Genomic DNA, 55,567 nt, shown 5'->3' on the forward strand with positions numbered 1-55,567 from the left:
GCCCGCCGTGGATGCCGTGGCCGCGCCACTTTCAGTGTAGGCGACCGGGCACATACTGCCATTGCCCGCGCGCGAGCTACCCGTTTCCGCCCGCCAGCAGGCATGGCGATACAGGCGTAGCATTGTCGACATTCTTCAACCTGCAGCGCAACGCGCGCCGGGATTCCGTCACATGCCTTCCGCAAATGCCGATGTCTCCCCCGGGTTGATCGCCCGGCAAACCGCCAGCCCGTGGGCCGTGGCCGTTGCCGGGCTTGTGTCCCTGGCGCTGGCCATGGGGATCGGGCGCTTCGCGTTCACGCCGTTGCTGCCGATGATGCTGCACGACGGCACCGTTTCTCTGGTCGAGGGCGGGACACTGGCGACGCTGAACTACATCGGCTACCTGATTGGGGCGCTGCTTTGCCTGTTCATCCGGCCCGATCCGGTGCGCATGGTGCGCGGGGCGCTGGTCCTGACCGTGGTGCTGACCCTGGCGATGGCGTTGCCGGGCAGCATGCCGGCATGGCTGGTCTGGCGGACGCTGGCCGGCATCGCCAGCGCCGTGGTGATGGTCTACGCGACAGCGTGGTGCATGCAGCGGCTCGCCGAACTGGGCCAGCCAACGCTGGGTGGCCTGATGTTCTGCGGGCCGGGGATCGGGATCGTCATCACGGGCGTGTCGGTGTTTGGCATGGTGGCAGCGCACTGGCGGGCCAACTGGGGATGGGTGACGTTCGCGGTGCTCGGCGCGGCAATGTTGGCGGCAGTTTGGCGCGTGTTCGGCTCGCCGGCGCCCGCGCCACATGCGACGTCTGGGAAGGGGGCGACGTACGCAACACCGGCCCATGCGCCCAGGCTCGATCTCGAAACCTGGGCCCTGACAGTGGCTTACGGCCTGGCCGGATTCGGCTACATCATCACGGCGACCTTCCTGCCGGTGATCGCACGAAGGGCCATGCCCGGCAGCGTCTGGGCGGACCTGTTCTGGCCGATCCTCGGCGCTGGCGTGGCCGTGGGTGCGTACATCGTGACGCGCGTTGGCATGCATCACGACAACCGTCGAATGATGATGATCCTGTACACGATGCAGGCCATCGGGGTTGGCGTGGCGGCGGTGTGGCCGACGGTGGCCGGGTTCGCGCTCAGCAGCATTCTTGTAGGCCTGCCGTTCACGGCACTGGTGTCGTTTGCGATGCGTGAGGCGCGTCGCCTGTGGGGCCTGCGCGCATCGAAGCTGATCGGCCTGATGACGGCGGCATATGCACTTGGACAGATCGCGGGGCCGCCTCTGGCCACCACGCTCGTTGCGCGCACGGGAGGGTTCGCGGCGTCGCTCGCGGTGGCTGCCGGGGCGTTGCTGCTGGGCGCGCTGATCTATCTGTGGATGTGGCGCACGCTGCCGGTGGGCGCCACCGTCGGCCACGCCAGACACTGAGGACTGCGCTACATTATTGCTTCGCCGCTCACTCGACCAGACGCATCCGCGCAGGCGTTGCAGGGCGGCGCGGAGCCATTGCCCCCATGTCTTTTGCCTTGCAGCCCGCGCGTGCCGCAGGCCCGGCCTTTCCGATCACTCCCGAGGAAGCGCGTGTGCGTGTTGACCTGGCCGCCGCCTACCGGCTGGCCGCGCTTGAACGCTGGGATGACCTGATCTACACCCACATCTCGGCCACCGTGCCCGGTGAGCCTGATCACTTCCTGATCAACCCGTTCGGCTTTGCCTTCGAGGAGATCCGTGCCTCCGATCTCGTCAAGATCAACGGGCGCGGCGAGGTGGTGGGCGAAACCGTGCATCCCGTCAATGTCACCGGATTTGCGCTGCATGCCGCCGTGCATGCGGCGCGCAGCGATGCGCACTGTGTAATGCACCTGCATAACACGGCGGGTATCTCGGTATCGGCCCAGGCCGAGGGGCTGCTGCCGCTTTCACAGCACGCGATGCGTTTTCACGGCCGCATCGCCTATCACGATTACGAAGGGCTGGCCTTCACGCCCGCGGAAGGAGGGCGCCTGACTGCGTCGCTTGGCGAGCATCCGGCCATGCTGCTGCGCAACCATGGCACGTTGACCGTGGGCCGTACCGTTGCGGAGGCCTACGTGCTGATGGCTACGCTGATCAAGGCATGCGAGATCCAGCTTGGCGCGCAACTCGGCAGCGCCACGGTGCAGCCGCCTCCGGCCATTGCCGACAAGACCTCGCTGCAGCTTCATGACGATGGCGCGGTGGAGGGGGTGCTGGAATGGCCCGCGCTGCTGCGCAAACTCGATAGAATCGATCCCTCTTACAAGAACTGATATTCCTGGAGTCACGAATGCCCACCTTCCATGTAGAAATGTTCGAAGGCCGCACGGTCGAGCAGAAGCGCAAGTTTGTCGAGGAGGTGACCCGCGTCACGTGCGAGACGCTTGGCTGCGCGGCTGGCGCCGTCGACATCATCATCACCGACGTCAAGCGCGAGAACTGGGCCACGGGCGGCGAGCTCTGGGTCGACAAGAAGTAATTCCACGCAGGGCCGAACGATGACCTCCGCAGTCTCCACCATGCAGCAGTTTGCTTCCGACAACTACGCCGGCTTCTGTCCGGAGTCGCTGAAGTACTTCCTCGAAGCCAATGCCACGGGCCACGAGAAAGCCTACGGCGACGATAGCTGGACGCAGAAGGTCTGTGACCGCATCCGCGGCCTGTTCCAGACCGATTGCGAGGTCTTCTTCGTCTTCAACGGCACGGCCGCCAATTCGCTGGCGCTTTCGTCGCTGTGCCAGTCCTACCACTCGGTCATCTGCCATGAGCTGGCCCACATCGAAACCGACGAGTGCGGCGGCCCCGAGTTTTTCTCGAACGGATCGAAGCTGCTCACCGCACCCGGAGAGAATGGCAAGCTGACGGCTGACGCGGTGGAAGCGCTGGTCACGCGTCGCTCCGATATCCACTATCCGAAGCCGCGCGTGGTGTCGCTGACGCAGGCCACCGAGGTGGGCACCGTCTATACGGTGGAAGAGGTGCGCGCGATTGCGGCAATCGCCAAGCGGCGCCAGTTGCGCGTGCATATGGACGGCGCCCGGTTCGCCAATGCGGTGGCGTCGCTCGGCGTTCATCCGTCGGAGATCACATGGCGTGCCGGCGTTGACGTGCTGTGTTTCGGCGGCACCAAGAACGGGCTGCCGGTTGGCGAGGCCGTGGTGTTCTTCGACCGCAAGCTGGCCGAGGATTTCGCCTATCGGGTCAAGCAGGCCGGGCAACTGGCATCGAAGATGCGCTTTATTTCGGCGCCGTGGCTGGGCATGCTCGAACACGATGTCTGGCTGAAGAACGCACGGCATGCCAACGCGATGGCAACGCTGCTGCATCAACGCATTGCCGATGTCCCCGGCGTACGCATCATGTTCCCGACCGATGCAAATGCCGTCTTTGCCGAGCTGCCGCTGCCAGCCATCGATGCCCTGCGCGCCAAGGGCTGGCTGTTCTACACGTTCATCGGCGCGGGCGGATGCCGGCTGATGTGCGCGTGGGACCTGCAGCCCGAGACCGTGGAAGCATTCGCCGCCGATATTCGCGCGGCCTGCACGCAGTGACGGCAAGCAATAACGGCAAGCGCGCAGAGCGCTGACGATAACGAGACAGTTCCCAGGAGCCCCCAATGCAACCCTATCGATTCTGCCCGCGATGCGGCGCGGAGCTTGAACACCTGCCGATGTCCGGGCGGTATCGCCATGTCTGCGTGCAGGATGGCTGCGGATTCGTCCACTGGGACAACCCGCTGCCCGTGCTGGCAGCGGTGGTCGAGTACGAGGGCAAGCTGCTGCTGGCGCGCAACGCCGCGTGGCCCGAGAAGATGTTCGCGCTGGTAACCGGCTTCATGGAGCGCGACGAGACCCCAGAGCTTGGCGTGGCGCGTGAACTCAAGGAGGAAACCAATCTCGACACGGTGTCCGCGTCGCTGATCGGTGTCTACGAGTTCATGCGCAAGAATGAGCTGATCATCGCGTATCACATCCAGGCGACGGGCGAGATCCGGCTGTCGGAGGAACTGGCCGAGTATCGGCTGGTGGCGCCGGAGAAGGTGCGTATCTGGAATGCGGGCACCGGGTTTGCGGTGGCCGATTTCCTGGAGCGCCGAGGATTGCCCGTGCAATTCTTCGATCGCGCCACTGGCAACGATATTCCCGACCCGCGCCGCCCGACCGACTTCAGTCTGGTCGGCGCTTCGCTACAATACGGCATCGATCAGAAATAGAAGGTGAGAGGAATGGATTTTCAGAAGGAAGTGGACGCTCGCGGCCTGAATTGCCCGCTGCCGATCCTGCGTACCAAGAAGGCTCTGGCCGACATGGCCAGTGGCGAAGTGCTCAAGGTGCTGGCCACCGACCCGGGCGCCACGCGCGATTTCCAGGCGTTTGCCAAGCAGACCGGCAACGAACTGCTGTCCCATGCCGAAGTGGACAAGGTGTTTGTCTTCTACATGAAGCGCCGCTGAGCCACACGGCAGCCTGTGCGCAATAAAAAAACGGACGCCGTGGCGTCCGTTTTTTATTGGCGAGGTCCGGCTCAGACCGCGAGCAATTCCACTTCGAACAGCAGCGTGGCGTTCGGCGGAATCACACCGCCGGCGCCGCGTGCGCCATAGCCGAGATCTGCCGGGATGACCAGGCGGCGCGTACCGCCCACCTTCATGCCCTGCACGCCTTCGTCCCAGCCGCGAATCACATGGCCGGCGCCCAGCGGGAACACGAACGGATCGTTGCGATCCTTGCTCGAATCGAACTTGCGGCCGGCCTGGCCGTTCTCGTAGAGCCAGCCGGTGTAGTGCACGGTCACATGCTTGCCTGCCTTGGCTTCGTCGCCGGAACCGACAACGGTGTCTTCAAATTGCAGGCCGGAGGGAGTGGTTTGCATCGCAGTCTTCCTTTGTATGTGGCTGGGAATCAATCGTCGGCACGCTGGAGCACTTCACGCGTGACCTGTACGTTGTGGTCGTCGTCGCTGACCCAGATGTCGCCGTCCTGGATGGTCACGGAAAGGCGCATGGCACGCTTGGCCATCTGCGCCAGCGCCTCCACGGCTTCCGACGGCACATTGTAGATGGTCACGTTGCGCAACTTGCTGGCCTTGCCTGCCATGCCCTTCCACCATTCGCGCGCGCTGGCGCTCTGGTAGGTATAGACGGTGACGTGGTCTGCACGTGCGGCTGCGCGCTTCAGCCGCGTTTCATCGGGCTGGCCGAGGTCGACCCAGTGGGAAATGTCGCCGGTCAGCGTCTTGTCCCAGAGATCGGGTTCGTCGGGTTCGTCGAGGCCGCGCGTGAATGCCATCGTTTCAGTGGCTTCGCAGGCGAAGGCGAGCAGCCGGACCATCATGCGCGCGTCGTTCTCGGACGGATGCTGGGCGATGGTCAGCGTGTGGCTGCCGTAGTACGGGCGGTCCATGTCGGAAACGGACAGCTCGGCTTTGAAGATGGTGGACTTGAGCGCCATGGGATCTTGTGTGCGGCGCGCGCCCGCAATGCTGCAGTGCACGCGAAAGGCCGAATCATACGTGATCCGCGCGACGAAGCGATGGAAGCTGTGCGGCGGACAGGCCACCAGAGTCCGCCAAGGGCCAAAAACAGGCCCCGAACTGCGTGGGAAGCTCAGGGCTTGCGATAGTCGCCCAGCCAGAATCGCAACACGGCGGAAGCCAGCACGAGGGCCAGGAATGACGCCGCAGCCACCAGCGCGATGCCCCCATCGCTATTCATCTGGCCTTCCATGGCGACGCCGGCCAGCAACGTGCCCACCATGACGGCCAGCAGCGGCAACAGCAACGCGCCACGGCCATATGTCTTGTAGGCCCAGGTCGGGAATCGACGGAGAAAGTCGGGGGGAATGCTGCATGCCAGGCAGGCGCCCGCAGCAGCCAGCGACGCCGCAACGACGTCGTTCAGGTGAATCATGCTCATCCAGGTTTGCGCATCGCCGGTTGCGGGGGCGCTACGCGGCAGATGGATTTCGGCAAAGCCGTGATTCTACTGAAGTTCCCGAGCGCAAAGGTGACGCCGGACCGTCGTCCGACAGTCATTTTCCAGATGGCTGGGCAGTTCCGCCCGGTGAGGCTTCCACCGAAATCTGCAGTGTGACTGTATCGCCGACATCGGGCAGGAAGCGTGTGATTCCAAATGCGCTGCGCGGCAGGGTGGTGCGGAAGTCGCCACCGCACACATTGCGCTTGATGCCGAACAGGACCACCTCGCCGCAACTGAACCGATCAGCCTCAAGCTTGATCGGCTTGGTGACGCCGTGGAGCGACAACGATCCTTCCACGGCAACTAGCTTGCCGCCCTCGACGATAAAGCGGTTCGCCTGCAGGCGTGCGGTAGGGAATGCCTGGGAATCCAGGAACTGGGCCGAGTGCAGCACGCCGTCCAGGCTGCGATTGCCGGTATCGACCGAATCGGTGTCGACCGTGAAATCGATCGAGCCGGTGCCGTTGGCCGGGTCGTACAGAATGCGTCCGTCAATCTTGTTGAAGCGCCCCCGTACGGTGATTCGATCGAAATGACTGGCACCGAAGTACACCGCCGTGTGCGTCGGATCGACCGTATAGGCCGTTGAGGCGGCCAGGGCAGGGGTGGCGAGCAGCGCTGCCGTGGACGCCGCAAGTGGCACGGAAAGCCTGCGCAATGGTGCCATAGTCATTTCCGTGGTGTCCGTTAGTGGACAAAAACCGGCAGCAGAAAGATGCCGATCACCGTCAGGTAACCGATCGTCCAGCACAGCGTGCGCAGCGTGGCGCGATCGGTCAGGTAGCAGATCGTGTACAGCACTCGGACGACGATGAAGACCATCGCCAGTTCGTCGATGCGTGCCTGCGGTGCGGCCAGGTGCGTGGCGGCAAACACCGCGGCGGCGAAGAACGGGAATGCCTCGAAGTGATTGCGGTGGGCCATGTCGGCACGCCGCGCCCGGCCGCTCTGTCTTTCGAGCCAGGCGCGCGGGTCGTGATTGTCATAGCCACCGCGGTTGCCCGCCTTGGCTATGCCAACAGTCAGTATCGGCATCAGGCCCGCCACGAGTACACACCAGAACGCGATTGGCATCGAAGCTCCTTGGAATTCAGAATGATCCTGGCGTCGTTGCGCGGCCAATCCTGCGATGGTACTGCCAGCCGCTCAGGCTGCCACCACCTTGATGCGTACACCGCCGGCGCCACCTACGCCGACCACCTGGCCGGCGCGGATCTTGGCGGTCTTGCGCGATTCGGGCGAGCCGTCGACCGATACCTCGCCAGACGCGACCAGCGCCTTGCCGGCGCCGCCGCTGTCGCACACGCCCGCAACCTTGAGCAGGTCGTTCAGCGCGATGTACTCGCCTTCGAGCGGAAACGTGATGGTTTGCGTCATGCTTACTTGCCCCAGCTATCCTTGAGACCGACCGTGCGGTTGAACACGGGTTTGCCCGGCTGCGAATCGACATGGTCCGCCACGAAGTAGCCGTGACGCTCGAACTGGAAGCGGTCTTCCGGCTTGGCTTCGCGCAGGCCCGGCTCCAGATAGGCGGTGACCACCTTCTTCGAGTCCGGGTTCAGGGCGTCGAGGAAGTTCTTGCCGCCAGCGTCCGGATTCGGGTCGCTGAACAGGCGGTCGTACAGGCGGACTTCCGCTTCGTACGCGTGGGCCGCGCTGACCCAGTGGATGTTGCCCTTGACCTTTACGCTGTCCGCCCCGGGCGTACCGCTCCTGGTCTCCGGAAGGTAGTTCGCGTGCACGGCGATGACATTGCCGTCGGCATCCTTGTCGAAGCCCGTGCATTCGATCACGTAGCCGTAGCGCAGACGCACCTTGTTGCCCGGGAACAGGCGGAAGTAGCCCTTCGGCGGGGTCTCGTTGAAGTCCTCGCGCTCGATCCACAGCTCGCGCGACAGCGGGAACACGCGGCGGCCCATCTCGGGCTGCTTCGGGTGCACCGGCGCCGAGCACTCCTCGCTCTGGCCTTCCGGATAGTTGTCCAGAATCAGCTTGAGCGGGTCCAGCACGCCCACGCTGCGTGGCGCGCGCGCGTCGAGATCGTCACGCACTGCGCCTTCCAGCGTGCTCATGTCGATCCAGCTATCGGACTTCGCCACCCCGATGCGGTCGCAGAACAACTGGATCGACTCAGGCGTATAACCACGGCGGCGGATACCGACGATGGTCGGCATGCGCGGATCGTCCCATCCGTCTACGCGCTTTTCGTCGACGAGCTGCTTGAGCTTGCGCTTGCTCGTGATCGCGTAGGTCAGGTTCAGGCGCGCGAACTCGTACTGGTGCGGCAGCGGATTGGCGAAGACGCCGGCATCGCGCAGGTGTTCGAGCACCCAGTCATAGAGCGGGCGGTTGTTTTCGAACTCGAGCGTGCACAGCGAGTGCGTGATGTTCTCAATCGCGTCGGAGATGCAATGGGTGAAGTCGTACATCGGATAGATGCACCACTTGTCGCCGGTCCGGTGGTGATGGGCGTGGCGGATGCGGTAGAGCACCGGGTCGCGCATCACGATGTTCGGCGCGGCCATGTCGATCTTCGCGCGAAGTACGTGCTCGCCATCGGCATATTTGTCGTCGCGCATCTCGCGGAACAGCTTCAGGTTCTCCTCGACGGAGCGGTCGCGGAACGGCGACGGCTTGCCCGGCTCGGAGAAGTTGCCGCGCGTGGCGGCGATCTGTTCAGCGGTCTGGCTGTCCACATAGGCCGCGCCGCGCTCGATCAGCGTCTCGGCGAACTGGTAGAGCTGGTCGAAGTAGTCGCTTGCATAGTAAAGATGCGGCGTGCCGCCGGCCTTGTTGCTGTCCCAAGAGAAACCGAGCCAGTGCACGGCATCGATGATCGAGTCGACGTATTCGGTGTCTTCCTTGACCGGATTCGTGTCGTCGAAGCGCAGGTGGCATTGGCCGGCGTAATCGCGGGCCAGGCCGAAGTTCACGCAAATGCTCTTGGCATGGCCGATGTGCAGGTAGCCGTTCGGCTCCGGCGGGAAGCGCGTGATGACCGTCGGCAGCGGCTCGCCCTGCTTGTCCGCGCGGCTGGCGTAGGTGCCGGCGGCGAGGTCCTGGTCGATGATGCTCCGCAGGAAATTGGAGGCGGCGGGCGTGTCGTTGGGCTTGTTGTCTTGGCTCATGGTGGCGCCGCAGCGCGTGCGGCTCGATAGCTTGGGCGGACGGCCCGGGTCTGGATTGACCCGGCCAGCGTTCGCCATGTTCCGTGGAATGGGGCGATTTTACCGTGCCTGAGGGGCAACTCGGCGCAGACACTTCTTTTTCGGATTCGTCTCACTGCGCGACTGGCCGAAGTGGTGCAGAATCCACGACGAGTCACGGTTGTCATAGTGTGGTTGAGTGCCTGGCGAGCGGCGTGATCGTCGCATAGTGGTCGCCATGGTGGTCGCCATGGTGGTCACCCATCGTCGCACGGCCCGATGGGCCTTCGCTGCTGGAATACATGCCATGAATCCCGCCTCTTTCGCCGCATCCGATCCCCAACCCGCCGCCGACGTCCTTGCCGCGCTCTGGCGCGAATCCGGAATGCCGGCTGAGGCACTTGCGCACGCGGCGCTGACCGGCGCCGATCCGGTGTTCCCGTCGAGCTTCGCGGTGGGCGCGGCCGCCCAGGCCAGCCTTGGCGCCTCGGCCCTGGCCGCGGCGGCGCTGTGGGCGCAGCGCACCGGACGCTGGCAGCAGGTCTCGGTCGACATGTGTCATGCGCTGGCCGAGTTTCGCAGCGAGCGCTACCTGCGCGTCAACGGCAGCGCGGCATCGGAACTGTGGGACAAAATCGCCGGCCTGTATCCGTGCGGCGACGGGCGCTGGGTCCGGCTGCATACGAACTTTCCGCATCACCGGGACGGCGTGCTGAAGATCCTGAACTGCGCGTATGACCGGGATGCGGTGCGGGCCGCGCTGGCGAAGTGGAGGGCCGAGGATTTCGAGGCCACCGCCTCGGATGCCGGAATGGTGGTTGCCGCCATGCGCACTCACGACGAATGGCTGGCGCACCCGCAGGCGCAGGCGCTGCGCGGGCTTCCGCCGGTCATCATCGAGAAGATCGGCGATGCGCCGCCGGCACCGCTGCCGGCGTTCGCCCCCCATGCCGAAATCAATGTCGACGCGCGGCCGCTGTCGGGCGTGCGCGTGCTGGACTTCACGCGCATCATTGCCGGCCCGGTTGCGGGGCGCACGCTGGCCGCCCATGGCGCAGACGTGCTGCTGGTCACCGCGTCGCACCTGCCGTCGATTCCGCCGCTCGTCATCGATACCGGGCGTGGCAAACGTTCCTGCCAGCTGGACCTGCGCGATGCCGATGACAAGCGCGCGCTGCACAAGCTGCTGCACGGGGCAGATGTGGTGGTGCAGGGCTATCGCCCGAACGGGCTCGCCGGGCTTGGTGTCGGCGCGGAGGCCGCAGCGCGTGCGCGGCCCGGCATCGTCTATGTGTCTCTGTCGGCGTACGGCCACGTCGGACCGTGGGCCGGCAAACGCGGCTTCGACTCGCTCGTGCAGACAGCCACCGGTTTCAACGACGACGAGGCACGGGCAGCGGGCAGCGCGGAGCCAAAACCGCTGCCGGCACAGGTGCTTGACCATGCGGCGGGCTACCTGCTCGCGTTCGGCGCGATGGCGGCGCTGCATCGCCGGGCCGTGGAAGGCGGAAGCTGGCATGTGCGCGTGTCGCTGGCGCAGGTTGGGCAGTGGCTGCGAAGCCTGGGCCGCGTGGCCAATGGCTTCAGCGTTCCCGATCAACATATCGACGAGATTTCCGACCTGCTCGAGGTGCAGGAATCAGGATTCGGCGAGCTTACCGTTGTGCGTCACGCGGCAAAGCTTTCGGAAACCCCTGCGCACTGGGCCTTGCCGTCAGTCCCGCTGGGGACACACGCGCCCGAGTGGCTGCCGCGCCAATAGCGGCGACCGACGCTGGTTCAGAATGATTCCAGCGTCGCAATGACGCTGGTTGTTCTGTCGGCGGGTCTTAGAGGCGCGATCAAAATGAAGCGAAGCGGTTCTGGCTAGGCGCGCGGCCGCAGACAGTACAAGTGGTACGGCAAGGCTGCGCAACGACGCCAGAATCTTTTTGATAGCGCCTCTTAGTACAGGTTGTTGCGCAAGCGTTCCGGCAACTCGCGATCATAGGTGGCTGCGTCGATCGCGTTCTGACTCAGCGTGGCCACGATGGTGCCGTTGCTGGGCAATGCATCACGCGATATCTGTGTATCGGCCGACCACAGGTGCGATCGCATCAGTGCGCGCGCGCACTGGAAGAATACTGACCGGATCGTGATCACTAGCACCGTGGTCGGGGCCTTGTCCTGAACCAGGCAGCGCGCGATCAGGGCAGGGTCCGTGGAGATTCTCGCGGTCCCGCTGATGCGCAGTGTTTCGTTGACGCCGGGTACCAGGAACAGCAGTCCGACGCGCGGGTCGGCGACGATGTTGCGCAGGCTGTCGATGCGGTTGTTGCCGCGCCGGTCCGGCAGCAGCAGCGTGCGGTCGTCGAGCACTTGCACGAAGCCGGGTGCATCGCCACGTGGCGAACAGTCTCCGCCCTTGTCACTGAGCGTCGATAACAGGCAGAACGGCGATGCTTCGACGAACGCGCGGTAGTGCGGGTGGAGGTAGTCCACTTCCTTGGCGAGCGATGCCCCCGACGGTTTCGCATACAGCGTTTCGAGATCGGCAAGCGTGGCGATGTCATGCATTGGCATGGCGAAATCCTTTGTCAGACGGTCACGGTGCCGCGGCCCAGTTCGATGACGCGGCCGCCCACGCGGATCGCGCCCTCGGTGGTGACGGTAAGGTCCAGGCGGCAACGGCGGTCGACGAACTCACCCTGGTCCACCTGATAGCTGGCGGGTAGCGAATGGCCGGTGGCCAGCAGCCATCCACCGAGATTGGCGCAGGCGGAGCCGGTGCCCGGGTCTTCCGCCACTCCGCCACCCTGTTTGGTGAAGAAATACCGCACTAGCACCTTGCCCGGCTGTTCCGGGTCGAATGCGAACACATACGCGGTCTTGCGGCCAAGGCTGCTTTGCGGCCAGCGATCAAGGCGGCTGCTGTCAGGCTGTGCGCGGCGCACGGCGTCCGGGGTCTTCAGGGGCACCAGCAACTGATCGGCGCCGGTATCGACCCACATCGGCGGTCCAGCCAGATCGTCTTGTGTCAGACCCAGCAGCGATGCCATTTCGGCGTCCGGCAGGCCCGCCGCAGCAGTTTTCGGTGCGCCCGAGTGCGGCGCGGTCAGCGTCCAGCGATCGCCTGCGGCGACCACGGGCACCACGCCAGCCTTGAATTCCAGGGAAAGGGAATCGCCGGTATTCGCCAGTTCGCGCACGACATGCGCGGTGCCCAAGGTCGGATGGCCGGCAAAACGCATCTCATAGCCGGGCGTGAAGATGCGCACGGCGGCAGTGGCGTTGTCGGACGGGAAGACGAACGTCGTCTCAGACAGATTGAACTGCAGCGCCAGCGCCTGCATGGCTGTGTCATCGAGTCCACGCGCATCCTCGAACACGCATAGCGGGTTGCCGCCGAAGGTGGACTCGGCAAAGACGTTGACGATTCGGAATGCGTAGGTGGCCATGGGGCAATTTGGGGAGAACGCGATTCGGCAAGTCTACGGGAGCCGCTACATGACGCCATGCACAGTTTTGCATGAGTACAACTGAACAGTTACAGATCAATCAATATTCAGCCGCAGCGCGCCAGGATACATCGCGCCGATGCCGGGTTTGGGCATATTTAGGCGAATCGCGATTGGCGCAAACGATTTCCGCGCCAACAATGGGTTCCCTTTAGCCCAATCGCCAAATCTCCCATGCTGGAACTCAATACCTTTGAAACGCTCGTGGCGGCATCTCTGGTGCTGCTGGTCGGGCGCAAGCTTGTTGCGGTCACCGCGCCTTTACGCACTTTCAATATTCCCGAGCCGGTCGCGGGCGGGTTGATCGTCGCACTGTGCCTGGCGCTGGCCCGCTTTGTTGCCGATGTGCAGGTCAAGTTCGATACCAGCACGCAAGCGCCGCTGATGCTCGCGTTCTTTGCCTCGCTGGGGCTCAGTGCCAACCTTGCCAGCCTCAAGCAGGGTGGCAAATCGATCGGCGTGTTCCTGGTAGTGGTTGCCGGCCTGCTGGTGCTGCAGAACGGCATCGGCGTGGGGCTGGCTAGCGCAATGGGCCTCAATCCGGCAGTAGGCCTGCTTGCGGGTTCAATCTCGCTGTCGGGCGGCCACGGCACCAGCGCTGCCTGGGGCCAGACTTTTACCGAGCAGTTCGGCATGTCCTATGCCACGGAACTCGGTGTTGCGTGCGCCACGTTCGGGCTTGTGCTCGGCGGCCTGATCGGCGGGCCCGTGGCGCGCTATCTGTTGCGCAACGTGTCCAGGCCGGCGGCCGAATCGGCGGCCAATGCTGATCCGCTCAACTTCGAGAATCCGCAGGCCGTGCGTCTGATCACAGCCTCCGCGCTGATCGAAACGCTTGCGCTGATCCTTGTGTGCCTGACCGCCGGCCATGCGCTGGCAGCGGCGTTCAAGGGTAGCTGGCTTGAGTTGCCAACGTTCGTCTGGGTGCTGTTCGTCGGCGTCCTGTTGCGCAACGGGCTTGCCTTGCTCGGCTGGTACAAGGTGTTCGACCGTGCGCTGTCGGTGCTTGGCAATGTGAGCCTGTCGATGTTCCTGGCCATGGCGCTGATGAGCCTGCGCCTGTGGGAGCTTGCTGCGCTGGCCCTGCCGATGCTTCTGATCCTGGCCGCGCAGACCGCGGCGATGGCTGGCTACGCAGTGTTCGTCACCTTCCGCGTGATGGGGCGCACCTACGACGCCGCAGTGCTGGCGGCGGGCCATTGCGGTTTCGGCCTTGGTGCCACGCCAACGGCCATTGCGAACATGCAGGCCATTACGGACCGCTTCGGGCCGTCGCACCTTGCGTTCCTGATCGTGCCCATGGTTGGTGCATTCTTTATCGATATCGTCAACGCGGTGGTGATCAAGCTGTTCCTGAGCTTGCCCGTGTACTAAGCGCTGACAGAAAAAAGGCGCCGTGGGTTACCCCAGGGCGCCTAGCAGGACTTCTACTGCGAACTACGTACTACGGTACTGCAAAACCTGCATCAGAAGCCCACGGCCTGGCCGTCGCGACGGCTGTCGCTGGCGGCCACGTAGCCTTGCTCGGCATCGTCGGACAGGCGCCAGATAAACTGGCCCGAGCCGAAATCCATATACGGGTCTTCCACGGACTTGAGCTTGTGGCCACGCTCCTTGAGGCCGGCCACCGTGTTCGCATCCATGGTGCCTTCAACGTCCAGCGTGAAGTCCCGGTTGACCTTCCATCGCGGTGCGCAGCATGCGGCTTGCGGCTGCTGGTTGTAGTCGAGCATGCGCACCACGGTCTGCAGGTGGCCCTGCGGCTGCATGTCGCCACCCATGACGCCAAAGCTCATCACCGGCTGCCCCTGCTTCGTCAGGAAGGCAGGGATGATCGTGTGGAACGGGCGCTTGCCGCCTTCCACCACGTTGGCGGACTTCGGGTCCATCGAGAAGCCCACGCCACGGTTCTGCAGGCTGATGCCGGTGCCCGGCACCACCACACCCGAGCCGAAGCCCATGTAGTTCGACTGGATGAACGAGATCATCATGCCGTTCTCGTCAGCGGCTGTCAGGTAGATCGTGCCGCCCGTGCGCGGCATGCCGAAGTTGAAGTGCGTGGCGCGCTGCATGTCAATCAGCTTCGCGCGGGACTTCAGATAGGCGTCGTCCAGCATCTGCTCGGGCGTGACTTCCATGCTGCGCGGATCGGCCACGTAGCGATACAGATCGGCAAACGCGAGCTTCATCGCCTCGATCTGCAGGTGCTGCGAATCGACCGAATCCACCGGCAGCGCGCCCACGTCGAACTGGTCCAGGATGCCCAGCGCCATCAATGCCGCAATGCCCTGGCCGTTCGGCGGGATCTCGTGCACTTCGTAGCCACGGTATGACTTGCTGATCGGCGTTACCCATTCAGGGCGATAGTTGCGCAGGTCGTCGATCGTCATCGCGCCGCCGCAAGCCTTGCTGAACGCGGCGATCTTCTCGCCGATCTCGCCTTCATAGTACGCGCGGCCCCCGGTGGCGCCGATCTTGCGCAGCGTGTCTGCAGCGTCCTTGAACACGAACTTCTCGCCAACGTGCGGCGCGCGGCCGTTCGGCATGAACGTCTCCGCAAAACCCGGCTGGCTCTTGAGGTCCGGCACCGCTGCTGCCCACTTGTGCGCAACCACCGGCGGCACCGCGTAGCCGCGCTCTGCAATCTCGATCGCGGGCTCCATCAGGTCTTCGAACGGCAGCTTGCCGAAGCGCTCATGCAGCGCGGCCCAGCCGGCGACGACACCGGGCACCGTCACCGAATCCCAGCCACGGATCGGACGATTCGCAATGCCGTTGCCATCGACGCCGTACTTGTTCTTGAAGTAATCGGGGTTCCATGCAGCCGGTGCGACGCCCGACGAGTTCAGGCCATGCAATTCCTTGCCGTCCCACAGGATCGCGAATGCATCGCTGCCCAGGCCGCACGAAACGGGCTCCACCAGCGTGATGGCTGCTGCGGCGGCGATTGCAGCGTCTACCGCGTTGCCGCCCTTGAGCAGCATGCGCAGCCCGGCCTGCGCCGCCAGCGGGTGCGAGGTCGACACAACGTTGCGCGCAAACAGCGGGATGCGCACTGTGGGGTAGGGGTTGGTCCAGTTGAAGTTCTGCATGGTCGGTCTCTCGCTATGCCAAATGTTTTCTCCCCTCTCCCACGAGTGGGAGAGGGGCGGGGGAGAGGGCTTTGAGGTTCAAATTGCGACAAGTCGAAGTTTGATCCGCTGAACCCTCTCCCCCAACCCCTCTCCCGCCATGCGGGAGAGGGGAGTAAAAATAGAGATCAAAAATTCATTCCACCTGGATCTTTCGATCCTTGATCAGCTTGCCCCAGCGGGCGCTGTCGTGCTTCACCATTGCGGCAAACTGCGCTGGCGTTCCGCCGACCGGTTCCGCGCCAAGCTTGGCCAGGCGGTCCTTGACGTCCTGCGACTGAATGGCCTTGTTGAATTCGGCGTTCAGGCGATTGACGATATCGGCCGGCAGGCCCTTGGGCCCGTAGATGCCGAACCACGTATCCGATTCGAAGCCAGGCAGGCCCGATTCGCTGACGGTCGGCAGGTCCGGGGCCAGCGGCGAGCGCTTCAGGCTTGTCACTGCCAGGCCCTTCAGTTTGCCGTCCTTCACGTGCGGCATGCCGGACACGATGCTGTCGAACAGGATCTGCACCTTGTTGGAGATGAGATCAGGCACGGCCAGCGCAGTGCCCCGGTAAGGGATGTGCGTGATGAACACGCCTGCCTGGGCCTTGAATGCTTCGGCGGTCAGGTGCACCACGGTGCCGTTGCCGCTCGACGCGTAGTTCAGTTCGCCCGGATGCTTCTTCGCATAGTCGATCAGTTCCTTGACGTTCTTCACCGGCAGCGAGTTCGGCACCACCAGCACATTGGTGGCCGTGGCAACCTGGCCGATCGGCGTGAAGTCCGTTTCGGTGTTGTACGGCAGGTGCGTGTTGATGAACGGGCCGATCGAGTGCGTGCTGGTCGTTGCGATCAGCAGCGTGTAGCCGTCAGCGGGCGCCTTGGCGGCCATGTCGGAGCCAATTGCACCGCCGGCGCCGGGGCGGTTGTCCACCACGATCTGCTGGCCCAGGCTGGCCCCCACCTTCTGGGCGATGGCGCGCGCCAGCAAATCGGTGGCGCCGCTGGCCGGGAATGGCACGATCAGCCGGATCGGCTTGTTGGGATAGGTGTCGGCGCGCGACGGGGCGGCGGCGACGGTCAGGCTAGTGGCAAGGCCGATGCCGATCAGGCGAAGCCAGCTTTTCATGTCTCTTCTCCGGTGCGGGGTGCAACGCTTTTTCTTCCTGGCAGGAATCCAAAATTATTCCGCGCCGACGGACATAATGAAAGTTAATATTCCTTGCTGAATACACAAGAAAAACTTGTGAATCAACGCATGGAGCGTACGCGACGTAATGAGCACAATCCGCTTTCTCAGAACCTTCGTGGCCGTGGCCGAGCACGGCTCGTTTGCCGCCGCTGCCGGGCAGGTGGCATTGACGCAGGCCGCCGTGAGCCTGCAGATGCGATCGCTCGAGGAAGAGTTGCGGCGCGAGCTGTTCGATCGCAGCGGCCGGGTGGCGGTGCTCAATGCCGATGGCCGGGAACTGCTGCCGCAGGCGCGCCGGCTGCTGGCGCTTTACGACGAGATGCGGCTGCCGCTGGCCGGCTCCGAAGTCATGGGCGGCGCCGTGGCGGTAGGGGCCGTGGTATCGGTGATGGGCGGGCTGTCGCACGTTGTGGCACGGCTCAAGCGCACGTATCCGGCGCTGGATGTGCGGCTGGTCAGCGCCAAGTCGATCGAACTGGCGGCGATGGTGGAGGGCGGGGAACTCGATGCGGCGTTCCTGGTGGAGGGCACCGCGAAGCCGTCAGGCGTGTTGCGCTGGACGCCGCTCTACGACGAGCCGCTGGTTGCCATCGCCGCGCGCGGCAGCAAGGGCAGTACGGCGCAGCAGGCGCTGGCCGCCAATCCGTTCCTGCGCTTCGACCGTACGCAGCGCACCGGCGCGCTGGTGGAACGTGCGCTGCGCCGCGCGCATCTGCGCACCAATGAATTCCTGGAGTTGAACTCGATCGAGGCGCTGGTGGAACTGGTGCGTCAGGAAGTGGGCGTCACCGTGGTCCCGTTGCTCAAGCGCGCCCGCTGGCATGAGGACGAAGCGTTGCACATCCTGCCGCTGCAGGTGGACGGAGCGCCGACGGTGCGCACCATCGGCATGCTGGAGCGGCGCGATCACGGCCGCGCGCATGTAACCGAGGCGATCCGCGCGGCCTGTGCCGCGCTGTTCGGCGCATGAATCGAAAAGATGAAAAAGGGCGCCACGACGGGCGCCCTTCGGGAACAGCAGAAGTTCAAGCCTGACGGGCTTACTCTTCCTGGAACGCTTCTTCGCGCTTGGCCTTGATCGACGGCATCGCCACGATCGCAACCAGCACTGCCGCGCCGATCAGCAGGCCCAGCGACAGCGGACGCGTCACGAACACGCTGAAGTCACCACGCGACAGCAGCAGCGAGCGGCGGAAGTTCTCTTCCATCATCGGTCCGAGCACGAAGCCCAGCAGCAGCGGTGCGGGTTCGCAACGCAGCTTGATGAACAGGTAGCCGATCACGCCGAAGGCCGCGGTCTGGAACACGTCGAACGTGGTGTTCTGGACCGAGTACACGCCGATGCAGCAGAACGTCAGGATCGCCGGGAACAGGAAGCGGTACGGCACCTTGAGCAGCTTCACCCACACGCCGATCATCGGCAGGTTCAGCACGATCAGCATCAGGTTGCCGATCCACATCGACGCAATCAGGCCCCAGAACAGCGCGGGGTTGCTGCTCATCACCTGCGGACCAGGCTGGATGTTGTGGATCGTCATTGCGCCCACCATCAGCGCCATCACGGCGTTGGGCGGAATGCCGAGCGTCAGCAGCGGGATGAACGAGGTCTGTGCCGCGGCGTTGTTGGCCGATTCCGGACCTGCCACGCCTTCGATCGCGCCCTTGCCGAACTCGTGCGAATACTTCGACGTCTTCTTTTCCAGCGAGTACGCGGCGAACGAAGCCAGTGCCGCGCCACCGCCCGGCAGGATACCCAGTGCCGAACCCAGTGCGGTGCCACGCAGCACGGCCGGGATCATGCGCTTGAAGTCTTCCTTGGTCGGGAACAGGTTGGTCACGCTGTCCGTGAAGGTTTCGCGGGCTTCCTTCTGTTCGAGGTTCGCGATGATTTCCGCGAAGCCGAACACACCCATCGCCACCGATACGAAGTTCAGGCCGTCGGTCAGTTCAGGCACGTCGAACGAGAAGCGCGCCGCGCCCGAGTTCACGTCAGTACCGACCAGACCCAGCAACAGGCCCAGCACGATCATCGCGATGGCCTTGACCAGCGAACCCGAGGCCAGCACCACGGCGCCGATCAGGCCCAGCACCATCAGCGAGAAGTACTCGGCCGGGCCGAACTTGAATGCCAGCTCCGACAGCGGGGCGGCAAATGCGGCCAGGATCAGCGTGGCCACGCAGCCCGCGAAGAACGAGCCCAGACCGGCGGTGGCAAGTGCCACACCTGCTCGGCCGCGACGCGCCATCTGGTAGCCGTCGATCGTGGTCACCACCGACGACGACTCGCCCGGCAGGTTCACCAGAATCGCGGTGGTGGAGCCGCCGTACTGCGCACCGTAGTAGATGCCGGCCAGCATGATCAGCGCGGCCACCGGCGGCAGCGTGTACGTCACCGGCAGCAGCATGGCGATGGTCGCCAGCGGCCCGAGGCCCGGCAGCACGCCAATCAGCGTCCCGAGCACGCAGCCCAGGAAGGCGTAAGCCAGGTTTTGCAGCGACAGGGCGGTTGCAAAGCCCAGTCCGAGGTTGCTTAACAGTTCCATGAGGCCCGTCTCCTTAGCTAGCCAGGAAAGCCGGCCACACCGGCATCTGCAGGTTGATGCCGTACACGAAGGCGCCCATGCTGATCAGCACGAGGATGACCGCGTTCAGGATGGCGCCCTTCCAGCTGAATTCATGACTGGCCATCGAGGAGACCAGCACCAGTACCACGACCGACAGCACCATGCCGAGCGGCTTGAGCAGCAGGCCGAACAGCACGACCGCACCCAGGATCCAGAGCAGGATCTTGACGTCCCAGCGCTCCAGATGATCTTTCGCCATCTTGGACGACAGCGAACCCCACAGTACCAGCGCGCCCAGCAGGGCGAGCACGATGCCGAGCCAGAACGGGAAATATCCCGGTCCCATCTTGGCGGCCGTTCCCATGGAATAGCCACGGGCGACGAAGGAAAAGCCCAGACCGACCAGAATGAACATCAGGCCGGAGGCAAAGTCCTTTTGGCTACGTATGCGCAAAATGATTCTCCTCGATTGACTTGCTTGGACTCACACGCGACGTGCCGGAAAACCGGCCTGTCAACTGGGTCGGGAACGCACAGCGCCCCCGGCCCCGCGACACTCCCCGTCGCGGGCAGGCTGGAAGGTAAAAGTGCATTCTTTCAGCTACCTTTCATATGTCTGCAATTGGGGTCATCCTAAGGGTATTTCCCTAGGCATACGTACGAAACGGGTCAGCATGTCCGTCGATAAGTCGTTGTCAATGCAAGGGAAATCGCGGGAAAGGCAGGCGGGGCTGGGCGCATGCGAGGCGTGCATGGGCACGCGGAATTCGGGGCGGGACTGGCCTGCGCGTGCACTATCATCAACTCACCAGTGGGCACCAGTTGGCACCAGTCGGCACCAGTCGGCACCAGTAGCCGCGTCGGCGGGACAACAAAACGGGGGAGCCACGGTTTGGAAAGTATCGAACACACCATTCTGCTCGGCGCCGTGGTGATGACCGCGGGCATACTGCTCGGGGTGTTCTCGTCGCGCTTCGGTGTCCCGTTCCTGCTCGTGTTCCTCGGCGTCGGCATGGCGGCGGGCGTCGATGGCCCCGGCGGCATCCGCTTTTCCAACACTTGGCTCAGTTTCCTCGTCGGCAACATCGCGCTGGCCGTGATCCTGCTCGACGGCGGATTGCGCACGCGCCTTGCCACGTTCCGCGTGGCATTGCGGCCCTCTCTGTCGCTGGCCACGTTCGGCGTGGCGATAACGGCCGGGCTGGTCGGCATGTTTGCGTCATGGATGCTCGGGATCGACTGGAAGCTTGGCCTGCTGCTGGGCGCCATCGTTGGTTCGACTGATGCCGCAGCGGTCTTCTCGCTACTCAACAGCAGCGGTGTGCGGCTCAAGGAGCGCGTGGGCAGCGTGCTGGAGATCGAGTCGGGCATCAACGATCCGATGGCGATTTTCCTGACGCTGACGCTGATCGAATGGATCACCTCGCCGCATGGGCTGTCTCCTGGCGCGCTGATCCTGCGGCTGGTGGTGCAGTTCGGCGTGGGCGGGCTGCTTGGTGCGGCGCTTGGATACTGCCTGGCCAACGTGATGGAGCGCGTCAATGTGGCGGAGGGCCTTCAGGCCATCCTGGTCTGCGCGGGCGGCTGCATGGTCTGGGCAATTGTCCAGACGGCCGGCGGCAGCGGCTTCCTGGCCATCTACCTGGCCGGGGTGATCGTGGGCAACCGCGAGCGCGCGGTCAGCGAGGACACGATGCGCGCGATGGACGGCATGGCCTGGCTGGCGCAGTCGGCGATGTTCCTGTTGCTGGGCCTGCTGGTTGCGCCGCACCGGATCTGGGAGATTGCGCTGCCGGCGGCGGCGGTGGCGCTGTTCCTGATGTTCGTGGCGCGGCCAGTGGCCGTCTGGATGTCGCTGCTGCCGTTCCACTTCAACGCGCGCGAAAAGGGATTCATCGCGTGGATGGGATTGCGCGGCGCAGTGCCGATCGTGCTGTCGCTGTTCCCGCTGCTGCGCGGCATGGAAGATTCGGGGCTGCTGTTTCGCGTGGCGTTCGCCGTGGTGCTGGCCAGCCTGCTGTGCCAGGGCACGACCGTGGCGCTGGCCGCCCGTATGGCCCGCGTGCTGCGTCCGCTCTACAACGAGCCGCTATCGCGCGAGCGACTGCGCGGGACGCAGGCGCCAGCCATGGAGCTGATGCAGTTTCAGGTCGCGGCCAATGCGCCAGTGGAAAGCCTTCGCGCCGACCGGCTCGAACTCCCGCTGCGCAGCCAGTTGATGACCGTAGTGCGCGACGGCGCGCTGGTACCGCTCGACCGCGCCATCCTGCGTGCTGGCGATACCGTGTCGGTGCTGGCGCCCGGCGGCGTGGTGCCGGTGCTGTCGCGGCTGTTCCTGACGCCGGGGCCGCCGCCGGCATGGGATCAGGTCACCTACGACTTTCTGCTGAGCGGGCAGGCAAGGCTGCTGGAAGTTGCGGCGCTATATGGCGCGCGGGCGCTGACGGAAGCAGAACGGCTGCGCACGCTCGAACAGGCGATGCTGGCGGTGTTCCAGTCGCCGCCCGTGGAGGGGGATGCCGTCGAGATTGCAGGTTTGCGGCTGACTGTGACCCGCATGGACGGGGCGCGCATCGTGCAGGTGGGCCTGCTCCTGCCCCGTTCTGTTGTGGCGGAAGCCAGCGATGGCAAAGGCCATGGCTGGCACCGCCACAGCCGCGCGCGGCAGGAGGGCGGATCGGGCGGATCGGGTGGATCGGGTGAATCGGGCTAGTCGACCTTCGCGCCCGAGACCTTGACGACCTGGCCGTACTTCTTGAGTTCGCGCTGGATCAGCGCCGCGAACTGCTCTGGCGTGGTCGGCGCAGGCTGCGCGCCGATGCGTGCGAGGCGCGCCTTCATGTCGTCGGTCTTCAGGATCGCCACGATGTCGTGATTGAGCCGGTCCACGATGTCGCGCGGCGTGCCAGCCGGCGCGAGCACACCGAACCACGTGGAAATATCGAAGTTCTCGAGGCCCAGGCCCTTGCCCGCTTCGGCAATCGTCGGCAGATCCGGGAACGCCGCCGCGCGGCTGGCGGTGGTCACCGCGAAGGCCTTGAGCTTGCCGGCCTTGATGTTCGCCGATGCCGAGGCGAGGTTGTCGAAGATCAGGTCGGTCTGGCCAGACAGCACGGAAAGCTGGGCCGGCGATGCCCCGTTGTACGGGATATGGACCATGCTCACATGCGCCATGCTCTTGAACAGCTCGCCCGAGAGATGGCCGGCGCTGCCATTGCCGCCAGAAGCGTAGTCAAGCTTGCCCGGGTGCTTGCGCGCGTATTCGACCAGGTCGCGCACGCTGTTGATATGCAGCTCGGCGGCCTTGCCCGGGTGCATCACCAGCACGTTCGGCACGTCTGCCACCAGCGTGATCGGCGCGAAGTCCTTGACCGGGTCATAGGGCATCTTGCTGAACAGCGTAGGGTTGATCGCATGCGTGGCCACGGCGCCCATCACGATCGTGTAGCCATCGGCCGGCTGCTTGGCGACGAAATCTGCGCCAAGGTTGCCGCCCGCGCCAGGCCTGTTTTCCACCACCACCGGCTGGCCGAGGCTGTCACGCAGCTTCTCGCCGATGGCGCGCGCCACGGTGTCCAGCGGGCCGCCGGCCGGATAGGGCACGACAAAGCGGACCGGTTTGGTGGGCCAGGTGGTGGCTGCGGCTGCGGCTTGTACCGGAGCCGCGAAGGCCAGCGTGGCGGCCATGGCGGCGGAAAGCAGGGTCTTCAACATAAGTCAGAGGAACGATCGGGAAGTCGACAGGCCCCGGGCGTACGCTGCGCGCCGGGGCTTCATGGCTTGCCTGCGGGCAAGTGGGATGGAGGTTCAGTAGATCAGCGGATCAGTGGATGCCGATGCCGCGCGCCATCATCACCGCGCACAGCGGCAGCAGGATGAACGCGTGGGCTTCGATCATGACCCAGCGGCGGACCTTCTTGATTTCGGCCGGCGTCGGCACGAATTCTGGCAGCTTCTGGGCCTGCTTGCGCCAGCGCGTGAACGCGAAGGTCGGCGGCAGCGAGGCCAGCGCGATCAGCACGAACACGGTGATCTTGGCGTGGAACCACGGGTTGTGGATATAGAAATCCACGCCCTTGGCGCCGTAGAACAGGCGCAGCAGGCCCGTTGCCAGTACCAGCATCGCCGACAGGAAATAGAAGAAGTCGTACTGGGACAGGCGGCGCACGGCGGTTGGGGTCATGTCCGGGCGCAGTACCACGGCCTCGGCGGCCATCAGCGTGACAAGGACGAAGATCGCCGTGAAGTGCAGGAACGCTAGCAGGGCGTCGGTCAGCATGCATTCTCCTCAGGTTGGGGAAACGTCATGATCACCGGCCGCGCGCACCCGCAGGAAGCGGGTGCGGTCAAGCAAGGTCAGAAATTCGTGAGTCAGCGAGTTTTCAGACCACGCCCTTCGTGCGCAGGGCGGCGATGTGTTCGGCACTGTAGCCGAGTGTCTCCGCAAGCACCACATCCGTGTGCTCCCCAAGCAACGGCGGATGGCGCAGCGCCTCGGGCGGGGTGGCGCTCATCTTCATCGGGCTGCCCACCAGCTGGACCGTGCCGGCCGTGGGGTGCGGCAGATCCACGCGCAGGCCGCGCGCCAGCACCTGCTCGTTGTCGAACACCTCGTCGAGCGTGTTGATCGGCCCGCACGGCACGCCAGCGCGCTCCAGGTCCAGGATCCACTGCTCGCGCGTGCGCGGGGCCACCATTTCAGCCAGGATCGGCACCAGCACGTCGCGGTGGGCCACGCGCTGCGGATTGGTGGCGAAGCGCGGGTCGTCCGCCAGTTCGGGGCACCCGCCGGCGGTGACGAACTTGCGGAACTGGCCGTCGTTGCCCACCGCGACGATGATCCAGCCGTCGGCGGCATGGAAGGTCTGGTAGGGGACGATGTTCGGGTGCGCATTGCCCCAGCGCTTCGGCGCCACGCCGCTGGCCAGGTAATTGGTGTTCATGTTGGCCAGCATCGACACCTGCACGTCCAGCAGCGCCATGTCGATGTACTGGCCTTCGCCGGTACGTTCACGATGCGCCAGCGCTGCCAGCACGGCGATGGTGGCGTACTGGCCGGTCATCAGGTCCGAGATGGCCACGCCGGCCTTTTGCGGGCCGCCGCCGGGCAGGTCGTCACGCTCGCCGGTCAGGCTCATGAAGCCGCCCATGCCCTGGATGATGAAGTCGTAGCCCGGACGCTGGGCGTAGGGGCCGGTCTGGCCAAAGCCGGTGACCGAGCAGTAGATCAGGTCCGGCTTGATTGCCTTGAGCGATTCGTAATCGAGACCATACTTCTTGAGCTGGCCGACCTTGTAGTTTTCGAGCACCACGTCGCTCTGCGCGGCCAGGTCTCGCACCAGCTGCTGGCCTTCGGGCGTGCTGATGTCGCAGGTCACCGAGCGCTTGTTGCGGTTGGCCGCCAGGTAGTAGGCGGCCTCGGCCGTGTCGCTGCCGTCGCGCGCCTTGAGCCAAGGCGGGCCCCAGATGCGGGTGTCGTCACCGGCGCCGGGGCGCTCGATCTTGATCACGTCGGCGCCGAAATCGGCAAGATTCTGGGCGCACCACGGCCCGGCGAGTACGCGGGTCAGGTCGAGGACGCGGAGATGGCTCAAGGCTCCCATGGCAGTGGCGGCAGTCAGGTTCAATGGAGCCAGAACTCTACACCGGGGATGTTGGCCAATGCGGCCGCTGGGGGCCGTCTAAGGGTGTTCCTTGGGCGATAACCGGACAATCGCCAGTGCGCCGTGGCGCTTGCCGTCACATGCCGGCCCGGTACTGCCCCGGGACGGGGCTTGCCCGTATAATCAACGGTTTGCAAATCCAACCTGACTGACTGCGCCCTGCCTTGATGCCGGCCGCGCCCGATACAACATGAAAGTCTCCGACATTCGCAGCAAGTTCCTGCAGTTCTACGAGTCGAAGGACCATACCGTGGTCCGCTCGTCCAGCCTGGTGCCGGCGAACGACCCGACGCTGCTGTTCACCAATTCGGGCATGGTGCAGTTCAAGGACGTGTTCCTGGGCACCGACAAGCGGCCCTACACGCGCGCCACGTCGTCGCAGCGCTCGGTGCGCGCAGGCGGCAAGCACAACGACCTCGAGAATGTGGGCTACACCGCACGCCACCACACGTTCTTCGAGATGCTGGGCAATTTCTCGTTCGGCGACTACTTCAAGCGCGACGCCATCCAGTACGCCTGGGAACTGTTGACCAAGGTCTACCAGCTTCCGGCAGACAAGCTCTGGGTCACGGTCTACGCCGAGGACGACGAGGCCTACGACATCTGGGCCAAGGAAGTGGGCGTGCCGACCGAACGCATCGTGCGCATCGGCGACAACAAGGGCTCGCGCTACGCGTCGGACAACTTCTGGCAGATGGCCGATACCGGCCCGTGCGGCCCGTGCTCGGAAATCTTCTACGACCACGGCCCGGAAGTATGGGGCGGCCCCCCGGGATCGCCGGAAGAAGACGGCGACCGCTACATCGAAATCTGGAACCTCGTGTTCATGCAGTTCAACCGCGACGAGCAGGGCAACATGACGCGCCTGCCGAAGCCGTGCGTTGATACCGGCATGGGCCTGGAGCGTATTGCCGCGGTGCTGCAGCACGTGCACAGCAACTACGAGATCGACCTGTTCCAGGCACTGATCAAGGCCGCCGCGCGCGAAACGCACTGCGACAACCTGAACCAGAATTCGCTGAAGGTCATTGCCGACCACATCCGCGCGTGCTCGTTCCTGATCGTCGACGGCGTGATCCCCGGCAACGAAGGGCGCGGCTACGTGCTGCGCCGTATCGTGCGCCGCGCTATTCGCCACGGCTACAAGCTCGGCCAGAAGACCCCGTTCTTCCACAAGCTCGTGGGCGACCTCGTCGCGCAGATGGGCGAAGCCTATCCGGAACTGGCACAGGCCCAGTCGCGCGTGGTGGAAGTGCTGAAGGCCGAGGAAGAGCGCTTCTTCGAGACCATCGAAAACGGCATGTCGATCCTCGACGGCGCCGTGGCCGATCTGAAGACCAAGGGCGGCAAGGTGCTCGACGGCGAACTGGCGTTCAAGCTGCACGACACGTTCGGCTTCCCGCTGGACCTGACGCAGGACGTGGCGCGCGAGCAGGAAATCACGGTGGACGAAGCCGCGTTCAACGCCGCGATGACGCGCCAGCGCGAGCAGGCTCGCGCAGCCGGCAAGTTCAAGATGGCCGCCGGCCTGGAATATTCGGGCGACAAGACCGTGTTCCACGGCTACGACTCGCTCTCCAAGGAAGGCGCACGCGTGACCGCGCTGTACGTGGACGGCGCCGCCGTCGACACGATGCAGCCGGGCCAGACCGGTGTGGTCGTGCTCGACAACACGCCGTTCTACGCCGAGTCTGGCGGCCAGGTGGGTGACCAGGGCACGCTGGTGTCGGGCGCCGCCGTGTTCGCCGTGGCGGACACCACCAAGATCCAGGCCGATGTGTTCGGCCACCAGGGCACGCTGGCCAACAGCGCGCTCAAGGTGGGTGACACCGTTGCCGCGCAGGTCGATGCGATCCGTCGCGCGCGCACCGTGCGCAACCACTCGGCTACCCACCTGATGCACAAGGCGCTGCGCGAAGTGCTTGGCACGCACGTGCAGCAGAAGGGCTCGCTGGTCGATCCGGACAAGACCCGTTTCGACTTCTCGCACAACGCGCCGCTGACCGACGACCAGATCCGCCAGATCGAGGAAATCGTCAACGCCGAGATCCTGTCCAACGCAGCGACCGTTGCTGCGGTCATGCCGTTCGACGATGCGGTCAAGAGCGGCGCCATGGCGCTGTTCGGCGAAAAGTACGCCGACGACGTGCGCGTGCTGTCGATCGGTACGTCGAAGGAACTGTGCGGCGGTACGCACGTGACGCGCACGGGCGATATCGGCCTGTTCAAGATCGTCGTGGAAGCGGGCGTGGCCGCCGGCATCCGCCGCGTGGAAGCCATTACCGGCGACAACGCGCTGCATTACCTGCAATCGCTCGACGCGCGCCTGAATGAAGCCGCCGCCGCGCTGCGTGCCCAGCCTTCGGAACTGGTGCCGCGTATCGGCCAGGTGCAGGACCAGGTTCGCGCGCTGGAAAAGGAACTGGAAAAGCTCAAGAGCAAGCTCGCTTCGTCGCAGGGCGATGAACTCGCTGCGCAGGCCGTGGACGTCAAGGGCCTGAAGGTGCTGGCTGCCCAGCTTGATGGCGCCGACGCGAAGACGCTCCGCGAGACGATGGACAAGCTCAAGGACAAGCTGCAGAGCGCGGCCATCGTGCTGGCAGCCGTGGCCGACGGCAAGGTGAGCCTGATCGCAGGCGTGACCGCCGACGCAACGTCGAAGGTCAAGGCTGGCGAACTGGTCAACTTCGTCGCCCAGCAAGTGGGCGGCAAGGGCGGCGGCCGTCCGGACATGGCACAGGCCGGCGGTACCGAACCCGCGAACCTGCCGAAGGCACTGGCTGGCGTGACGGAGTGGGTGTCGGCGAAGGTTTGATCCTGCATCCGCACCAATGAGAAAGGCCTCCCGGAGTGGGAGGCCTTTCGGACCGAAACGGCCGCGCAAGCGGCCGTTTCTCATTGCGACGGCGGCGATCAGGCGTGGCCGAGTTCGCCGTCCTTGAGTCGCCAGAGGTTCAGCGGATTGCCATCCTGCAGCGCCTGCGGCAGCAGGTCGGCCGGGAAGTTCTGGTAGCACACCGGGCGCAGGAAGCGGTCGATCGCCGTCGTACCTACCGACGTCGTGCGCGTGTCCGACGTGGCCGGGAACGGGCCGCCGTGCACCATCGCAAACGACACTTCCACGCCGGTCGGGAAGCCGTTGAACAGCACGCGGCCCACCTTGCGCTCCAGCGCGGGCAACAGGCGCGCAGCCAGTGCGTGGTCGCCGCTGTCGGCCTGCACCGTGGCAGTCAGCTGGCCCTCAAGGATGCGCGTGACGGCCACCAGCGCGTCGGCGTCCTTGCAGGTGACCAGCACCGTGGACGGCCCGAACACTTCGGCATGCATGCGGTGGTCGGCGATAAAGCGTTCGGCCGACGTTTCGAAGAACACCGGGCGGGCCTGGTTCGGTCCCGTGGAATCCAGGCCGCAGGCCGCGCGCGTGAGGCCATCGACTTCCGAAAGCTGTGCCACGCCGCGTTCAAAGGCCTGGTGAATGCCCGGGGTCAGCATGGTAGCGGACGGCTTGCCGACCAGCGCCGCCAGCGCCGCAGCGCGGAAGCGCTCAAGGGCGGGGCTTTCGATGGCCAGCAGCAGGCCGGGGTTTGTGCAGAACTGGCCGACGCCGAGCACCAGCGAGTCGATCAGGTCGCGTGCAATCTGTTCGCCGCGTGCGGCCAGCGCTTCAGGCAGCAGGTACACCGGGTTGATGCTGCTCATTTCGGCGTAGACCGGGATCGGCTGTGGGCGGCTGTTGGCCACGTTCATCAGCGCCAGCCCGCCAGCGCGTGAGCCGGTAAAGCCAACGGCCTGGATCGAGGGGTGCGCCACCAGCGCCGTGCCAATCGCGTTGCCCACGCCCATCACGAGCGAGAACACGCCTTCCGGCAGGCCATTGTCGGCCACGGCTTTCTGGATCGCACGACCCACGAGTTCCGACGTGCCCGGGTGGGCCGGGTGCGCCTTGGCCACCACGGGGCAGCCCGCAGCCAGCGCGGAAGCGGTATCGCCGCCGGCTACCGAGAAGGCCAGCGGGAAGTTGCTGGCGCCGAACACGGCCACCGGGCCAACTGCGATCTTCTGCATGCGCAGGTCGGGACGCGGCGGGGTGCGCTCGGGCAGGGCGGAATCGAGTGTGGCGTTCTGCCAGCGGCCATCGCGCAGCAGGCGTGCGAACAGGCGCAGCTGGCCGGTGGTGCGGCCGCGCTCGCCCTGCAGTCGGCCAATCGGCAGTGCCGATTCGGCGTGAGCGCGCTCGATCAGCGCGTCGCCGATGGCTTCGATATTTTCGGCGATCGATTCCAGAAACCGGGCGCGCTGCTCAGGCGTGGTTGCGCGGTAAGTGTCGAATGCGGCCTCCGCCAGCGTGCACGCGCGTTCGATGTCATTGGCGTTGCCGCCCTGGAACGCCGGCTCCAGCTTTTCGCCGGTGGCCGGATTGATCCCGTAAAACGTGTCTTCTGTGCCGCGTGCGGCGCTTGCGCCGATCAGCATGTCGCCAGTAATCGTCATGATCTTGGGTCCTGCGGGGGGTAAGGGAAAGGAATGACGGTCCGCGTGGCCGTCATGCGGGAATCGCAGTGATTTTGTCGTAAGACATCATATGACATTGCACGGAGACTCGCAACCGCGCCACCGGCAGGGAACCCCCCGCTGGCGGCGCCCCGGCGTTCAGACCGCCGATCCCGCCATGGCGGAGGCCTTGCGCAGGCGTTCGCGGCTATTGGTCAGGTGCATGCGCATGGCGGCCTTGGCGGCTTCCGGGTCGCGCCGCTCGATGGCGTCGTAGATGCTCTCGTGCTCGAAGTTCACGCGCTCCAGGTACTGCTCGCGCTCTGGCTGGCTGACTTGCAGCCTGCTGCGCGGGATCACAATAGTGCCCAGGTGACCCATGATGTCCGTGAAGTACCGGTTGCCCGTGGCGCGTGCGATGGACAGGTGGAACTCGAAATCGGACCCGACGGCGTCGCTGCCTTCCAGGGCATTGCGCTTGAGTTCGTCAAGGGCGCGGCGCATAGCACGCAGGTGCTCGTCACTACGGCGCGTGGCGGCAAGGCTGGCCGCTTCGGCTTCCAGGCTGACGCGGAATTCCAGCATCGCCAGCACGTCCATGGCGGTGACCATGGCCGACGGATCGATGCGGAACGGCGATAGCGGCTCGGCAGGGCGGTTCAGCACGAACGTGCCGATGCCGTGGCGGGTCTCCACCATGCCGCTGGCCTGCAGCCGCGACAGCGCTTCACGCACCACGGTGCGGCTGACGCCAAGCGTGGCCATGATTTCGGATTCTGTCGGGAGCTTGTCACCCGGCTTGAGCTGGCCCTGCTGGATGCTTTCGGTCAGGTTGCCGACCACTTCTTCGGCAAGCGTGCGGCCACGGCGGCGCAGGGGAGCGGGCGAAGTCAGCGGAACATTGGACATGGCGGGCGGATATCTTGGCCGGTGGAAAACACCGGTGTTGACCGGGGATGGATGCGCTAATTATACTGCGTCATAAGTTATACGACGACAGATAACACACAGGTGCTTGCGGCTGCGTTCACGTTGTGGCAACACCGGATCCGGAGACAATCGACATGAATGCAGCTTCCCTTCAGGCCACCGCTGGCGCAACGCCCGTTGTGACTGAACTTGTGGTGGTTCCCGTTGCCGGGCACGACAGCATGCTGATGAACCTGTCGGGTGCCCATGGCCCGTACTTCACGCGCAATATCGTGATCCTGCGCGACAGCGCCGGAAACACCGGCGTGGGCGAAGTGCCGGGCGGCGAGGGGATTCGCCAGACGCTGGAGGATGCGCGCCCGCTCGTGGTCGGCCAGCCGATCGGCCAGTACCAGGCCATGCTGAACAACGTGCGCGCGACGTTTGCTGGCCGCGACGCCGGCGGTCGTGGGCTGCAGACGTTCGATCTGCGCATCACGATCCATGCGGTAACCGCACTGGAAGCCGCACTGCTCGACCTGCTCGGCAAGCATCTGCAGGTGCCCGTGGCCGCGCTGCTTGGGGAAGGCCAGCAACGCGACGCCGTGGAGATGCTGGGCTACCTGTTCTATGTGGGCGATCGCCAGCGCACGACGCTCGACTATCGCACCGAGCCCGATGCCGACAACGAATGGTTCCGCGTGCGCAACGAGGTGGCGATGGATGCCAGGGGCGTGGTGCGACTGGCCGAAGCGGCCTTCGAACGCTATGGCTTCAACGATTTCAAGCTCAAGGGCGGCGTGCTGCGCGGCGACGAGGAGATGGAAGCGATCGTCGCGCTGCATGAGCGCTTTCCCAAAGCACGCGTCACGCTGGATCCGAACGGCGGCTGGCTGCTGGCCGATGCCATCCGCCTGTGCCGCGACAAGCATGGCGTACTGGCCTATGCCGAGGACCCCTGCGGCGCCGAGGACGGCTACTCGGGCCGCGAGATCATGTCCGAGTTCCGGACCGCCACCGGCCTGCCGACCGCCACCAACATGATCGCCACAGACTGGCGCCAGATGGGTCACGCGGTGCGGCTGCACTCTGTCGATATCCCGCTGGCTGACCCGCACTTCTGGACCATGCAGGGTTCGGTGCGAGTGGCGCAGATGTGCTCGGAATGGGGGCTGACATGGGGCTCGCATTCGAACAACCACTTCGACATCTCGCTGGCGATGTTCACGCACGTAGCCGCTGCGGCGCCGGGCCGCGTGACGGCCATCGACACGCACTGGATCTGGCAGGACGGCGAGCACCTGACGCGCAACCCGCTGAAGATCGAGGGCGGACTGGTGCAGGTGCCGAAGACGCCGGGCCTGGGCGTGGAGCTAGACATGGATGCGCTGGCCCGCGCCAACCGGCTCTACCAGGAGAAGGGCCTTGGTGCGCGTGACGATGCCATCGCCATGCAGTTCCTGATTCCGGGCTGGAAGTTCAACAACAAGATGCCCTGCATGGTGCGCTGAAGGGCCATGCCACGTGGCGGGGCCATGCGTCCCCGCTTCGACTGCAAGAGAAAACCAAGAAGCCAAACGCCTTTTATCAAAGCAGGAGACAAACGATGTATCAGACTCTTTCGCCCGTCGGGGCACACGGGGGCGCGTCGCGCGCGTCCCGCCTCTCCACGCTGCTGCGCCGCTGCCTCGGCGTGGCCGTTGCACTCGCTGCCGGGGCAACCGTCAGTGGCGTGGCAATCGCCAACACCACCGCATGGCCGCAGAAGGCCGTGACGGTGGTCGTGCCGTTCCCGGCGGGCGGCTCCACGGACACCATCGCGCGCATGCTGGCCGCTCCGCTCAACGAGAAGCTCGGCCAGCCGTTCGTGATCGACAACCGCCCAGGTGCCACTGGCGCAATCGGCGCGACGTTCGTCAAGCGCGCTCCGGCCGATGGCTACACGATGATGGTGGCCTCGATCGGCGTATATGCCGTCAATCCGTTCCTGCAGAAAAACCTGGCATACGATCCGGCCAGGGACTTCGACCTGCTGACGGTGGCCGTGCGTGCGCCCAACGTGCTGGTGGCCAATCCGAATTTCCCGGCCAAGTCGCTGCAGGAACTGGTGGCCTACATGAAGCAGCACCCGGGCAAGGTCAGCTTTGCCACGTCGGGGGCCGGTTCGTCGGACCACCTGACCGCCGCGCTGTTCTGGCAGAAGAGCGGCACTGAGGGCCTGCATGTGCCGTACAAGGGCGGCGCGCCGGCAATCTCAGATCTGCTGGCTGGCCAGGTCGATGTGTCGTTCCAGAACATCAACGCGGTGCTCCAGCACATTCGCTCGGGCAAGCTCAAGGCGCTGGCGGTGACGTCGGACAAGCGTTCGGCCGTGCTGCCGAACGTGCCGACCATGGCCGAGGGCGGCGTGAAGGACGTGGAAGTGTATTCGTGGCAGGGCGTGGCCGCGCCGAAGGGTTTGCCGGCTGACGTGAAGTCGCGTCTGCATGGTGCCATCGTCACGGCGCTCAAGGACGCGAGGATGCAGCAGAAGCTCAGCGAGCAGGGTTTCGAGGTTGTCGGCAACACGCCCGAGCAGTTCACCGAGTTCGAAAACAAGGAACTCAAGCGATGGAAGACCGTGATCGAGCAGGGGAAGATCACGGCTGAGTAAGCCGCGCTCACGGAGCTTGCGCAGAGGCAGTTCAGGTAGCTCCACAGAAGTGTTTGCCCCGCCGTGATGGCGGGGCAATTTTTTTCGGGCGATGTAGCGTGGTCTGACATCGATGCAACCGTTTGTAAGTCTGTCATCGCGGCATGGACACCTCTCGTTATGGGCACATAACTCATGGAGGAACGCCCCGATGTCTTCTCGCTTTTCATTTCGCTGCACCGTTTTGGTGTCGGCCGTCTGCCTGGCCGCGGCCAGCTTGAGCGGTTGCGTCATCGCACCGCCGCGTGGTCATGTCGAACGCGCAGAGCCGCAGCACGTCACCCAGGCCCCTCCCGCGCCGCTTGTGGAGCAGATTCCGCCGGCACCGTATATCGATGCCTACTGGATTCCGGGGCACTGGGTCTGGAAGCACGACCGCTACGTCTGGAATGGCGGGCACTGGGAGCAGGCGCGCGTGAATATGGTGTACCAGCGCGCCCACTGGAGCGAGGAGCACGGCGCATGGGTGTTCTATCCCGGACGCTGGGTCGAGATCGTCCAGCAGGCTCCGGTGGCGCCGGTTGTCGTCAACGTGCCGCCGCCGATGCCAAGGGTGGAGGTCATGCCGCCGCCACCGGGCCCTGGCCATGTCTGGATCACCGGTTATTGGCATTGGTCCAATGGCAGGCATGACTGGATCGCCGGCCACTGGGAACCGCGTCGCGATGGCGCGTTCTGGGTGCCGGGGCACTGGTACCACAATGGCGGCGGCTGGAGCTTTGCAGGCGGTGTCTGGCAGCAGTATTGAGATTGATTGAGTGTTGATGTGTGGTGACCGGGCTGCGTGGCAGTCCGGTTTTTTTTCGTGTGTCGCCTCCGGCGACGCGCACGTTTCGGGGTCGCATCCCATCTCATAATGTCTTTAAAACAAGTCATGCGAAGTGCCGCATGGTTGACCTGTAAATGCGAATGATTTACATTTGCGTGTCTGTGCTACCTGCCGTCACTTCAACCATCCGCAAATGCGAACACCCGTCTGACATGGGTCGAGGCCAGCCACTGTAATTCCCGGCTGGCCGGAACCCGGCATTCCATCGAGAGTGAAACGTCCTCGCGATCCCCGTGGATCGCGAGCGGGTATCCCTTTGCCTTGCAAAACGCATTCCCGCATTGAGGTGGCTGCGATCGCCGTTGGATCGCAGCCCTGACTTCGACTGGCGCGGCAGCACTGAACGTCGTATCGAGTCAATCATGCTGGAGTCTTCCGTGCAGCAAAAAATCCTATCGAATGCCATCGGCGTGCTGGTGTCCGGCGCCGCGTCGGCGGGACTGGCAATCTCCCTGTCGTCAGTTCCCGCGCTTGTTCTTGCACAAACCACGCCCGAGGGCCAGAAACCCACAGAGGCGGCCAAGGACAGGAGCGTGTTGCCGTCCGTCACCGTGACGGGGCAGGGCTTCGAGAACACGAACGAGGCGCCGACCGGCATTTCCCGGCTGCCGGAGACTGTCAAGGAAACGCCAAAGACCATCAACGTGGTGCCGAAGCAGCTGATCGAGCAACAGCAGGCCACTTCGCTCGAACAGATCCTGAAGAACGTGCCGGGGATTACGATCTCCACCGGTGAAGGCAACGGTGGCCTGAATGGCGACCAGTTCCGGATTCGCGGCCTGTCCGCCAAGGGCGATGTCTATGTCGACGGCCTGCGCGACTTCGGCGCGTACAAGCGCGACAGCTTCAACACCGAAAGCGTCGAAGTGATCAAGGGGCCGTCCGGTGAGACGTTCGGCGTTGGCAATATCGGCGGGCTGATCAACCAGACATCCAGGCGGGCCAACCTGAACACGAGCACCAGCATCGACCAGGGCATCGGTTCGGCTTCGACGTACCGCACGACGGTCGACAGCAACATCCGCCTGAACGACACGTCGGCCGTGCGTATCAACGGCATGTTCCAGAACGGCCGCGTTGCCGATCGCAACAACATCGACGATGACCGCCGCGGCATCGCCATCGACTTCGGCACGGGGCTGGGCACCAGTACCGAATGGCACCTGAACTATTCTTACCTGCACCGCAGCGGCGCGCCGGACTATGGCGTGCCGGTGGCGCAGGGCGCTGATGGGATCTATCGACCGCTGACCGAGTACGGCGTGCCCGGCTATTCGTCGTCGACGTCCTATGTGCGCAACACCGACCGCGACATCACGGACGCGCATATCGTGTCGTCGTCGTTCGCGAAGCGGCTCGACAACGGCATCACAATCAGCAACGACACACGCTTCAGCTTCTACGAGCGGGACTTCTCATCGACCAATCCGGCATCGCTCGACTATGCAAGCCTGCAGCGGCTGCTGGCGGGTGGCAACGTGAACTTGCGGTATGGCGCCGGCGGCGGCTCAACATATCTGCAACGCGGCTGGGGCATCCAGAACGTGCTGAGCGCGAAGGGTGAGTTCCATACTGGCGGCATTCGCCACAAGGCCATGGTGGGCCTGGATACGATCTACCAGCGCGACCACCGGGACATTGGCACGTGGACGGGCCGCATGAACAACCAGACCGTGGTGGACCCGGTGTTCTACAACAGCCCGGGTGCAACGGTCAGCTACGGCAGTACCCGTGACGCCAATTCGACGGACATCGGCGTTTTCATGAACGACCGCGTCTGGTTCACCGAGCAGTTCTCGTTGCTCGGCAGCTTGCGCTGGGACTACTTCCGCAGCGAATACTCGACCAGCGCATCATCGGCTGGCGGCACGGCGGATTCGAAAAAGCTGAGTCCTGCGATCAGCGCCATCTGGGAGCCGACGAAGGACTACATGTTCTACACGTCGTTCTCGCGCACCTACCGGCCAATCGGGACCGACATCGCCGTCGCCGTGGGCGGTGTGCAGACGGAAGTGCCGAAGGATGGCGTCAACAGCGAGCCTGAGCGCGCCGATACGATCGAAGTGGGCGCCAAGCTGGACTTCCTCGACAAGCGCCTCGGTGCCACCGGTGCGTTGTTCCAGACGAAGAAGTACAACGCCTACACCGTAGATCCCATCACCGGCGACATCGTCAACGGCTTCTCGGACTCGGGCGAAGGCCGCCGCATCCGCGGCTTCGAGCTTGGCCTGAACGGCCGCATCACGAGCAACTGGTCGGCCAACCTGGCCTATGCCTATCTGGACGGCATCGTGACCTCGGCGACCGCCGCGTCATCGGTCGGCAATGCCGCGCCCGGCGTTTCGCGCCACAACGTGACACTCTGGACCAGCTACGACATCCCGCACACGATCCTGCCGCTGCCCGGCCGCCTCACGGTTGGTGGCGGGCTGCAGTACGCGTCGGACTACTGGGCTGACACGGCCAACACGGCGCGCATGCCTGAGAACTTCTCGCTCGACGCGATGATCGCCTACAAGCAGGGCAAGTTCCGTATTTCGCTGAACGGCTACAACCTGACGAATCGTCTGAACTATCAGTCGTCGTTCAACGCAGTGCGTGCCGTGCCCACTTCGGGGCGCACATTCCTGCTGAGTGCAGGCATGACGTTCTAACGCCATTCGCTGGTCCCGGGGAGCCGGTACGCCATGCCTTCCGGCACATGCGTGCCGCTCCCCACCCCACAACTCCCAAGTACCATGCTCATTCAGATCCCGAATGTCCTGACGCCGGATGAAGTCCGGTACTGCAGGCAGCGGCTGGAAAGTTCGAACTGGGTCGACGGCCGCGTCACAGCCGGCGATCTTGCGGCCAAGTCCAAGCTCAACCTGCAGATTCCCATCGATAGTGCAGAGGCGCATGAGCTGAGCGAATTCGTCCTGGCTGCGCTGGGCCGCAATCCGTCGTATCACTCGGCCGCGCTGCCACTGCGCGTGCTGCCTCCGATGTTCAACCGCTATGAAGGCGGCATGACGTTTGGCTCGCATGTCGACAACGCCATCCGTACCGTGCCAGGTACCGGCGGCATGCGTATTCGCGCTGATGTCTCCAGCACATTGTTCCTGACCGACCCCGATGAATACGATGGCGGCGAGCTCATCATCAAGGACCTGTACGGCAACCACACGGTGAAGCTGCCCGCCGGCTGCATGGTGGTCTATCCCGCGTCCTCGTTGCATGCGGTGACGCCCGTCACCCGTGGCGCCCGCTGGGCATCGTTCTTCTGGGCACAGTCGATGGTCAAGGACGACGGCCAGCGCACCATGCTCTACGAGCTTGACCTTGCGATCATCGATATCCGCAAGCGGCTTGGCGACGACAACGACGCCGTGCTCTCGCTCGTGAACCACTATCACAACCTGCTCCGGCGCTGGGCCGAGCTGTGACGGCCATGCAGATTCCTGCCGATACTGTCTCGCTACGAGACTACGAGTACCGTTTCCACGAGAAGGTGGACCCGGCGATCCGCGCGTACATCGCTGGCGCCGCGGCCGATGCGGTCACGCAGCGCGAGAACGGCGCCGCCTTCGAACGTATCAGGCTGATGCCGCGGGCACTCGTCGACATGTCGAAGGCGTCGGCCCGTTCGGAGCTGTTCGGCGAGACACTCGAATATCCGATACTGATCGCCCCCACGGCTTACCACAAGCTCGTGCATCCGGATGGGGAGCTGGCTACCGTTCAGGGTGCCTCGCTGACCCGCACGTGGATGACCGTTAGTACCCAGGCAAGCGTCACGCTGGAAGACATCGCGAATGCATCCACGGCGCCGCTCTGGTTCCAGCTTTACGTGCAGCCGCGCCGCGAGCACACGCTGTCGCTGGTCCGCAGGGCGGAGCAGGCCGGCTACAAGGCGATCGTTGTGACGATCGACGCGCCGGTAAGCGGCATCCGCAACGCCGAGCAGCGCGCGGCCTTTCGCTTGCCAGGCGATGTCAGGGCCGTCAATCTTGCCGCGTTTCCCTCGACGGGGCCTGTCAGTGCCAGTCTTGGGAGCCCGGTCTTCCGAGGCATGCTCGACCATGCGCCCACCTGGGGTGACATCGCCTGGCTTTGCCACCAGACCGCGCTGCCGGTGCTGGTCAAGGGCCTGCTCAATCCCGCCGATGTGAAGCCTGCGCTGGATGCTGGCGTGTCCGGCATCGTTGTATCGAACCATGGCGGGCGTACGCTCGACACCGTGCCTGCCACGATCGATCTGCTGCCCGCAATTACCAGCGCCGTGGGCGGCGCCGTACCGATCCTGCTCGATGGAGGCGTGCGGCGCGGCACCGATATCGTCAAGGCCATCGCGTTCGGCGCTTCTGCGGTGCTTGTCGGCCAGCCGGTTCTCCACGCGCTTGCCGTTGGCGGGATGCCCGGCGTGGTGCATATGCTGACGCTGCTGCAGACCGAGCTGGAGGTTGCGATGGCGCTGCTCGGGCGGCCTACGCTGCAGGACATCGACGCATCGCTGCTGCTGAGGCCGGGCGGGGTGTAGGCAATGCAGAAGCCAAAAACGGGCCGCGTGCGGCCCGTGTCGTGCTGAGTTGCGCAAGGTTACTGGAACCGGTAGCGCGCCGTCAGCATGGCGCTGCGCTTGTCGCCCGGCAATGCGCCAGAGAAGGTCGGCGAGATGTAGTAGGTCTTGTCCGTCAGGTTCCGCAGGTTCAGCGTGACGTCGAGGTTCTTCCGGCGATAGTAGACCGCGGCATCCAGCACGACGTACGACGGCACCTGGTAGAGGTTCAGGCTATCCGCATAGCTGTCGCCCTTGTAGGTCAGGCCCAGGCCGACACCCCAGCCGTGCAGCGCCTGCTGCTGGAAGTCGTACGTGGTCCACAGGCGGCCACCGGTGCGGGCCACGCCAGCGGGGCGGGTTCCGGCGATGCTGCGGTTGAACACACCCATCGAAGCGTTCGACGCCAGCGTGTTCGATTCCACTTCGACGTTCTGCAGCACGAAGTTGGCCAGTACGGTCCAGCCCGATAGCGGTCGCGCGGCAAGCTCCAGTTCTACACCGCGGCTCTTGTCGCGGCCATCGGGCGTGGGGCTCAGCGCGCCCGGCAGCGTGATGTAGTAGTTCTTGCGCTCGGTCTCGAACAAGGCGACGTTGGTCTGCAGGCGGCCATCGAGGAACTCGGCCTTGGCGCCGATTTCCTTCTGCAGCGAGCTTTCCGGAACCGTGGTCAGTGCCGCCGGTTCGGTGGACACGTTGATGAACTTGCTGGTCGACACCCCGGCGTAGAAAGACAGCGTGCGCGTTGGCTGCCACACGCCGCCCAGCGACCCGGCCGTCAGGTTCTGCGTGTCGCCAATCGTGCGGAAGGCGCCGCCTTGCGTGCCGATATCGCTGAAGTTCACATGATCGGTACGTACGGCCGCACGGATCTTGAACTGGTCGCCGAACGCAAGCTGGTCCTGCAGGTAGACGCCGAAATCCTGCTGCTTGAGCACGCGGTTGAACCCCTGCGAGACCACCGGCGCCAAGCCGTTGAGCGTGGTCTCGGGCACGATGGGCGCGTCGATGTTGGTGATGTTGGGCAGGTTGTAGCCCGTGCGGACCGTATTGATATGGGTGTCCGAGTACTCCATGCCGAACAGCACCGTGTGATCGACCGGGCCAGTGTTCGTTTTCCACACCAGCTCGTTCTGGGCCAGCATGAAGTGCCCATCATCGGATTGGGTGCGCGCCGAGCGGCCGGTCATCTGGTTCAGCGCATTGCCGCCGTTGCCGCCCGCATTGCGCGTCATGTCGAGCGTGCGTTCGTCGTAGATGAACGCCGTGCGCATTGTCAGGGCGGGGTCGATGCGCCAGTCGTGGCTCACCGTGACACGGTCGATGATCTGGCGCGTGTCGTTGAACGGGCTGTAGTAGCGTGCATCGCGCGGCGCGGCGGCGATCTTGCCCTGGTTGTTGAATACGATGCCGTAGTTGTCCGGCACGATGCTGATGTCGCGGTGGTCGTAGTCGATTGTCAGCGTCTTGTTGGTGTCGTAGGCCCAGCTGAACGACGGCGATACCTCCTTGATATCGCGTCCCAGGCCGCGATAGCCGTCGCTCTTCTCTACGTCGGCAATCAGCCGGGTGCTCAGTTGCGAACTGACCGGGCCGCCCACGTCCACATAGGTGCCCCAGGTACCGAAACTGCCGCCGAACGCGCCGACCTCCGCCGAGAATTTCGACAGGGGCGCCTTTGTGACCAGGTTGACCGTGCCGCCCGGCTGCCCCGAACCGTACAGCGCCGAACCCGGGCCCTTGAGAACCTCGATGCGGTCCACGTCATACATCGTGCGGTAGTAGCCGTTCTGGCTCGGGCCATCGGCATAGCCGTCGCGCAGGAAGCGCATGGCCAGGCCACGAATCGCGTAGTTGTTGGCGAACCCGTAGCCGCCGGCCAGCACGGGCTGGACACCGGCGGAGTTCTGCAGCGCGTAGTTCATGTCGATGGCGCCCTGGTCGCGCAGCACATCGTCGGGGATGACAGTGATCGCCGCCGGGATGTCACGCAGCGGCGTGTCGGTTTTCGTCCCGGTCGTCACCGTTTCATTCAGGTTGCCGGGCAGTGACTTGTCGGCCGATGCCGTCACAGCAGGAAGCATCTGCTCCGCACTGCCGGATTGCGCATGTGATGCGATGGGAACGCCGGCGATCAGGGCAGAGGCGATGGCGGCGATGGCATGCGGGCGTGGTGCGAATCCGGGACGGGCAGGGCGAGACATGGATCGGTGATGAGCTTGCAGGTGACTGGCATGGCGCGAAGGCCGCGCCGGCTTGACCCGAACGCGGCACCGCAGGAAGGCGGTTGCAGATCGAGCGAAGCGAGGCTAATGCGAATCATTTGCAATTTCAATTCCGAAAGCAGCTTTGTCGAGCACTTGTCCCGCAGTTTCAGGACGTCTGTCCGGGCAATTTTCCGTGATGCGTTGTGAACTTTTGGGTCACGGGGCATATGTCCTGCACGCTAAAAGTGATGTATGCGCTATCTATGGGCAACCCATGCTTCAGGCTTCCCATGTAAGTGAGAATAAGTTACATTTGCATCCGGTCTGTTGCAGACCGGAAATTCGTGTGTAACCGTTCGGCACGTGGCACCGCGCCACCGCGTTTATGTCTCCCAAGCTTCCCCTTCTGCTGGCCGTCTTTCCCGCTTACCAGGCATGGGACCTCTATCAACTCGTCAATGGCGGGGCCACCTACCACCTGCTGACCGAGGCAGCGGCTACGCTCGCGTTCCTCGTCATCCTCTATCTGCTGGTCCGCGACCGCCGACGTGCCGCGCAAGAGTTCGAGTCGCTGAAGCATTCGGCCGACGCTTCGTTGCGCGCCATGGGCGAGCGAAACGATGCCGCCCAGCGGTCGACCAGAAGCTTCTTGCTGGCGATGCAGGAGCAGTTCGATACCTGGCGGCTGACCCCTGCCGAGAAAGACGTGGCGCTGCTGCTGGTGAAAGGGCTGTCGCTCGAGGAAATTGCCCGGGTGCGCGAGAGCGGGGCGAAAACAGTGCGGCAGCACGCGGCCAACGTGTACGCGAAAGCGAAGCTCGATGGCCGCCATCAGCTTGCGGCGTTCTTCCTGGAAGACCTGATGACACCGGCCGCGGGATGAGTGTGTCACCCCTCTAACGTCTGTATCAATTTCTCCATCTTCCTGTCGATAGCGACAGAAGTTGTCCAGACTTGCCCTGCGTCAAATTTCGCAATTTTTCGCTGGATTGCTGGTCGGGGTTTCGTGGACACTTGGCGGTCGCGTCAATTTGACCGCGTTGACTAGGAGAAATCGATTGAAAAAGCTGAAAACCTGCTGCCTGCTCGGCATCGTTGCCGCCATGGGCATGGCCGGATGCGCCACAGAGACGTCGACGGTGCTGTCCGTACCGAAAGTGGAGAGCGCCAGCAGGCCGTACAACGGGCCGCGTACGCCGATCGCCGTTGGCAAGTTCGATAACCGTTCGAACTACATGCGCGGCGTGTTCTCGGATGGCATCGACCGCCTGAGCGGCCAGGCCAAGACCAGCCTGGTGACCCATCTGCAGCAGACCAACCGCTTCAACGTGCTTGAGCGCGAGAACCTCGACGAAATCAAGCGCGAAGCCACGATCAAGAACCAGGCACAACGCCTGAAGGGTGCCGACTACGTCGTTACCGGCGACATTACCGAGTTCGGCCGCAAGGAAGTGGGCGATGTGCAGCTCTTCGGCATTCTCGGCCGTGGCCGCGAGCAGGTGGCCTATGCCAAGGTCAACCTGAACATCGTGAACATCACCACTTCCGAGGTCGTGTACTCGACCCAGGGCGCTGGCGAGTACAAGCTGTCGAACCGCGAGGTGATTGGCTTTGGCGGTACGGCGAGCTATGACTCGACGCTCAATGGCAAGGTGATGGACCTGGCCATGCGCGAGGCAATCAACAACCTCGTCAACGCCATCGACAGCGGCGCCTGGAAGCCGGGCAATCAATAAGCCGTTCATTCACAACGAGAACAACAATGTTGAAACTGGTCACGCTGCGCAAGGCAGCGTTTATGTCGGCCGCCGGCAGTCTTCTGCTGGGCGGATGTGCTGCGCCAAAGCCCCTGTACCAATGGGAGGGCTACCAGACGCAGGTTTACGAGTACTTCAAGGGTGAGTCGAAGGAAGCGCAGGTCATCGCCCTCGAATCCGGCCTCCAGAAGATCCAGGCAACAGGCGGGACGGTGCCGCCGGGCTACCACGCCCAGTTGGGCATGCTGTACCTGGGCCTGGGCAAGGACGATCAGATGGCGAAGCAGTTCCAGACAGAGAAGACGCTGTTCCCGGAGTCTGCGCAGTACATGGACTTCCTGCTCAAGAACGCCAGCCGTGGCAGCAACGCTTCCGCCGCAACCGGCAACACCACCAAGGGGAGCCAGCAATGATGCGCCGTCTTCTGACCTGGCTGGCCACGTTTGGCGTGGTCATGATGTTTGCCGGCTGCGCGGCCACCAAGCCGCAGCAGGTTGATTACGCGGCGTTCAAGGAAAGCCGCCCGCGCTCGATCCTGGTGCTGCCGCCGCTGAACGAGTCGCCCGATATCAAGGCCACTTACGGCATGCTGTCGCAAGCCACGTTCCCGCTGGCTGAATCCGGCTACTACGTATTGCCCGTGGCGCTGGTCGATGAAACGTTCCGCCAGAACGGCCTGACCACACCCGGCGATATCCACGAAGTGTCGCCGGCCAAGCTGCACGACATCTTCGGTGCCGATGCGGCGCTGTATATGAAAGTGACCAGCTACGGTTCGCGCTATCAGGTGGTCAGCAGCGTGACGACGGTGACGGCCAACGCCAAACTGGTTGATCTGCGCAACGGCAAGACGCTGTGGACGGGATCGGCCACCGCCACCAACGACAGCGGCAGCAACGCCAGTGGTGGCCTGATCGGAATGCTGGTGAGCGCCGCTATTTCCCAGGCGATGAACCACGTGTTTGACGCCACCTACAAGGTGGCCGAGTCCACGAGCCTTCGCCTGCTGTCGGCAGGGCAGCCCAACGGGATCCTGTTTGGCCCGAGGTCGCCGAAGTATCAGTCCGACTGAAAATCCGGCTGAGGTGGATAGCGACTGATCTGGATGGATCATCCGTTGCCAGTGCAGTGGATGATCGTCAAAATGCCGCGCCTGCGTTTTCCTGATGGAAAGCAGGGCGCGGCATTTTTTTGTCTTGGCGGAAGCGGTGTCCGTCGAACTATTGCCTGGAAACGGCGTGCACAAGCCAAATGGATCGGAGGTCGTCTATTTCAGCCCCCAGTTTGACCACCGTAACCCCATGGCCACATTCGACAGCTCTTGGCAGCGTCCCCACGCGCGGACCCCATGCCTGCGTATGCCTGCCGTAGCCCTCTCGACGGTCCTCCCTTGCGGGAACTCCTAAAAACTGGGCTGAACAACATGCAGCTCTATGTCGCGCACTAAACAACATAGCGTAGCTTGCTCCCGATATTTAATGTGTCGCTTCATGCGCAGACAGTAGCGCTTGCATGAGATGTCAAGCTCTCGGAAGGCGACGCAAAGCTGTAAGGCTCCTACCCTCCTACCATCGTTGCAAAGGCAGCAGCCGAACCCTCCCCACGCATGTTCGTGACGTCATCTGCATATCGGAGGCTGCTCGCAAACCTGTCAATGACGTACTGCGCGCATACGTCAAACGACAAGCGAACAAGCGCGCCCAAGGATACAAAAAATGAAGGGCATTTCCATTGCCGCGCTCTTGTCTGTTGGCGTGGTACTCACCGGGTGTGCAACTGCCTACCAACCGGAAGGATTGACTGGCGGGTTTAACGAGACCCAGCTCGATACGAATATTTTTCGTGTTTCTTTTCGCGGGAATGGCTATACGCGTCCAGAAAGAGCAGAGGACCTTGTCCTGCTTAGGAGCGCCGAACTCACCCTCACGCACGGGTTCACGCATTTTGTGATCGTCGACGCAAAATCCAGAGTAGATCAAAGCTCCTTTACTACACCAACTCAGAGCTATACAACTGCAAATATTACGGCAGTTGGAAACACTGCCTATGGTTCTGCGCATACGACAACGACCGGCGGCCAGACGATGGTCTTTTCAAGACCGAGCACGACAAATACAGTTGTCGCATTCGCGGGACGCCCGAACGTGCCCGGAATGGTCTATGACGCCCGCATGGTCTGCGACTCTGTTGGGCCCAAGTACAAGGTGACTTGTGGGGTGGGCGGGAGTTAATTTAGCGCAGTGGCTGGGCTTCGTTGACTCCGAGCTAGTTGCTTAATGTCTAGTCTAGGCATCAGGGGTAAAGAACCCGAGAAAGGTCATATGAAGTGGCATGACACCCTCTAGTTCGCTTAAATTTTTATTAATTAACATCAAAATGAATAAGTCAATTTGTGTAATTGTAGCCGCATTATTAGCTGTATTCGCGAGTGCGAGCGCATTCGCTGATCAGGCCATTGTAGTTTTTAAGAGGTCGGGCTGCGACTATTTTATTGCGAGCAATAATAAAGGGCTCTATCTCTTGGAGTGGTACGGCGGTTACGACCCTTCCGAAGGCGATTTAGTTGTTGGCCCCATAAATCGGTATGGTTTCAAAGATGTCTATTACCCAAGGCAAGATCGGGAGGGGCGTCTGTATATTGATGACTATGAGCTCTCCCAGGATAGTGCAATCGACAAGTGGAAGGGCCATTGCCAATGAAAAACCGCCTGATTTCGACCTTGAGCGTCGAAATTTCCCGAAGGACGCAAGGATGAAGCACGCTATTACCGCCGCAGCGCTAGCCGCGGCCTCTCTGATAATGGCTCCTGCCGCGCGGGCAGGCACGATCTTCGTGCAGCCAAACCGTGCCGGGGGCGTGATCGAGCTAACCAGTACGGCTTGCCACCAAACTGACTGGAAGTCTGCCCACCAGGTCATTGCGTCTGGCGCGAGCGGGCATACCACCTACGGTTGCTGGGTCTTCGACAGCAGCTCGGACATGTTCCGAATTAGGTGGGATAACGCCGAGTGGTCGAACTTCCAGTTTGGCCAGTTCACCGTGACCGAGTTCGGGCGGCAGGAATTGAGCAGATACCATACCGGTAACTAGGCGGCATCGACGCCATCCACCTTGGAACGGTCGTCCAATGGGGCTCTGAGTTCACAAACTATAACAGGATTATGAAGAGATTTCTAATCGTAATTATTTTTTTATTTGTCGCCGTTGAAGCGCGTTCGGAGATGCCAAAGGTTATTTCCTACAAAGAAGACGGCGCTGGAGGCAGGATTGAATTGCTTGATAAAGCGATCCCCGCCAAGAATTGCGGTCTTCCCGGCGATGGCTACCTCCTGATGGCGCGTAGCTGGGACCGACAAGGCATTACTTTGCACGGCTGTTGGTATTGGGGGGGTGGCGACACCATAACAGCCTATTGGATGACACAGAGTGGCAGCATTGCTGAGCGTACCTATCGAAGTTCAGACTTTGAGCCTACAAAGTCCGACACTACACGCTCAAACTGAGTCCAATCCCTGAAGGCGTCGACACCATCCCTTAGCAGGGAGAGCGTGCACGCGCAGGTACAGGTCTTTCAATAGTAGGTTGCGGCGTTCAATTTTGAGGAGTAGAGAAATTGTCGAATGGACAGCGCGCGTTTCGAAGTGCAGAAAGTATTGCGGCGGAAAGAGTAACGCGAGATGCAATCGAACCATTTCTTCGTGAGCGGGGGTACGAGGTAATTGAGGACCGTCGAAAGGAAGTTGGATCGCCTAATGCACAATTCCTCTCTGTACGCTCTCCGGATGGTAGCAACTTACAGATGCGCGTGCGCCTTTGCTGGCGGCGAGAAGGTCGAACTTCAAGCGAACGAAAATACTCGGCCGCTCAATTGCGTGCGCGACTTATCAATGATAGCTGGGAGGAAACGCTTGAGTTCATCGTGCAGCGAGACCGCGACCATGGAAACACGCACAATCTCATTGTCCAGCGAGATGGTGGATTAATAATCTATGCGGCCTTAATCCCCAGAGAGGAATTGTCCGGGATTTGGTTTCGGCAACGCGATGTAAGCGCCGAATTGCATCGTCGGAAACTGATGGGGCGCAGTTCCAAAAATCACGCAATGAACGGCACAAGCCCGACCATATGGCTGCAAGATAACCGGACTAATGATTCCCATGAAGTCGCCGATGTGCTATGGAATTGGCCGGGCGTCGTGGATTTGGCCAAGATCGAGCCTCATGGTAATGTCACTGCAGGGGACACATACGATGATTGCGCTGGCGTTGACTATTCTCTCATGGGTAGTGACGGTGCAGCGCGTCGGCTTGTCATCCGTTCCGAAGTCAAACGTGACCCACAGGTGCGTAAAGCCGTTCTAGCTCGAACACCAGGATGTGAACGCGATGGCTGTCCCGAAATAAAGCGATACCCTGGCTTTCTCGACGTTCATCACATACTGGGAGCGGAGAAAGGTGATCGCATATGGAACTGCGTAGTGCTATGTCCAAACTGCCATCGGGAAGCGCATTTCGCCCCAAACGCCGATGCACTGAACCAGCAATTGCTTAGATATGCGGAGCGTTTCAAATAAATCGTAGTATCTCATTTGATCCAACCATCGAACGCGATGCGCTGGTGCTGGTCGGGCGCAGCGGGTGGTACTGGCTCCCTGCGCTTGGATAGCGGTTGTGTCGCTGTTGCGCGCCTGCCGCGCGGGCGCACTTCACTCCAGGGACTAATCGACTAATCTCTATCATCGCCAGGGTGCCAGTTGGCCGCTGATAAGCAGCACTGCGGCTGTGATTTAACTTCTATTTGTTACCAATCGAGGAAGAGATGGCTCGACACAGCGAGCGCTGCAAAGCCTGCAAAACGGCCGTACTGCGCATGCTTTCTGCCTTGTACGGCGAGGTGAAAGAATCTTATCGTTTGGCTATTCCGACTGCGCCAAATGCATATTCTGAGACCCAGTTTGGGGATGTACTTCAGCGTATCTACGATGGGTTGTCATCTTTTCGAGGTCACAAGAACTTTGTGCGTATTTCGGCGCTGGCACCTGTCGATTTCTACGTGCCGTCAATGGAACTGGTCGTTGAGTTTGACGAATCGCAGCACTTTACCGAACCCCGTGCTCTTACGCTCGCGCTGTATCCGAAGGATTTGGCAGTCCACTTTGATTCGGTTCGATGGCAAGAGTTGAGCGCCAAGCTCAAGAGACATGACCGCGACCCTGCTTACCGCGATGAACAGCGCGCGTGGTACGACGCGCTACGCGACTTTGCGCCACTGGTGTTCGGATATGGACATACGGCCAGGCTGTATGCGCAAGACCGAGTGTGGTGCGCCATGGACCCGTCAAATGAGGCGAACCGAGTAGACTTCCTCAATCTAATCAATATGCAGAGGGGCGATTTTTTAATACCTATCAGTAGCAGTCGAAAATAACGCCCAGTATCAGAGTCTCGGTCCGTGCAGGAGATTGCCACGGGCTGCCGTGGGCAAGACGTAGTCCCAAGGCCCTGGTAGCGATGCCTCGCCGCCGCTGCGCGGCCTGCCGCGTGGGCGGTTAACGCTGGGGTCGGCAACTTCGCGGGTCGCGCATCGGACGCTTCGACCACACCAGGCGGTGGCCAGCGCCGCCCACTGGCGAGCCCACCGTCGAACCAAACCCGTACACGGCGCCAGCCCACAAAAATCAAGGCAGTGGGTCAGCTTCTCGTCCGACGCGCAGGCACCTCTTGCGCATCTGGTGGAGCAGGTATTACAGGCGATTGCTGGCGGCCACGTTGCACCGGACATGGGCAAGCAGATCATCGAATCTATCTCGGCGCTCGCTGGCGTTCGCCAGATCGATGAATTGGAACAACGCCTACAAGCTCTGGAGGGAAAGCAATGAACCGCTTCGTTTCGTTTGACAGCGCCGAGTACAGGCGCATGCAACGCGATCGACGTATCCACGACATGCCGAGCGTACCCGGTGCGGTGGCCGTGCATCTGGTGTTCAATGCACGCGGCTATGAGCTGAGCCACGGTTCACTGAAGAAGAGTATGGCCGAGGCGCGCAAACTCGCGCACAGGCTCATCGAAGAGTACGACGGGACGGACAGCAACCCCGGGCTCGCGCCGCATGCGACTTTGAGCCCGATCACGGCGCAGCAAGCTCGCGTGGCCAGCAATGACGGTGGCACCTTTGATGTGGAGCAGTTCGAGGCCACCCGCGAGTTCATCGTCCAAGCCTGCTATCGGGAGATCCGCGACTGCGATGACCCTGAGGTGCGCATGCAGGCTGCACATCTACTTCAGTGCATTGGGTACATTCCACCAAGGAGAATGCAATGACACGAACTGGCAATGGTCACAAGGCGGAGCCGACGGACGAGCGCGGACTTACCGAGAGGGATCGTGTACGCCTCGTCAACTTGTTCTTCGAGCAAATGGAGGCGCGCAAGGAGCAACAGGCGCATGACCTCGCTCTGTTGCAGGTGATCGGCGGCTCCCTGCTGAAGAATCGATAATGCGTGGGCGAGTCAGTCTGACCACACTGCGGCGACTTGAGCGAATCGAACAAGCCCGCAGTGTGAACCGTCCTCGTGGAGAGTGGCCCGAGATGATGAGCGTCGATGAATGGGAGGTTAAGGCGCTGGAGTATTACGAAGAGCGTAGCCGCCTGGAAGACTTGCCAGCCTCCCCACCTCCCGCCGCGAACCACAACGATGTGACGCACCGGTACAAGCCGCACGTCTTCATGCACGGCACCGAGGTCAGGCGATAGCGTAGGAACTGAACTGCGGGACGTCAGCGCGTTGTCCCTCCAACAGGGCGCTGATGCAGTCGAGCCATAGGAAACCGTCGCTCGCTAATCAAAACGGACCCAGCAGCAGGGCAGTCCATGTGCTGCCTGATGCCGCCTTCAGCGGGTGCCGCATGGCACCCGTTGTCGTCAGTGGCTCAGACGTTGTACATCCAAGTGGAGCAATAAATCTCCATGTCATTCATAGATGTCCATGAACGCTTGTCCCACATGTCGCGGCCGTCGGCGGAGAACTTAACGTCCTTGTGCATTGAGTCGTAGACCGCTTTTGTAATCCACAGCGGCTTTTCCGATAGATTCGTCAGTTTGGCAGCGTAGTTGGCTGCGCGCCCAATCCATACTAGGTCGTTATATCCACGCACCCCGATTCGAGCCGTTCGGAGTTGACTCGTGTCCACGCCGACAACGTGGTTCAGCGTGAAGCTTGTGTTTTGATACTGTGCCGCGAGGGCGGGGCGAATGATCTTAACCACAGCGTGGTTAATCTTCATCGCGGCGCGCACTGCGTTGGTATTCTTCGCATCTCCGGTGAACACGGCCATGATGCGGTCTCCGTCGTAGGCGGTCACGACACCCCCTTCCGCCGCAATAATCCGTGCTGCGCAACGTAGATACGTCTTGTAGACTTCAGCGCAAAACTCCCATTTGAACTTGTCTACCATGTTGGTGGAGCCGTCGAGATCCGCATAGAGCACTGTTGCGGCTTCAAGGTCTTTCGCATGGTTTGAGAGACGTAGATCTTCTGGGTCAGGCACGCCAGTTGTGGTCTGAACCGTCCACAGTTCCTTGAATATCTGCTTTACTTCCGATTCCAGATCTTCTTTGAGCGCCATATTTCCCCCTAGAGTTTCACCAGCAGCCCGATTGCGGCTATCGACGGGATCACTGCGAAGAACGACCACCTCATGCTTTTCCGCACCCAGCCATACTTAGCGCAAGCAATCTCTGCGTTTCGATGAATCTGACTTGCCCAGTCGGCAAGCAATTGCTCGTCTGAAACGCTGCTAAGGGCCTTCTGGTAGTAGTCGGATTTTAGGGTGGCTACTTGCCCGAAAAAGAGAAGAGAATTCTGTGGGCCGTTAGTTCTTGGTAATACAGCCATGGCTGCACAGACCAATCCGACGACAGTTGCTCCGGCGGCGACCAGAGTAAACAAATACGTCCATGCAATCCGAGCGCAAGGGTCAGAAGTACCAAATGCTGCGGCCAAGCCTCCCAGCATGGCGGTATCGAGAGCTACAATTACCCCGACTTTGACCTCTGCTGCCGCTATCCACGCAAGGTGACGTTCTAGGACCCATTGTGCCGTTGCTAGGCGCGCATGCGTGTCCACGCTTCCATTGGCGTTATTGCTCATCCGATTCCCCGTACAAAGCAAAAGCCCGACACCTTCTCTGATGTCGGGCTTCCTATCGGCTTAATCTGCTATTTCTTGTCAGGTGCAGGCGTGCGGTGCTTCTGGACAATTGCGCGAATTTCCGCATCCAGCTTCCCCTGGTCCCGCCTGAGCTTGGCTTCTGCCGTTCTCAGTGCTTCTGCGCCTTTAGGGTCGAACCGTCCATTGACATAGTTCGCAGAGTTCTCTTCGGGGAAGTCCTCGAAGTATTCCGACCACTCGCCCATACCTGACTCCTTGTTCTTTGTGTGAGGCGTTAGGGAACTGGAAAATGGCGGTGGGTCAGGGATTCGAACCCTGGAAGGGGTTACCCCCTTGCTAGTTTTCAAGACTAGTGCCTTCAACCGCTCGGCCAACCCACCGTACTCTGATGCGCTAGGAATCCGCTAAACACTGCCTGTGACAAGCGCCGCGCGGAGCCTACTAACCCATTGTTTTTGCTGCCCTTTCTGCTGCTCTGCTGGCATCAAGGCCGCAAGCGTTCAAGACTGCTGCCTTAAACCACTCGGCCACGCTTCCGTATCGGGAAGGGTCCGGGCATTGTAGCGCGCATGGCCAACATGCCCGGCCGCGCATTATACAGGGATGAGCGGCCGGGCAGGTATCATGCGGGCACGCAAACTTTGCGATGCTGTCGCGCCGGTGTCTGTGGGCGCAGCGGAACCTTGTCGGACTCGCGCACCTCTGAGGGAGGACGCGCATGCGGTCTGCACCGCATGTTCGCTTTTCGTACAGGCGATTTGAGGAGAATTCTTTGATGCAAGATCAACGCAAACCATGGCTGGCCCTTGGTACCGCTGGCGCGCTGGTGTTGGCGGCCGGACTGGCCGGTTGCGCGCAGCCGGGCTATGGCGGTTACGGCAACTACAGCACTGCCCCGGCCCCGGCCGCTTACCAGCAGCCAGGCACCAAGACCTATCAGGCGCCGTCCGGTTCGGTATTCGTCGGCCACGTGGAGTCGATCGAACCGATCCAGACCTCGCAGGGCAGTTCCGGGATTCTGGGCACGGTGATTGGCGGCGCGGCCGGTGGCCTGCTGGGCCATCAGATTGGTGGCGGATCGGGCCAGACCGTGGCGACGATTGTCGGCGCCGTGGGTGGTGCCGTGGCGGGCAACCAGATCGAGAAGCGTGTTGGCACCAATAACAGCACCGCCTATCGCGTCAATGTGCGTCTGGACGACGGACGTATGGCGACGGTGACGCAAAGCAATCTCGGCAACCTGCGCGTGGGCGATCGCGCCCGGGTGGCCAACGATATGGCGGCGCCGTATTAATTGGTTTGCAGCCGAATCAAAAAAAGCGCCACACGCAATGTGGCGCTTTTTTTGTGGCTCCCCTCTCCCCATGGGAGAGGGGTTGGGGGAGCAAACACACTCAGTCCTTCAGGAACATCTCCTGCAGGTCATTGAGGAAGCGCCTTCCGAGTTCCGTCGGCTTGATCATCGTCGGGTCCGCCTCAAGCAGTCCCTTTTTCTCGGCTGCCGCAAGCTGTTTGCCGATCGTGTGCAACGGCAGCCCCGTGTAATCGTAGAAGCTTGATGCCGGCACGCCATCGGTCAGGCGCAGTGCATTGAGCATGAACTCGAACGGAAGTTCGTCGGCGCCGACTTCCCGGGCTTCCTGCACCGCGTTGCCGGCCATGGCCTGCTCCATGTAGGTGGCCGGATGCTTGTGGCGCATCTGGCGCAGGATGCGGTTCGGGAACGACAGCTTGCCGTGTGCACCGGCGCCAATGCCGAGATAGTCGCCAAAGCGCCAGTAGTTGAGGTTGTGGCGCGCTTCGCGATGCGGCCTGGCGTAGGCCGAGGTCTCGTAGTGCCGGTAGCCAGCCTGCGCAGTGCGGGCCTCGATGATGTCCTGCATCTCGTAGGCCAGGTCTTCGTCCGGCAGCGCGGGCGGGTACTTCGCAAACAGCGTGTTCGGCTCCAGCGTCAAGTGATAGAGCGACAGGTGCGTGGTGCCATATGACAACGCGGCTTCCAGGTCGTGCACGCATTCGTCCACGGTCTGTCCGGGCAACGCGTACATCAGGTCCAGGTTGACGTTGTCGAAGTGCGTCAGTGCGATGTCGATGGCTGCGCGTGCCTCGCGCTCGCCATGGATCCGGCCGAGTGCCTGCAGGTGCCGGTCGTTGAAGCTCTGGATGCCGATCGATAGCCGGTTGATACCGCTGGCGCGATAGCTGGCGAAGCGCTCGGCCTCGAACGTGCCGGGGTTGGCTTCCATCGTGATCTCGGCGTCGGCATCGAGCGGCAGCAGTGCGCGGATATCCGACAGCAGCCGGTCCATGCCGTCCGCGGAGAGCAGGCTCGGCGTGCCGCCCCCGATGAACACCGTATGCACGGGGCGTCCCCAGACCAGCGGCAATGATTGCTCAAGATCCGCGCGCAGTGCATCGAGATAGGCATCCTCGGGAATCTCGTGGCTATCCGCCTTGCCGGGCGCCGCGTGCGAATTGAAGTCGCAGTATGGGCACTTGCGCACGCACCATGGGATATGGACGTAGAGCGACAGCGGCGGCGAGCCGGGCAGGGCGATCTGGCCCGGCTTGAGCCAGAGCTTCTGGTTATCGGCAGGGGATACCTGCACGGATGCGGCCGGCGCACCGCTGCCGGCAGGGACGATCGGAATCATATGCAGCCCTTGGCGCCAAAGGTCTGCAGTCGAGCTACCAGCCCCTGCAGTGCCAGCGCACGGTGGCTGATCGTGTTCTTCTCATCCGCGCTAAGTTCGGCAGCGGTCCTGCCGAGTTGCGGCAGGAGGAAATGCGGGTCATAGCCGAAGCCGCCGTTGCCGCGCGGGGCATCGACTACCTCGCCGGCCCAGACCCCTTCGGCGATGATCGGGCGCGGATCGTCAGGGTGGCGGACCATTACGAGCACGCAGTAATAGTGCGCGTGGCGGTTCAGCTTGCCGGCCAGCTGCGAGATCAGGTGCGCGTTGTTGGCTGCATCGGACTTCGGCTTGCCGACGGTCTGGGCATAGCGCGCCGAGTACACGCCCGGCGCGCCGTCGAGCGCGTCGACACAGATACCGGAGTCGTCAGCCAGCGCCGCCATGCCCGACAGGCGGCTGGCGTGGCGGGCCTTGGTCAGCGCATTCTCGACGAACGTGGCGTATGGCTCTTCGGCTTCGGGGATGCCAAGGTCGCCCTGCGTCACGATATCGAAGCCGAGCGGCGCCAACAGCGCGGTGAATTCGCGTAGCTTTCCGGTGTTGTTGGAGGCCAGGACCAAACGTTGCATCAGCGTGTTCCTTCTTGCGCTTACAGCCCGAGCGCCTGCTTCTGGTGGCGCACGAGGTCGGCGATGCCGGCTTCGGCCAGGCGCGTCATGGCGTCGAGATCGGTGCGGCTGAAGGGGGCGCCCTCGGCCGTGCCTTGGACTTCCACAAAGCCGCCGCTGCCGGTCATCACCACGTTCATATCGGTGTCGCAGTTGCTGTCTTCGGCGTAGTCGAGGTCGAGCACCGGTACGCCGTCGACCATGCCGACGGAAACCGCGGCGACGAAGTCGCGGATCGGGCTCGTGGCGATCAGGCCGTCACGCAGCATCTTGGAGATGGCGTCATGCGCCGCCACAAAGGCCCCGGTGATGGCGGCCGTGCGCGTCCCGCCGTCGGCCTGCAGCACGTCGCAATCGAGATGGATCGTATATTCGCCGAGCGCGGACAGGTCGAACACCGAACGCATGGCGCGGCCAATCAGGCGCTGGATTTCCTGCGTGCGGCCAGTCTGCTTGCCGCGTGCGGCTTCGCGGTCCGAACGGGTATGCGTGGCGCGCGGCAGCATGCCGTATTCGGCTGTGACCCAGCCTTCACCACTGCCTTTCTTGTGCGGCGGCACCTTGGCCAGCACGCTGGCTGTGCACAGCACCTTGGTATCGCCAAAGGCACTCAGCACCGAGCCTTCGGCGTGACGGGTGTAGTGGCGGGTCAGGGTGATGGGTCGCAGCGCATCGGCCGCGCGTCCGCTGGGTCGCATTGGAATCTTTCGTTGGAATCGGGTGAGACCGCGATTCTAACGCCGGCAGGCAATGCGTGCCTGCCGGATCCCGGCCAAGAGGCCGTAAAGGCGCGTTTTGCCGGGGGCTCAGCGCATCAGGTTGCTGGTCTTGTCGATGGCCGCGCGGATCTCCGCAATCGAGCGCTCGATCTCTTCCTCGGACAGCAGGTCGGTCTCGTTGCCCGTGCGCTCAAGGATCGACGTGGTGAATGCGTTCAGCGGCAGGGTGTCGGTCAGCACCGCATCGTCATTCTGCACATTGGCGTCGGCTTCCCACATCATCGCGATGGCTGTGGTGTTGTCGGCACCTTCGCCGGCATTGCCGAGCGCCTGCTCGATCAGGTCGGGTATCGCATGCACCACCGACAGGTGGGTGACCTTGTCGACGATGATGCCTTCCTCCAGGCTGCCCCAGAGACCGTCAGAGCACAGCAGCGCCACGTCGCCGGGCTCCAGGCGGACCGGGCCTCCGATATCGATCAGCGGCAGGTTCGGCGAACCAAGGCAGTTGTAGAGCTTGTTGCGTTCCGGGTGGTTGGCCACATCCATCGGCAGCACGCGTTCCTGCTGCAGCAGGTTCTCGATCTTCGAGTGGTCGCGCGTGCGGGTAAGCAGTGCGCCTTTACGCATCAGGTAGAAGCGGGAGTCACCCGCGTGCGCCCAGTGGATCTGGCCATGCTGGATCAGGCAGCAAACCACCGTGGTACGCGGGATATCGGCCAGCTTGTTGGCTTCCGCGTAGCGATGGATCTCGCGATGCGCGAGCATGATCGTATCCTGCAGGAAGTCTG

General features: G+C 63.1%; 58 protein-coding genes and 1 tRNA gene (1 of these 59 cut by a window edge). 32 read left to right on the top strand and 27 right to left on the bottom strand.

What is annotated here, in order from left to right:
* The first annotated feature begins 172 nt into the window (after positions 1–172).
* The 6 genes from B552_RS0105520 to B552_RS0105545 all read left to right on the top strand — a co-directional run bounded on the left by B552_RS0105520 (position 173) and on the right by B552_RS0105545 (position 4,457).
* Positions 173–1,417, top strand: coding sequence for a YbfB/YjiJ family MFS transporter (locus tag B552_RS0105520; protein ID WP_026035363.1), 1,245 nt, complete (start codon positions 173–175; stop codon positions 1,415–1,417).
* An 86-nt stretch (positions 1,418–1,503) separates the two neighbouring features.
* Positions 1,504–2,277: a class II aldolase/adducin family protein gene (locus B552_RS0105525; protein ID WP_019448012.1), complete on the top strand. Its 774-nt coding sequence runs from the start codon at positions 1,504–1,506 to the stop codon at positions 2,275–2,277.
* Between the two features lie 17 nt (positions 2,278–2,294).
* Complete coding sequence (locus B552_RS0105530; RefSeq protein ID WP_019448013.1) at positions 2,295–2,483, top strand: 4-oxalocrotonate tautomerase; 189 nt, start codon at positions 2,295–2,297, stop codon at positions 2,481–2,483.
* 40 nt (positions 2,484–2,523) lie between these two features.
* Positions 2,524–3,555 (top strand): low specificity L-threonine aldolase, encoded by a 1,032-nt coding sequence (locus B552_RS0105535; RefSeq protein WP_019448014.1) that lies wholly within the window; start codon positions 2,524–2,526, stop codon positions 3,553–3,555.
* A gap of 65 nt (positions 3,556–3,620) precedes the next feature.
* On the top strand, positions 3,621–4,217 hold the full coding sequence (locus B552_RS0105540) for an NUDIX domain-containing protein (RefSeq protein WP_019448015.1): 597 nt from the start codon (positions 3,621–3,623) through the stop codon (positions 4,215–4,217).
* Positions 4,218–4,229: 12 nt separating this feature from the next.
* A complete protein-coding gene (locus B552_RS0105545) occupies positions 4,230–4,457 on the top strand; it encodes a sulfurtransferase TusA family protein (protein WP_008645216.1) in 228 nt (75 codons plus the stop codon).
* 71 nt (positions 4,458–4,528) lie between these two features.
* Here B552_RS0105545 and B552_RS0105550 read toward each other — a convergent pair whose 3' ends face one another.
* The 7 genes from B552_RS0105550 to B552_RS0105580 form a co-directional block, all read right to left on the bottom strand.
* Positions 4,529–4,876: an FKBP-type peptidyl-prolyl cis-trans isomerase gene (locus tag B552_RS0105550; protein ID WP_019448016.1), complete on the bottom strand. Its 348-nt coding sequence runs from the start codon at positions 4,874–4,876 to the stop codon at positions 4,529–4,531.
* A 29-nt stretch (positions 4,877–4,905) separates the two neighbouring features.
* Entirely contained in the window at positions 4,906–5,454 is a 549-nt protein-coding gene (locus B552_RS0105555; protein WP_026035364.1) for a YaeQ family protein, read from the bottom strand.
* Positions 5,455–5,609: 155 nt separating this feature from the next.
* Positions 5,610–5,918 carry a hypothetical protein gene (locus B552_RS0105560; protein ID WP_019448018.1) on the bottom strand — a complete coding sequence of 103 codons (309 nt, stop codon included), beginning with the start codon at positions 5,916–5,918 and terminating at the stop codon, positions 5,610–5,612.
* 115 nt (positions 5,919–6,033) lie between these two features.
* Entirely contained in the window at positions 6,034–6,648 is a 615-nt protein-coding gene (locus B552_RS0105565; protein ID WP_019448019.1) for a YceI family protein, read from the bottom strand.
* A 20-nt stretch (positions 6,649–6,668) separates the two neighbouring features.
* Positions 6,669–7,055 (bottom strand): MAPEG family protein, encoded by a 387-nt coding sequence (locus tag B552_RS0105570; RefSeq protein WP_019448020.1) that lies wholly within the window; start codon positions 7,053–7,055, stop codon positions 6,669–6,671.
* A gap of 72 nt (positions 7,056–7,127) precedes the next feature.
* Complete coding sequence (locus B552_RS0105575) at positions 7,128–7,358, bottom strand: RNA-binding S4 domain-containing protein (protein ID WP_019448021.1); 231 nt, start codon at positions 7,356–7,358, stop codon at positions 7,128–7,130.
* 2 nt (positions 7,359–7,360) lie between these two features.
* The gene (locus tag B552_RS0105580) at positions 7,361–9,109 is read right to left on the bottom strand and encodes a glutamine--tRNA ligase/YqeY domain fusion protein (RefSeq protein WP_019448022.1); all 1,749 of its coding nucleotides are present in this window, start codon (positions 9,107–9,109) and stop codon (positions 7,361–7,363) included.
* A 325-nt stretch (positions 9,110–9,434) separates the two neighbouring features.
* Here B552_RS0105580 and B552_RS0105585 point away from each other — a divergent pair, with 325 nt between their 5' ends.
* Positions 9,435–10,889: a CoA transferase gene (locus B552_RS0105585; RefSeq protein ID WP_019448023.1), complete on the top strand. Its 1,455-nt coding sequence runs from the start codon at positions 9,435–9,437 to the stop codon at positions 10,887–10,889.
* 182 nt (positions 10,890–11,071) lie between these two features.
* Here B552_RS0105585 and B552_RS0105590 read toward each other — a convergent pair whose 3' ends face one another.
* Positions 11,072–11,689, bottom strand: coding sequence for a pyridoxamine 5'-phosphate oxidase family protein (locus B552_RS0105590; protein ID WP_019448024.1), 618 nt, complete (start codon positions 11,687–11,689; stop codon positions 11,072–11,074).
* 14 nt (positions 11,690–11,703) lie between these two features.
* Positions 11,704–12,564: a PhzF family phenazine biosynthesis protein gene (locus tag B552_RS0105595; protein WP_019448025.1), complete on the bottom strand. Its 861-nt coding sequence runs from the start codon at positions 12,562–12,564 to the stop codon at positions 11,704–11,706.
* Between the two features lie 234 nt (positions 12,565–12,798).
* Between B552_RS0105595 and gltS the strand changes: the two genes are divergently transcribed.
* Positions 12,799–13,998 carry a sodium/glutamate symporter gene (gltS, locus tag B552_RS0105600; protein ID WP_019448026.1) on the top strand — a complete coding sequence of 400 codons (1,200 nt, stop codon included), beginning with the start codon at positions 12,799–12,801 and terminating at the stop codon, positions 13,996–13,998.
* 92 nt (positions 13,999–14,090) lie between these two features.
* On the opposite strand, the gene ggt is transcribed toward gltS, so the two are convergent.
* Together ggt and B552_RS0105610 are read right to left on the bottom strand one after the other, a co-directional pair.
* A complete protein-coding gene (ggt, locus tag B552_RS0105605) occupies positions 14,091–15,716 on the bottom strand; it encodes a gamma-glutamyltransferase (protein ID WP_019448027.1) in 1,626 nt (541 codons plus the stop codon).
* A 175-nt stretch (positions 15,717–15,891) separates the two neighbouring features.
* Positions 15,892–16,869: a tripartite tricarboxylate transporter substrate binding protein gene (locus B552_RS0105610; RefSeq protein WP_019448028.1), complete on the bottom strand. Its 978-nt coding sequence runs from the start codon at positions 16,867–16,869 to the stop codon at positions 15,892–15,894.
* Between the two features lie 148 nt (positions 16,870–17,017).
* Between B552_RS0105610 and B552_RS0105615 the strand changes: the two genes are divergently transcribed.
* Positions 17,018–17,902, top strand: a complete 885-nt coding sequence (locus B552_RS0105615; RefSeq protein ID WP_019448029.1) for a LysR substrate-binding domain-containing protein — start codon at positions 17,018–17,020, stop codon at positions 17,900–17,902.
* 70 nt (positions 17,903–17,972) lie between these two features.
* Here B552_RS0105615 and B552_RS0105620 read toward each other — a convergent pair whose 3' ends face one another.
* Both B552_RS0105620 and B552_RS0105625 read right to left on the bottom strand, forming a co-directional pair.
* Positions 17,973–19,475 carry a tripartite tricarboxylate transporter permease gene (locus B552_RS0105620; RefSeq protein WP_019448030.1) on the bottom strand — a complete coding sequence of 501 codons (1,503 nt, stop codon included), beginning with the start codon at positions 19,473–19,475 and terminating at the stop codon, positions 17,973–17,975.
* A 13-nt stretch (positions 19,476–19,488) separates the two neighbouring features.
* Entirely contained in the window at positions 19,489–19,950 is a 462-nt protein-coding gene (locus B552_RS0105625) for a tripartite tricarboxylate transporter TctB family protein (RefSeq protein WP_019448031.1), read from the bottom strand.
* Between the two features lie 438 nt (positions 19,951–20,388).
* Here B552_RS0105625 and B552_RS27240 point away from each other — a divergent pair, with 438 nt between their 5' ends.
* A complete protein-coding gene (locus B552_RS27240; protein WP_019448032.1) occupies positions 20,389–22,209 on the top strand; it encodes a potassium/proton antiporter in 1,821 nt (606 codons plus the stop codon).
* On the opposite strand, the gene B552_RS0105635 is transcribed toward B552_RS27240, so the two are convergent.
* From B552_RS0105635 to B552_RS0105645, 3 genes are all read right to left on the bottom strand, one after another.
* Positions 22,206–23,210 (bottom strand): tripartite tricarboxylate transporter substrate binding protein, encoded by a 1,005-nt coding sequence (locus B552_RS0105635; protein WP_026035366.1) that lies wholly within the window; start codon positions 23,208–23,210, stop codon positions 22,206–22,208. The two genes, B552_RS27240 and B552_RS0105635, sit on opposite strands and share 4 nt — an antisense overlap.
* A 109-nt stretch (positions 23,211–23,319) precedes the next feature.
* A complete protein-coding gene (locus B552_RS0105640; protein WP_019448035.1) occupies positions 23,320–23,775 on the bottom strand; it encodes a DUF2214 family protein in 456 nt (151 codons plus the stop codon).
* Between the two features lie 103 nt (positions 23,776–23,878).
* A complete protein-coding gene (locus B552_RS0105645; protein ID WP_026035367.1) occupies positions 23,879–25,099 on the bottom strand; it encodes a CaiB/BaiF CoA-transferase family protein in 1,221 nt (406 codons plus the stop codon).
* Between the two features lie 250 nt (positions 25,100–25,349).
* On the opposite strand from B552_RS0105645, the gene alaS reads away from it, so the two are divergent.
* Complete coding sequence (alaS, locus tag B552_RS0105650; RefSeq protein WP_019448037.1) at positions 25,350–27,974, top strand: alanine--tRNA ligase; 2,625 nt, start codon at positions 25,350–25,352, stop codon at positions 27,972–27,974.
* Positions 27,975–28,072: 98 nt separating this feature from the next.
* On the opposite strand, the gene B552_RS0105655 is transcribed toward alaS, so the two are convergent.
* Positions 28,073–29,650, bottom strand: coding sequence for an aldehyde dehydrogenase (NADP(+)) (locus B552_RS0105655; RefSeq protein ID WP_019448038.1), 1,578 nt, complete (start codon positions 29,648–29,650; stop codon positions 28,073–28,075).
* 159 nt (positions 29,651–29,809) lie between these two features.
* Positions 29,810–30,559, bottom strand: a complete 750-nt coding sequence (locus B552_RS0105660; protein ID WP_019448039.1) for a FadR/GntR family transcriptional regulator — start codon at positions 30,557–30,559, stop codon at positions 29,810–29,812.
* Between the two features lie 155 nt (positions 30,560–30,714).
* Between B552_RS0105660 and gudD the strand changes: the two genes are divergently transcribed.
* The 6 genes from gudD (at position 30,715) to B552_RS0105690 (ending at position 38,599) form a co-directional block, all read left to right on the top strand.
* On the top strand, positions 30,715–32,070 hold the full coding sequence (gene gudD / locus B552_RS0105665; protein WP_019448040.1) for a glucarate dehydratase: 1,356 nt from the start codon (positions 30,715–30,717) through the stop codon (positions 32,068–32,070).
* Between the two features lie 95 nt (positions 32,071–32,165).
* The gene (locus tag B552_RS0105670; protein WP_019448041.1) at positions 32,166–33,212 is read left to right on the top strand and encodes a tripartite tricarboxylate transporter substrate binding protein; all 1,047 of its coding nucleotides are present in this window, start codon (positions 32,166–32,168) and stop codon (positions 33,210–33,212) included.
* 190 nt (positions 33,213–33,402) lie between these two features.
* Positions 33,403–33,999: a YXWGXW repeat-containing protein gene (locus B552_RS0105675; RefSeq protein WP_026035368.1), complete on the top strand. Its 597-nt coding sequence runs from the start codon at positions 33,403–33,405 to the stop codon at positions 33,997–33,999.
* 458 nt (positions 34,000–34,457) lie between these two features.
* Entirely contained in the window at positions 34,458–36,734 is a 2,277-nt protein-coding gene (locus B552_RS0105680) for a TonB-dependent siderophore receptor (protein ID WP_026035369.1), read from the top strand.
* Positions 36,735–36,818: 84 nt separating this feature from the next.
* The gene (locus tag B552_RS0105685; RefSeq protein ID WP_019448044.1) at positions 36,819–37,505 is read left to right on the top strand and encodes a Fe2+-dependent dioxygenase; all 687 of its coding nucleotides are present in this window, start codon (positions 36,819–36,821) and stop codon (positions 37,503–37,505) included.
* Between the two features lie 5 nt (positions 37,506–37,510).
* Positions 37,511–38,599 (top strand): alpha-hydroxy acid oxidase, encoded by a 1,089-nt coding sequence (locus B552_RS0105690; protein ID WP_035879490.1) that lies wholly within the window; start codon positions 37,511–37,513, stop codon positions 38,597–38,599.
* Positions 38,600–38,658: 59 nt separating this feature from the next.
* Here the strand turns inward: B552_RS0105690 and B552_RS0105695 are convergent, their stop codons facing one another.
* The gene (locus B552_RS0105695; RefSeq protein WP_019448046.1) at positions 38,659–40,821 is read right to left on the bottom strand and encodes a TonB-dependent siderophore receptor; all 2,163 of its coding nucleotides are present in this window, start codon (positions 40,819–40,821) and stop codon (positions 38,659–38,661) included.
* A gap of 388 nt (positions 40,822–41,209) precedes the next feature.
* Between B552_RS0105695 and B552_RS0105700 the strand changes: the two genes are divergently transcribed.
* The 14 genes from B552_RS0105700 to B552_RS28785 all read left to right on the top strand — a co-directional run bounded on the left by B552_RS0105700 (position 41,210) and on the right by B552_RS28785 (position 49,336).
* On the top strand, positions 41,210–41,707 hold the full coding sequence (locus tag B552_RS0105700) for a LuxR C-terminal-related transcriptional regulator (protein ID WP_019448047.1): 498 nt from the start codon (positions 41,210–41,212) through the stop codon (positions 41,705–41,707).
* A 220-nt stretch (positions 41,708–41,927) separates the two neighbouring features.
* A complete protein-coding gene (locus tag B552_RS0105705) occupies positions 41,928–42,560 on the top strand; it encodes a CsgG/HfaB family protein (protein ID WP_051003537.1) in 633 nt (210 codons plus the stop codon).
* Positions 42,561–42,586: 26 nt separating this feature from the next.
* Positions 42,587–42,994, top strand: a complete 408-nt coding sequence (locus B552_RS0105710; protein ID WP_019448049.1) for a DUF4810 domain-containing protein — start codon at positions 42,587–42,589, stop codon at positions 42,992–42,994.
* Positions 42,991–43,653 carry a DUF799 domain-containing protein gene (locus B552_RS0105715; RefSeq protein ID WP_019448050.1) on the top strand — a complete coding sequence of 221 codons (663 nt, stop codon included), beginning with the start codon at positions 42,991–42,993 and terminating at the stop codon, positions 43,651–43,653. The genes B552_RS0105710 and B552_RS0105715 overlap by 4 nt, the downstream gene beginning before the upstream one ends.
* A 643-nt stretch (positions 43,654–44,296) precedes the next feature.
* Positions 44,297–44,812 (top strand): hypothetical protein, encoded by a 516-nt coding sequence (locus tag B552_RS28275; protein WP_083860240.1) that lies wholly within the window; start codon positions 44,297–44,299, stop codon positions 44,810–44,812.
* Positions 44,813–44,912: 100 nt separating this feature from the next.
* The gene (locus B552_RS28770; RefSeq protein WP_157160195.1) at positions 44,913–45,281 is read left to right on the top strand and encodes a hypothetical protein; all 369 of its coding nucleotides are present in this window, start codon (positions 44,913–44,915) and stop codon (positions 45,279–45,281) included.
* A gap of 52 nt (positions 45,282–45,333) precedes the next feature.
* Positions 45,334–45,672 (top strand): hypothetical protein, encoded by a 339-nt coding sequence (locus B552_RS0105720; protein ID WP_157160196.1) that lies wholly within the window; start codon positions 45,334–45,336, stop codon positions 45,670–45,672.
* A 71-nt stretch (positions 45,673–45,743) separates the two neighbouring features.
* Complete coding sequence (locus tag B552_RS28775) at positions 45,744–46,085, top strand: hypothetical protein (protein ID WP_157160197.1); 342 nt, start codon at positions 45,744–45,746, stop codon at positions 46,083–46,085.
* Between the two features lie 296 nt (positions 46,086–46,381).
* Complete coding sequence (locus B552_RS28280; protein ID WP_237718171.1) at positions 46,382–47,155, top strand: HNH endonuclease signature motif containing protein; 774 nt, start codon at positions 46,382–46,384, stop codon at positions 47,153–47,155.
* Positions 47,156–47,400: 245 nt separating this feature from the next.
* Positions 47,401–48,009 (top strand): hypothetical protein, encoded by a 609-nt coding sequence (locus B552_RS0105725; protein ID WP_157160198.1) that lies wholly within the window; start codon positions 47,401–47,403, stop codon positions 48,007–48,009.
* Between the two features lie 181 nt (positions 48,010–48,190).
* Positions 48,191–48,460, top strand: coding sequence for a hypothetical protein (locus B552_RS28780; RefSeq protein WP_157160199.1), 270 nt, complete (start codon positions 48,191–48,193; stop codon positions 48,458–48,460).
* Positions 48,457–48,903 carry a hypothetical protein gene (locus B552_RS27250; protein ID WP_019448054.1) on the top strand — a complete coding sequence of 149 codons (447 nt, stop codon included), beginning with the start codon at positions 48,457–48,459 and terminating at the stop codon, positions 48,901–48,903. The genes B552_RS28780 and B552_RS27250 overlap by 4 nt, the downstream gene beginning before the upstream one ends.
* Positions 48,900–49,079: a hypothetical protein gene (locus B552_RS0105740; protein WP_019448055.1), complete on the top strand. Its 180-nt coding sequence runs from the start codon at positions 48,900–48,902 to the stop codon at positions 49,077–49,079. Before B552_RS27250 ends, B552_RS0105740 begins: the two co-directional genes overlap by 4 nt.
* A 62-nt stretch (positions 49,080–49,141) precedes the next feature.
* Positions 49,142–49,336, top strand: coding sequence for a hypothetical protein (locus B552_RS28785; protein ID WP_157160200.1), 195 nt, complete (start codon positions 49,142–49,144; stop codon positions 49,334–49,336).
* A gap of 176 nt (positions 49,337–49,512) precedes the next feature.
* On the opposite strand, the gene B552_RS0105750 is transcribed toward B552_RS28785, so the two are convergent.
* The 4 genes from B552_RS0105750 to B552_RS0105765 all read right to left on the bottom strand — a co-directional run bounded on the left by B552_RS0105750 (position 49,513) and on the right by B552_RS0105765 (position 51,133).
* A complete protein-coding gene (locus tag B552_RS0105750) occupies positions 49,513–50,208 on the bottom strand; it encodes an adenylate/guanylate cyclase domain-containing protein (protein ID WP_019448057.1) in 696 nt (231 codons plus the stop codon).
* An 8-nt stretch (positions 50,209–50,216) separates the two neighbouring features.
* Entirely contained in the window at positions 50,217–50,732 is a 516-nt protein-coding gene (locus B552_RS28790) for a Pycsar system effector family protein (RefSeq protein ID WP_157160201.1), read from the bottom strand.
* Positions 50,733–50,800: 68 nt separating this feature from the next.
* Positions 50,801–50,998 carry a hypothetical protein gene (locus B552_RS0105760; protein WP_019448059.1) on the bottom strand — a complete coding sequence of 66 codons (198 nt, stop codon included), beginning with the start codon at positions 50,996–50,998 and terminating at the stop codon, positions 50,801–50,803.
* A 45-nt stretch (positions 50,999–51,043) separates the two neighbouring features.
* Positions 51,044–51,133, bottom strand: a tRNA-Ser gene (locus B552_RS0105765).
* A 395-nt stretch (positions 51,134–51,528) separates the two neighbouring features.
* On the opposite strand from B552_RS0105765, the gene B552_RS0105770 reads away from it, so the two are divergent.
* Positions 51,529–52,047: a glycine zipper 2TM domain-containing protein gene (locus B552_RS0105770; RefSeq protein ID WP_019448060.1), complete on the top strand. Its 519-nt coding sequence runs from the start codon at positions 51,529–51,531 to the stop codon at positions 52,045–52,047.
* Positions 52,048–52,147: 100 nt separating this feature from the next.
* Here B552_RS0105770 and hemW read toward each other — a convergent pair whose 3' ends face one another.
* The 4 genes from hemW to B552_RS0105790 all read right to left on the bottom strand — a co-directional run.
* On the bottom strand, positions 52,148–53,407 hold the full coding sequence (hemW, locus tag B552_RS0105775) for a radical SAM family heme chaperone HemW (RefSeq protein ID WP_019448061.1): 1,260 nt from the start codon (positions 53,405–53,407) through the stop codon (positions 52,148–52,150).
* Entirely contained in the window at positions 53,404–54,018 is a 615-nt protein-coding gene (rdgB, locus tag B552_RS0105780; protein WP_019448062.1) for an RdgB/HAM1 family non-canonical purine NTP pyrophosphatase, read from the bottom strand. Before rdgB ends, hemW begins: the two co-directional genes overlap by 4 nt.
* Before the next feature lie 20 nt (positions 54,019–54,038).
* Complete coding sequence (rph, locus tag B552_RS0105785) at positions 54,039–54,755, bottom strand: ribonuclease PH (RefSeq protein ID WP_019448063.1); 717 nt, start codon at positions 54,753–54,755, stop codon at positions 54,039–54,041.
* A gap of 108 nt (positions 54,756–54,863) precedes the next feature.
* A protein-coding gene (locus B552_RS0105790) for a PP2C family serine/threonine-protein phosphatase (RefSeq protein WP_019448064.1) crosses the window boundary here: on the bottom strand, positions 54,864–55,567 show its 3' portion. The gene runs 211 nt beyond the window's last position; the window shows 704 of its 915 coding nt (coding positions 212–915); the start codon falls outside the window, past its right edge — the gene reads right to left on this strand; the stop codon is at positions 54,864–54,866.

It is taken from the genome of Cupriavidus sp. BIS7 (genome assembly GCF_000292345.1).
In the GTDB taxonomy this organism is placed as follows: Bacteria; Pseudomonadota; Gammaproteobacteria; order Burkholderiales; family Burkholderiaceae; genus Cupriavidus.

Bases quoted from the DNA above. Each gene is read 5' to 3' on its own strand.
- B552_RS0105520 (WP_026035363.1), top strand. From the start codon at position 173: ATGCCTTCCGCAAATGCCGATGTCTCCCCCGGGTTGATCGCCCGGCAA.
- B552_RS0105525 (WP_019448012.1), top strand. From the start codon at position 1,504: ATGTCTTTTGCCTTGCAGCCCGCGCGTGCCGCAGGCCCGGCCTTTCCG.
- B552_RS0105530 (WP_019448013.1), top strand. From the start codon at position 2,295: ATGCCCACCTTCCATGTAGAAATGTTCGAAGGCCGCACGGTCGAGCAG.
- B552_RS0105535 (WP_019448014.1), top strand. From the start codon at position 2,524: ATGCAGCAGTTTGCTTCCGACAACTACGCCGGCTTCTGTCCGGAGTCG.
- B552_RS0105540 (WP_019448015.1), top strand. From the start codon at position 3,621: ATGCAACCCTATCGATTCTGCCCGCGATGCGGCGCGGAGCTTGAACAC.
- B552_RS0105545 (WP_008645216.1), top strand. From the start codon at position 4,230: ATGGATTTTCAGAAGGAAGTGGACGCTCGCGGCCTGAATTGCCCGCTG.
- B552_RS0105550 (WP_019448016.1), bottom strand. From the start codon at position 4,876: ATGCAAACCACTCCCTCCGGCCTGCAATTTGAAGACACCGTTGTCGGT.
- B552_RS0105555 (WP_026035364.1), bottom strand. From the start codon at position 5,454: ATGGCGCTCAAGTCCACCATCTTCAAAGCCGAGCTGTCCGTTTCCGAC.
- B552_RS0105560 (WP_019448018.1), bottom strand. From the start codon at position 5,918: ATGAGCATGATTCACCTGAACGACGTCGTTGCGGCGTCGCTGGCTGCT.
- B552_RS0105565 (WP_019448019.1), bottom strand. From the start codon at position 6,648: ATGGCACCATTGCGCAGGCTTTCCGTGCCACTTGCGGCGTCCACGGCA.
- B552_RS0105570 (WP_019448020.1), bottom strand. From the start codon at position 7,055: ATGCCAATCGCGTTCTGGTGTGTACTCGTGGCGGGCCTGATGCCGATA.
- B552_RS0105575 (WP_019448021.1), bottom strand. From the start codon at position 7,358: ATGACGCAAACCATCACGTTTCCGCTCGAAGGCGAGTACATCGCGCTG.
- B552_RS0105580 (WP_019448022.1), bottom strand. From the start codon at position 9,109: ATGAGCCAAGACAACAAGCCCAACGACACGCCCGCCGCCTCCAATTTC.
- B552_RS0105585 (WP_019448023.1), top strand. From the start codon at position 9,435: ATGAATCCCGCCTCTTTCGCCGCATCCGATCCCCAACCCGCCGCCGAC.
- B552_RS0105590 (WP_019448024.1), bottom strand. From the start codon at position 11,689: ATGCCAATGCATGACATCGCCACGCTTGCCGATCTCGAAACGCTGTAT.
- B552_RS0105595 (WP_019448025.1), bottom strand. From the start codon at position 12,564: ATGGCCACCTACGCATTCCGAATCGTCAACGTCTTTGCCGAGTCCACC.
- gltS (WP_019448026.1), top strand. From the start codon at position 12,799: ATGCTGGAACTCAATACCTTTGAAACGCTCGTGGCGGCATCTCTGGTG.
- ggt (WP_019448027.1), bottom strand. From the start codon at position 15,716: ATGCAGAACTTCAACTGGACCAACCCCTACCCCACAGTGCGCATCCCG.
- B552_RS0105610 (WP_019448028.1), bottom strand. From the start codon at position 16,869: ATGAAAAGCTGGCTTCGCCTGATCGGCATCGGCCTTGCCACTAGCCTG.
- B552_RS0105615 (WP_019448029.1), top strand. From the start codon at position 17,018: ATGAGCACAATCCGCTTTCTCAGAACCTTCGTGGCCGTGGCCGAGCAC.
- B552_RS0105620 (WP_019448030.1), bottom strand. From the start codon at position 19,475: ATGGAACTGTTAAGCAACCTCGGACTGGGCTTTGCAACCGCCCTGTCG.
- B552_RS0105635 (WP_026035366.1), bottom strand. From the start codon at position 23,210: ATGTTGAAGACCCTGCTTTCCGCCGCCATGGCCGCCACGCTGGCCTTC.
- B552_RS0105640 (WP_019448035.1), bottom strand. From the start codon at position 23,775: ATGCTGACCGACGCCCTGCTAGCGTTCCTGCACTTCACGGCGATCTTC.
- B552_RS0105645 (WP_026035367.1), bottom strand. From the start codon at position 25,099: ATGGGAGCCTTGAGCCATCTCCGCGTCCTCGACCTGACCCGCGTACTC.
- alaS (WP_019448037.1), top strand. From the start codon at position 25,350: ATGAAAGTCTCCGACATTCGCAGCAAGTTCCTGCAGTTCTACGAGTCG.
- B552_RS0105655 (WP_019448038.1), bottom strand. From the start codon at position 29,650: ATGACGATTACTGGCGACATGCTGATCGGCGCAAGCGCCGCACGCGGC.
- B552_RS0105660 (WP_019448039.1), bottom strand. From the start codon at position 30,559: ATGTCCAATGTTCCGCTGACTTCGCCCGCTCCCCTGCGCCGCCGTGGC.
- gudD (WP_019448040.1), top strand. From the start codon at position 30,715: ATGAATGCAGCTTCCCTTCAGGCCACCGCTGGCGCAACGCCCGTTGTG.
- B552_RS0105670 (WP_019448041.1), top strand. From the start codon at position 32,166: ATGTATCAGACTCTTTCGCCCGTCGGGGCACACGGGGGCGCGTCGCGC.
- B552_RS0105675 (WP_026035368.1), top strand. From the start codon at position 33,403: ATGTCTTCTCGCTTTTCATTTCGCTGCACCGTTTTGGTGTCGGCCGTC.
- B552_RS0105685 (WP_019448044.1), top strand. From the start codon at position 36,819: ATGCTCATTCAGATCCCGAATGTCCTGACGCCGGATGAAGTCCGGTAC.
- B552_RS0105690 (WP_035879490.1), top strand. From the start codon at position 37,511: ATGCAGATTCCTGCCGATACTGTCTCGCTACGAGACTACGAGTACCGT.
- B552_RS0105695 (WP_019448046.1), bottom strand. From the start codon at position 40,821: ATGTCTCGCCCTGCCCGTCCCGGATTCGCACCACGCCCGCATGCCATC.
- B552_RS0105700 (WP_019448047.1), top strand. From the start codon at position 41,210: ATGTCTCCCAAGCTTCCCCTTCTGCTGGCCGTCTTTCCCGCTTACCAG.
- B552_RS0105705 (WP_051003537.1), top strand. From the start codon at position 41,928: ATGGGCATGGCCGGATGCGCCACAGAGACGTCGACGGTGCTGTCCGTA.
- B552_RS0105710 (WP_019448049.1), top strand. From the start codon at position 42,587: ATGTTGAAACTGGTCACGCTGCGCAAGGCAGCGTTTATGTCGGCCGCC.
- B552_RS0105715 (WP_019448050.1), top strand. From the start codon at position 42,991: ATGATGCGCCGTCTTCTGACCTGGCTGGCCACGTTTGGCGTGGTCATG.
- B552_RS28275 (WP_083860240.1), top strand. From the start codon at position 44,297: ATGAAGGGCATTTCCATTGCCGCGCTCTTGTCTGTTGGCGTGGTACTC.
- B552_RS28770 (WP_157160195.1), top strand. From the start codon at position 44,913: ATGACACCCTCTAGTTCGCTTAAATTTTTATTAATTAACATCAAAATG.
- B552_RS0105720 (WP_157160196.1), top strand. From the start codon at position 45,334: ATGAAGCACGCTATTACCGCCGCAGCGCTAGCCGCGGCCTCTCTGATA.
- B552_RS28775 (WP_157160197.1), top strand. From the start codon at position 45,744: ATGAAGAGATTTCTAATCGTAATTATTTTTTTATTTGTCGCCGTTGAA.
- B552_RS28280 (WP_237718171.1), top strand. From the start codon at position 46,382: ATGCGCGTGCGCCTTTGCTGGCGGCGAGAAGGTCGAACTTCAAGCGAA.
- B552_RS0105725 (WP_157160198.1), top strand. From the start codon at position 47,401: ATGGCTCGACACAGCGAGCGCTGCAAAGCCTGCAAAACGGCCGTACTG.
- B552_RS27250 (WP_019448054.1), top strand. From the start codon at position 48,457: ATGAACCGCTTCGTTTCGTTTGACAGCGCCGAGTACAGGCGCATGCAA.
- B552_RS0105740 (WP_019448055.1), top strand. From the start codon at position 48,900: ATGACACGAACTGGCAATGGTCACAAGGCGGAGCCGACGGACGAGCGC.
- B552_RS0105750 (WP_019448057.1), bottom strand. From the start codon at position 50,208: ATGGCGCTCAAAGAAGATCTGGAATCGGAAGTAAAGCAGATATTCAAG.
- B552_RS28790 (WP_157160201.1), bottom strand. From the start codon at position 50,732: ATGAGCAATAACGCCAATGGAAGCGTGGACACGCATGCGCGCCTAGCA.
- B552_RS0105760 (WP_019448059.1), bottom strand. From the start codon at position 50,998: ATGGGCGAGTGGTCGGAATACTTCGAGGACTTCCCCGAAGAGAACTCT.
- B552_RS0105770 (WP_019448060.1), top strand. From the start codon at position 51,529: ATGCAAGATCAACGCAAACCATGGCTGGCCCTTGGTACCGCTGGCGCG.
- hemW (WP_019448061.1), bottom strand. From the start codon at position 53,407: ATGATTCCGATCGTCCCTGCCGGCAGCGGTGCGCCGGCCGCATCCGTG.
- rdgB (WP_019448062.1), bottom strand. From the start codon at position 54,018: ATGCAACGTTTGGTCCTGGCCTCCAACAACACCGGAAAGCTACGCGAA.
- rph (WP_019448063.1), bottom strand. From the start codon at position 54,755: ATGCGACCCAGCGGACGCGCGGCCGATGCGCTGCGACCCATCACCCTG.